We start from the raw sequence: 57,671 nt of genomic DNA, 5'->3' as shown, positions 1-57,671 counted from the left end.
CGAACAAAACATGATGTCCCCTCCAAGTAAAGTAGGATATTATACCTATAATCATACACTATGATGAGCAGGGGGAGAAGGTAATTTTATGGTAGAAGTGTTTGATTGGTTGGAAGTCATTTGCCATGGAGTCGGGTCGCGCGTTGGGAAGCAATAGTAACGCGAGAGATCAGGAAGATGAGCGAGAGTTAATGAAAGCCGCGTCTGATTTAGAATAGTCACGCAGGTTATCATGATCTCGCGCGAAAGTTATATTCTGGCGTAGGAATACCAGGATGCCGCGCAAGATTTTAGTAAACTGTCGCGAGAAAGCTTAAGAGCCGCGTGAGAATTACACCGTGCACACCGTATCCAGCAAGCGACGTTAATCCGCCTCACAGGAACGATCTTATCTATGATCAACCACCTATATCTGTACATAAACAACTTCTTTGATAAATATATAAGTATTTGAAACAATATAATTAGGAATTAGAAAGGAGTATGGATATGAAAGTATTCTTAATTGGTGGGAATGGTCAAGTTGGGAAGCATATGGTCAACCTCTTGCAGGAAAGTGAAAAACATGAGCTAACAGCGATGGTCCGTAGTGTGGAGCAGGCGGCACAATTGAAGGAATCAGGGGTTAAGGCAGTGGTTGCAGACCTTGAAGCTAATGTGGATGAGCTTGCAGAGGTGATGAAGGGTTCTGATGCTGTTATATTCACAGCGGGTTCTGGTGGGAAAACTGGTCCAGATAAAACATTATTAGTTGATTTAGATGGTGCAGTAAAATCGATGGAAGCAGCTGAGAAGGTTGGTGCTAATCGTTATCTCATGGTAAGTGCTTTCAAAGCCGAAGATCGAGAATCTTGGAAGGATAGCCCGATTAAGCCATATATGGTTGCCAAGCATTATGCGGATCGTATGCTAAGGGAGAGCAGTTTAAACTATACTATTTTCGGACCAGGTCTTTTGCTTAATGAACCAGGTACAGGAAAAATTGATGTGAATAATAATATCAAGAAAACCTCGATTTCTAGAGAGGATGTTGCAAGAACAGTTGTAGCGGCTTTGGATAAAGAGAACACATACAGAAAGACGATTCACTTAATGTCAGGTGAATGCACAATTGAAAAAGCGCTAAATCAAATTTCATAGCTTTTATTTTGTATAGCTTAAGAGTCCAATCTTGAGCTATATTTTTTCCCACTATTTACTCCTAATCTGTTATAATGATAAAAATTTCAAATGATTAGGAAGAGTGAGACCCTTGTCCAATAAAAATAGAACGGCAAATTATAAAAAGTGGATGCTTCTTCTTGGATTTCTTTCCGTATTAGGCGTGTCAGTGAAAGCTTTTTATGATACCAATGTTTTTAAGGTGAATCATGTAAATTTCCAAACTAGTAAGATACCGAAAGACACGGAAATTACTATTCTACAAATTAGTGATGTTCATAATAAAGTTTTTGGTGAAGGTAATGATAGAATACTAGAGAAGGTAAAGGAGATAGATGCTAATATTATTGTGTTGACAGGTGATTTAGTGGATAGAAGCACTGAGGATCTAACGAGCATTTTTTCATTTGTTGAAGGATTAACAGCCATCAACGAAAGTGTGTATTTTGTTAGTGGTAATCACGAGTGGGATAATAAGTATAAACAAGAGTTATTGGCTGGATTGGAACAGCGGAAAATAACTATCTTGAATAATAAAAATAAAACATTATCTATCGATGGAACAGAATTAAATCTTGTTGGACTGGACGATGAATCGACTAACCATGAAAATCTTGATCTGGCATTTGAGGAGGTCGATGAGGATATATATACTGTGTTGCTGTCTCATTCACCAGGGGTTGTTGAAAGCTATGATAGGATTCCAGCTGATTTAATACTTAGCGGGCACACACATGGCGGTCAAATCAGACTTCCTATCATCGGAGCTCTTGTTGCTCCAAATCAGGGATATTTTCCAGAATACGATAAAGGGGTATTTGAACTAAATGCCAATCAATATTTATATATTGATAGTGGACTAGGAACCAGTGTGGCGCCAGTGCGGTTTTGGAATCAGAGTCAAATAAGTTTGATTAAGGTCTCGGGAGAGTAAAAATTGGAGAAGGGAGGATTAGCTAAGTAATAGCAATCCTCCTTGTTATTTTAAAGTAATTGCATGGTAGTAATACAAGTGTTGTCTCCTTCGAATGTGGAGATTTCAGATGTTGCCGTTTTCCCCTTATGCTTGATCGAAATTTGAAGGTTCTTCTCACGTGGAAGCCATAGGTCGATAAAGCCATTTTCAAAAGATGTCACTGTTTCATCCAAAATTATATTTCCATCCGTATCCTCAATATAAACCTCGAAATCTTCTTCTACTAGTTCACCCTGACAACTGGTTAAACTATGGATTTCGCAAGGATGTGTTGTTTCGATAAAAGGAGCAATTGAAACAAAAAACTCATCTTCAGGTAATTCATAAGTCTTTTTCTCATTATTACTATTCGTAACAATTAGCTCATGCGAAGTGATCGAAGCGGATACGTCTTCAAAGCTACCTACCGTATAATCATGAACGATTTCTTTGATATCTTCGGCTGATTTCCGGGATTCTGTATCATCACAACCGGTTATAAGAAACAGTATTCCAATGATAGAAAACAAGAATTTTTTCACCAATAACAACTCCTGTATGTAAACTTATTTGATTGTATTTTACCATAATGCGTAGATGAAATAAGTCATGTCACGGAATGTTCGAAAAAAGATAGCTCATAGCATACAGCTGTGAGCTTAGGCTTATATATTTACATAGTATTTTTCACCTAGAATTTCCTTTTCTTCATACCTAGCAGTAGCAAGCTCGTTCATTACATATGATGGAAGGTCCTCTGGCATTACATCATACATTACTTCAATTTCTTTTGCAAAAAGAAGTTTTTCTTCCTTAAGTAGATGAGATAAGTGAGGCTGCTTCTTTGGTGTTGGTTCTTCATCAAGCACTTGGGTTAGTCCCGCAACATAGTACTCAAACGGGCGACCACCTACGATTTTAACTCCTTTATTTTCTTCGTTCACCACAATAATTGTTGGGAATCCTCTAGCACCAAGCTTTCTAGTTAAAGCAAAATCTTCGAGAAGTAAATCATGACCTGTTTGGTCACGAGCTTCTTTCACAATAGCATTACCATCAAACTCCAAATGATTAATAATTTCTAGTAGAACGGATTCTTCCCCGATATTTTTATTAAATGCAAATAGTGCTTCTCTGGCGCGACGTAAGTATTCGAATGCTCTTTCATCCCCGTGATGCTTCTGAATGATTTTAAAAACTCGAGATGGTGGGAAAGATGATTGAACCGGATTGTCAATCATTAGGGAACCATCAATCGGCATACGACTATGTTCCCCAACTTCTCTCCAGTGCCCAGCAACATCTGCTGGTTTAAATATTCCATTGGCTGGATCAATCGGGCCATCGTGCCACTTCTCGAGTAGGCCTCCCATAACGGTATGAAAATTAAAATAATGACCATACTGTTTCATCAAACGCCTAAGAGTCGGCTCAATTGCCCAGCAGTGTGAGCAAATTGGATCTGTCACATAATATAGATCGATTGTTTTGTTTGGTTGATTGAAATCAACTAGCTGCATTTCTTCTTCACCTGCCACTCCGCAAACTCCTGTTTCCATATCACAAATCATATTATTTCGTTCCATGTCGCTAATTCTCCCCTAAGATTATCGAATTGTTTTTAATGCTGTTGACCATGCAATCACTTCATCTAATAACTTGATAACAGTTTTCTGATGGAATGGTGCTGGATTGAATTTACTCATATCTTGGAAATCGGTGAATAGGTTCATAGCCACTTGAGTACCTACAGTAGCTACTTTTGGTACGGACAAAATTAATCTTAAGTCATTGGCTGCCGAAACACCGAGTGTTGAACCATAGCTTACAATTCCAGCTGCTTTATTATTCCATTCTTGATATAAGTAATCGATTGCATCTTTCAGTCCAGAAGTAATACCTTTGTTGTATTCTGCTAGTACAAAAATAAATCCGTCTAGTGAATCAATTTTATCAGACCAAGGCTTGGCTTCTGATGCTTGATAATCACGTATCATAATAGCGGTAATAGGTTCGTTAAACTTCGGTAAGTTGTAGTCCTTGATATCGACAAGTTCAAAATCTGCATCGGTTCTTTTCTCAGCAATCGATTTCACCCATTCTGCTACTTGTAGATTTACTCGCGAATCCCTTGTACTTCCTGTAATAATACCTATTTTCATCATTTGAATTCCTCCTAATTACTAAAAGGTTCTAACTGGCTGGTAGAACCTTTTGTTTGCTCCTTATGGTTATCATAGTGGATAATGAAAAACATAAACACCAATACTTTGAGAGATATGTTGTATATCCAACACATTTGGGAAACTGTCGGAAAAGTAGGAGGAGGTTAGACATGACCCAACCGAAAACAGATCCTAGAATTTTACGCACTCGAAAGTTAATCATGGATTCTTTTATAGCGTTATCTAGTAAGAAAGAATTTAAAGATATAACGATTAAAGACATTACATCAGAAGCAATGATTAATCGTGCAACATTCTATTATCATTTTGAGGATATTTATGACTTGTTAGATAAGGCATTATCTGAGGTGTTATTTATTAATTTGAATTGCCAAACCTATGAAGATAGTGATCTAAATGAAGAAACATTGGTTAATCTATTTAAAGCGATAACGGATTTTCAATTATCCTTATCTAATCGTTGCCATCGGGGCTATGAAGATACGATCGCTAGAATCATTCGTGACCAATTAGAAGTTATTTTTCTACGAATGCTAGAAAGAGAGCGTCCGAAAGTTGATATAGAACAACTGAAAGTACCTGCAACAATGTTGAGTTGGGGGTTGTATGGCGCGTCGGTAGAATGGGGAAGGAATCAATCTGTTACACCTGAGAAGTATATAAAGTCGGTAGGTCCTTTTCTGCAGGGCGGGTTAGTTCGAAGTTAAGGTTAATAGGCATGGATCCTAATTGGAGAGGTGATGAGTTGGTTTCATCACCTTCGTCATGTTGAGAAATGGAGAATATGAACAACCTTCCTCTGACAAGAAAAAAACTGTAGAATTAATACATATGTAAAAAGCATTCACCTCAATCTTGAGTGAATGCCCTCCACATACTTATTATTTTAATCCACCTTACTAGTTTTAATTTTCTGTCTAGCTATGATGTATAATATAAAGCTTACTAGGAAGATGATTGGAATCCCTTGATACCACTCATGACCATTCTGGAATAATATCGTTTCTTCTGGTAATAAGTATTGGAAAGGATTAATCCATAGAATTGGGTCCCATGTAATCAATGTATTTATCCCATATCCAATCACTAATGTAACTAGGACAGCGAAAGTTGTAGCAAGTGTATTTTTGATAAAAAGGCTGTAGAGTATCGTTAGTGCGATGACAAATAACATAGTTAAACTGACAACTATTAAGGCAATAGTTATATATTCGGTAAGAGTCATAAAGTTAATCTCAGTATCTTTTTCCATAAGAATCGGATAATGGAATTGTCCTTTATCACCAAAAATTAAGCCTATCAAATAGTTAGCTACAATCATTATTAATGTTGTTAGGATATAAAGAATGATAGAACTACTAAATTTACTCGTAATAATATCGGTACGCTTTAATGGTTGTGTAAACAAAAGATTTATGGATCGGCTTTCAAATTCTGATGACATTGTCTCACCGATTAACAGTAGAACTAAGAGGATAGCTCCGTAGTTTACAAATAAATCTACTACTTGTTTCATAAAGTTTGGTAAAGCCAAACTGTAAGTCTCATGTTCCGGAGGAATATTCTGAGCCAGTAGCTCTTGGTTCAAGGCAAGTTTATGATTGATTTCTTGATAGGTTAGGGGGTGATCCCCTTTTGCTTCCTTATATTCGAGTATGATAGTTAGGAACTCGTTTTCTAAATTTAGCTTCACTTGCCAGTCATCCGAACCAATATTCGAGCGAATATTATATAATATATCAATGGACTTACTGTTGAGAACAAGTTTGTTCATTTCTTCTTCATTTTCAGGATCGGCTTCTACTATGCCATTATGCATCTTGGAATTACTAAAGCCAACCTCTAACCACTCATCGACTTTTTCTTGCTCCTGTTTTTCTATGTAGGATTGAAAGATTACATTCCGAATGAACAAAAAGGAAATAGCCAGTATGACTCCAATGATAATATACAAGAATTTTTTACTAAACAGTGTTTTCTTTAACTCAAAGCCCAATAATCTCATGAGGATAACTCCTGTTCAAATAATTCTCGGTATCGTCTTTCGGCTCCAATCTTCTGGTTTTCAATGTCCTGAATAGTAATATCGTTTTGATTTAAATGATTAATGACTGTTTGGATTTCAATCATTTTCTCTTCCAGTTCAAGTTGATTTTGGTTATTTATGGTAAAGGGTATTTTCTGTTCAGATAAAATTTTCTTTGCCTTTTCTGGGTTATTAACGGTCATGATATAATTTTTGGTTGAAAAATCCTGAAGTGATTCTTTTAATAACGCACCATCCTTCATGAAATAGATGATGTTGGTCAGACGGTCTATTTCATCTAGGTTATGAGACGATACAATAATGGTCGTCCCTTCCTTGTATAATTCAAGTAAAATATTCCGCATATTGATTGCACTTGTTGGGTCCAGTCCATTTAAAGGTTCGTCCATTAGTAATAATTTGGGCTCATTGATTATAGCCATTGCTAATAATAAGTGCTGCTTCATCCCAAGTGAATAATTACGTACTCTTTTCTTTAAGTAGCTTTCCATACCTACTCTTCTCGCTACTTCTTTGATTTTTGTAAGGGGTAACTTTTGGATAGTACAGATGAATTTTAAATGGTCATATCCTGTTAGATTTCCATATAAAATACGATTATCTTGTAAATAGGAAACATCATAAAATAGGGATGCATCTGTGTATTTCTTTCCTAACAGCTCTATTTTTCCTTCCGTAATAGAAAGTAGATTTGTCATACAGTTTAGCATTGTTGTTTTACCGGAACCATTTGGTCCGACTAGGGCTATAATTTGCGGGGATTCGATTTGAACATCGATTCCCTTTAGTACAAGCTGCTTTTTATAACGCTTTTTTAGTCCTTTTACTTCTACTATCATATTTACACTCCCAATCTACTAATTACTTTTTCGATACTGTATAACAGATATAATATAGGTGATTAGCAATAAGGCTACACTTGAGATACTCAAGGAAACCATTCCATTCACATAAGAAATATTAAAGTTTTCCATTGTAAGGGCTAGTTCATTTGTTAAAACGTTAAAAACAGAAAAGTACTGAAAAGGTATATAGTGAGCAATAGTAGAAGTCACAAGTTCTTTACTCATGCCAATCCCAATCAATAATATTCCAAGAGTTAGCCCTGTTGTGATTAATGATCGTTTCGTCAAAATAGAGAAGAGGATTAGGATAGAATAGCAAAAAATTAGAATGAGTAGAAACAGACTGCTTGCTTTTAGAAGAAATGTACCCATTCCCATCAACGTGAAAGTCCTCTCTTCGCCATAGATTAGAACTGGATAATCCCAATCGCCTATTCGGTCGAATAATCCCCCTACAATGATGGAAAATGCTATTATACTAATGAGCGTTATGGAGCTGAACACAATAGTAGTTAAAAACTTACTTGCTAATATTTTGTCTCGATGTATTGGTTGCGTTCTAAGTAGATGGATTGGACCGTTTCGACCTAGTCCTTCCTTTGTTACGATATCACCAAAGAGGAATAGGAAAAATATGACCCCGACGAATCCGAACGATATTTCAAATAATCGATAAAGATAATGGATACTGCTTGATGAATATTTGATGCTGTTTTTTCTGAATGTTTCCATTATCATTTCTGCTTCAGCGGGACTGGTGCTAATGACTTCCTTATCATAAAGTGTTACATAAGAAAAATGTCTATCAACTGGTAATAGAGGAGTTATTTCATTATTCTGCATCCATTTACTTATTGCAACATAGGTATCCAATGTAAATAATGTTGGATGACTGAAGGTGTGGGTTTGACCATTGTATCGCATACTACCCGCATCTGCTTCTGCTTCATCAATTTCTTGCTGTAAGATTGCTTGCCAATTTTCATCGTTATACAATTCTAATTTATTTTGTTCTCCCACTAACCACTCCTCGTAAAACGTGATGTTATTTTTCAATTCTGTCGCCTCTGCGCCTTCAGCGGTTTTTAATGTTTCTCGTTGCTTATTCAGGTCTTGTTCAGTAAATTGTATGGTACTCTGTATAGATTGAATCTCATCTTCAATGCGGGTTGTATTGACATAGGTGAAGGCATAAAAACCGATACAGAAGAGTATAAGTGCTACAATTAAAATTCGGGCAAAGTTAGATCTTCCTATTTTTTTAAATTCGAATAACATTAGTCGAAACATTAATTCACCTCCGATTTGATGCGTTATTGAACTCTGAGAGAAAATGCATAGTATGCTTGGCCAGTATAATAGCCATCCCATTGTAGCTTCATAGAATAATAGTACAATCCTTCTTCCATTGGCGCTGTTATTTGATAATCGGTCGCCTCCACAGTCAGTTCTTCATTTCCTTTCCATAGCTTTAGTTCTGAAATGTCTGGAGTATAGATTTCTTTTGATTCAGGGATGCTATCTGTTGTTATAGATATCTGGAATACATCACCTGGTCTAACGCGCAATGGGGGAGGGTTTGACGATACAACTTCCTGTGGTGGATTAGGGGTAAGTGAGCAGAGACTTTCCTCCTTTAAGCACCAGACGTCTTTATAGACTGGACCGGCAATATCTCCAGCTATAATATCAATCATTGGTAATCTTATTTCTTGATTGGAATTTTTGGATTCTGGTACTTCTTTTTTACTGGTTTCTTCATTGGAACACCCTACTAATACAGCAAATACTAATAGTACGATAGCAATTAAACGTTTTGACATTTGTTTATCTCCTCGTTAAATAATTTAAACAGTTATGGATTTTATACATAGCTACTTCGATAGAGCTATATAATTGGAAATACAATGAAACCAAAAAGTAACATTATTGTAATATAATACATTATATTCTGAAGAATTAAAATGATAAAATATAATATTGCAGATTTTTTCTTTTAATTTCTGGATTTGGGGACAAGGGACCTGTCCCCATGTCCCAAATTTGATATAATTGTAAGTGTTATTCTTATTTTTGGAGGTTATTATGGATTTTGTGAATGAGTGGATTTCGACATTTGATTTACCTGCTCGAGTCGATGTTATTCTTGTAGGGTTGATTAAGATAATGATCATTGGGTTGATCTGTTTGATTGCAAACTTTATTACGAAGAAGGTTGTTGTTAATGTTGTCACCCGAATTATAACGAAAAATAAAATTACCTGGGACAATGTATTGTTGGAGAGAAGAATTTTTCAAACCTTGTCGCATATTGTGCCGGCGATAATCATTTATTTTGCATCAGAAATTAATGAATTTGAGGATTACCAAACGATTATCCAGAGATTATCGGTAACCTATATCATTATTATCGGCTTAATCGTTCTAACAAGATTATTAAACGCTGTCAATGATATTTATCGGACATTTGAAATTTCGAAGACTAGGCCAATCAAAGGCTATATTCAGGTAGCAAATATTGTTATTGTAGCAATTGGTGCTATCCTCATTATTGCGAATCTAATTGGAGAGAGTCCATTTATTTTGCTTGGTGGAATTGGTGCACTTTCTGCAGTTATTATGTTGGTATTTAAGGATTCAATTTTAGGATTGGTTGCTGGTATACAGCTAACTACTAATGATATGGTACGTGTTGGGGACTGGATTGAAATGCCGAAGTATGGTGCTGATGGTGATGTAATAGATATTACGTTAAACACAATCAAGGTGCAGAACTTCGATAAGACGATTACGATGATTCCAGCGTATGCACTTGTGTCTGATTCTTTCATCAATTGGAGAGGTATGGTTAACTCCGGTGGAAGAAGAATTAAGCGCTCAATATTTATTGATAAAACGAGCATAAAATTCTGTTCTCCGGAAATGATTGAAAAGCTAAAGGAAATACAACTCCTAAAGGAACATATAGAGACTCGAGAAAAGGAAATAGAAGAATACAATGAAACACATAATGTGAGCAGGACCAACCCTGTCAACGGAAGGGCGCTTACAAATATTGGTGTGTTTCGAGCATATATAACGAATTATTTAAAACACCATCCAGGAATACATCAGGAAATGTCATTAATGGTACGGCAGTTAGCTCCAACAGAAAATGGCTTGCCGTTAGAAATCTATGCTTTTAGTAATGATACGGCTTGGGCAGTTTATGAATCAATTCAGTCCGATATTTTTGATCATCTATTTGCAGTTGCATCAGAGTTTGGGCTAAGAGTATTCCAAAATCCAACCGGGAATGATATGCGCTTTATTGCGGGTGAAATGACAAGGGAAACCGGAGTTCGGGAACCTTTACAATAAAAAATGGGGATAGTCCCTCCTTATAGATACTAAGGAGAAGGGCTATCCCCACTTTGTTTTTCGTTGACAGTAAAGTATTCTTTTAATTCATCCTCTGCACTAGTTTGCGTCAGAGGTACATCTGCCCGGTAGGCTGCACGACAAATTACATGTGCAGCAACTGGTGCAGTTAGAAACACAAAAACTATTCCTAGAATTAGTCGGATGCTGAAATACCCCTCTGAAATAAGAAAATAAAGCAAGGTTCCGATTAGGATAAATAACACTCCAACAGTTGAGCTTTTAGATGCCGCATGGGAACGGGTATAAACGTCCGGTAATCGAACTAACCCAACGGAACTAATTAAACTGATTAAGGTTCCAAGGAATATAAGGACCCCAGCTATGACCTCAGCGCTTTCGCTCAATGACAACACCTCTTTCAATAAAACGAGCAAATGCAATCGTTCCAATAAAGGATAGAATACCAATCAATAAGATTAATTCAAAGAATGCATGTGTATTCATATACACCGAAAAGATTGCAATCCCCGCAATTAAATTAATGCCGATAGAGTCCAATGCCTGCACACGATCAGCGCTCGACGGCCCTTTTACGACACGGAAAATATTTAAAAGAACTGCACATGTTAAAATAACAAGTGATAAAATCATTAAGATATCAAACATATTTTCTTGTCACATCCTTAATTGCCCGTTCGAAGATTACCTGTGATTTCAATACGGAATCTTTTGATTCTGGTATGTCCATAGCGTGAACATAGAGACTTTTACCATCGGGCGTTACCTCCATGACCACTGAGCCAGGTGTAAGACAAATGAGAAGGGAAAGTAGGGTGATTTCTACATCTCCTTCTAAGTCCGTATCAATTCTAAAAATCCCAGGTGTAATATTGATTTTTGGACGTAGCACTTGCTTAATGACGACAAAGGCTGAGCTTAATAGCTCCCTTGTAAAGACAAACAACAGTTTAAATGCTGCCCATATAAATAGGGCATAAAAAGGCTTTTGGTAAAATCGGCGCATGAAAAATAGTATGATTAAGCCGACAATATAACCACTTAAAAAGCTTAGAAATCGCCATTCATCCTGGAAGAACATCCATAGGAAAGCAATAAATATATTAACTAATATTTGAAATGGCATCACTGCTCTTCCTTTCGTTTATAATTGCTTAAGGGATATCATTCCCTGCAAAGACAGCATCAATATAGATGCTAGGATCCATTAGCGCTTCTACTGCTATCTCAATATAGGAATTAATCATTTCTGGTCCTATCCCAAGTAAGACTGTTAAGGCGGTTAACACTGCAATAGGGAGCATGACACCTCTTGTAGTACCTTTTTCGTCTTCCTCACTGATGATAGTTTCACCCCAAAAAGCATTCATAAATATTTTCATGACAGAATATAGAATCATTAGGCTCGATAATAGACCAATTGCCCCCAACCAGTAAAACTCGGCTTCAAAGGCACCTCTTGTAATAAAAATCTTTCCTATAAATCCACTTAAAGGTGGGATTCCAATCAAGGATAGTGCTGCTATAAAGAACATCCATCCAAGTGCAGGATGATTTCGAATTAATCCACTCATCTCTTTTAAATTAGTTGTTCCAGTGAGATAAACAATGACGCCACCTATTAGGAAGATTAGTGCTTTGACAATCATGTCATGGATTAAGTAGTAGATAGACCCCAATGTTCCTGCATCTGTAAAGGCAGCAAGTCCAGCTAAGATAAATCCTGCCCCGATAATAACGTTATAGGTTAATATCTTATTAATATCCCAATAACCAACAGCACCAATTCCACCCAATAACATCGTAAGTGCGGCTAATATCCCGATCATAAGGTGGGTGATTTGCGGCTCATGATAGAAAATTAACGTAAACATACGAATAATCGCATAGATTCCTACTTTTGTCAGTAAAGCAGCGAATAAAGCAGACACAGGTGTTGGTGGAACACTATAGGAACCAGGTAACCAGTAAAATAAAAATAGTCCTGCCTTAATACCGAATACTAGTAGAAATAATATAGCAACTGTTGTCATAAACCCGTCTTGACCTGCCTCAGCAATTCTTACGGAGATATGGGCTAAGTTTAAGGTGCCAGTACTGGAATACATATAAGCAATTCCAATTAAGAAGAATGCAGATGATAATATATTGATAATGACATACTTCATCGTTTCGCGTAGCTGTTTCTTTTTTCCACCAAGTGATATGAGTACATATGAAGCCAGTAGTAACACTTCAAAAAAGACATAAAGATTAAATAAATCGCCTGTTAAAAATGAACCATTCACTCCAGTAATTAATAGCAGGAATAAAGAATAATAATAATGATTCTCCCGCTCCTTACCGATGGTCTTGAAGGAAAACATAACACAACAAAATGCAACAATACTTGTTGTTAAGACAAGTAATATCGAAAACATATCTGCCACTAAACCAATTCCGAATGGTGCCTGCCAGCCACCTAATTGTAAAGTCTGTATTCCATCATTTGATATTTGGTTCATGATAATGATGGTTATTCCAGCAACCACAGCTAAAACAATCACACTCAAGAGTCGTTGAACTCGTATATGATTACGTAAAAGTACAAAGATTAGCGCTGTTATTAATGGCAAAATAACAGGCCAGATAAGAAGGTTATTCATGTTCATTTCCCCTTAAGTTGTTAAAGTCATCGGTACCATGCTTTTTATAGGTTCGATAGCTTAACACGAGCAAGAATGCTGTGACAGCAAAGTTAATCACGATAGCGGTCAATATTAATGCTTGTGGTATAGCGTCGGTAAAGTCATGATTTCTCTCTGATAAGAGTGGAGGCCCACCACTCTTCAGTCCTCCCATGATGATAATCATTAAGTTAATTGCATGACTAATCAGCGAGAGACCTAGGATAATTCTTAACATCTGATTCGTTAGAATTAAATAAGTACCGATGGTGAACAGTATTCCTATGACGATTGCCATTAATCCTTCCATTATAATTCATCCTCACTTATGCTAGTAATGATTGTGACAGCCGTCCCAATCACCGCAAGAGCAACCCCTACATCAAACAGTACGGCAGTTGCTAATTCTGTTTCTCCAAATATGGGTATATTAAAATATCCAAATGTTTGCTCTAAGAAATTATCGCCGTAAATCATTCCTGCTAGACCAGTAAAAATTGCAATTAATACACCAATGGCTGCCATTTTTTTATAATCAATTGGCAGGTTCTTCTCTATCCTCTCAATATCAAAGGATAGGTAAAGCAGGACGATTCCTGCGGCTGTCGTTAATCCACCGATAAAGCCACCACCTGGAAAATGGTGTCCTGCCCAGAATAAATCAATGGAAAAGGTGAATATAATCACGGCAGCTAATTTCGTTACCGTATTTAAAATGACATCATTCGGTTTCAGCTTCATCGGTATCACTTCCTTTTGAGCGTAGTTTAATTAATGTGTAGACACCAATTCCAGCAATAAATAGTACAGCTATTTCTAGCATCGTATCAAAGCCTCTAAAGTCTACCAGTATTGCGTTGACAATGTTTTTTGCTCCTGCAAGCTCATAAGCATTTTCAAAGAACTCTGTTATTGGTGTAAATAGCTTATGCCCAGTAGCTACCAATGTCAGGATGGTAACCGTAACTCCGACAAGGATAGATACGATAAGGTTTGTCAATTTGAATTTCACTTTTTCAACCTTTTTTCCGAGCTTTGGTAGATGGTAAAAACATAATAAGAATAATGCGGTTGTAGCTGTTTCTACTACCATCTGGGTTAAAGCTAAGTCAGGTGCTCTAAAGATAACAAATAACATGACAACAAGATAACCTACCGCCCCTAGTGAAACAATTGCCGTTATTCTGTTTCTGGTAAATAAGGTTGTAAGTGCTGCGACTATCATTGCCAATAATATGCCAACATCATAGATCGTTACATAGGCATAATTTGAAAAATCAAAGTCTATTGCATTCAATGTAATTAAAGCAAGCGCTAGAACAGAAAATACAAAGACAAAGATATAAATTAAATAATGCCGGATAGACCCTGTCATGTATCGATTAGTAAAGGAAACAGATCTTTTCTCCATATTTTCTAAGCTTGAACTGTATAAGTAATTCAGATTCAAATTTTCTGGTAGAACACGGAAAGCGATATTCCACTTTTTAATCGATACAAACAACAGCAATCCTAAAACGATAACACCTATAGTCATATAAAGCTCTGGACCAAATCCATGCCAGGCAGTGATCTTAAATGGTTTCTCTAAGTCAGGAACGATTGATGCGATAGCCGGGTTTAATATATATTGACCTAAGATGTTCGGGAAAAAGAATATAAGAACAACTAAGCTACCAAGGATGATTGGTGGGATTAGCATTCCAATAGGAGCTTCATGTACCTTTTCCTTAGGAAGTCGATCTGGCTTGAATGTACCTAAAAACGGTCTAACCAATAAAATCATGCAATAGATAAACGTAAATATACTCGCAATCCATGCCAGAATTGGGCAACCATTAGCCAGCCACTCTAAACTGAACATATCAACTTCTGATGCTTGTAGCATTCCAGTAAAGAACATTTCTTTACTGAGAAAGCCGTTGAATGGAGGTAATCCAGCCATTGAAAGACTGCCAATTAACGCGATCGTAAATGTAATCGGCATGATAGAAAGTAATCCGCCTAATCTACGTATGTCACGTGTCCCTGTTTCATGGTCAATGATTCCGACAACCATAAATAATGCACCCTTGAAGGTGGAATGGTTGAATAAATGGAAGATGGCTGCAAATAATGCAAAAGCATAGAGCTGTTGGCTCTCACCGGGATTAAAATAAAATGCTGCAGAGCCTACACCAAGTAGACTCATAATTAATCCCAGCTGACTAATCGTAGAAAAGGCTAATAATGCTTTTAAGTCGGTTTGTCGGATGGCTCTTACTGAACCATAAAATAATGTAATAACACCTATCCCAACGACTAACCAGAACCATGTTGCACTTCCGCCAAAAATAGGTGTCATACGTGCAACTAAATAAATCCCTGCTTTCACCATCGTTGCGGAGTGTAAATAAGCACTAACAGGTGTTGGGGCCTCCATTGCATCTGGTAACCATATACTAAATGGGAACTGTGCTGATTTTGTAAAGGCACCTAGTAAGATTAGAAGTAGTGCTGGTATAAACAAGGCACTTTCTTGGATTAAGTCTACATTAGCAATCATTTCTCTTAGGCTGTACGTATCTGTAATCATCACAAGCAAGATTAGACCGGCTAGCATTGCGAGTCCGCCGAATACTGTAATAATCATTGCTTTTAATGCACCTTCACGTGATTTTTTGCGCTCATACCAATAGGCAATTAGTAAGAAGGAAGATACACTTGTAAGCTCCCAAAGGGTATATAGAACAAAGACATTGTCAGAACTCACAAGACCAAGCATTGCCCCCATAAATAGAAGTAAATAAATATAGAAATTGTGGAGTGCTTCTCGATTTTTATCCATATAGAAGATGGAATAAATAACAACTAAAGCACCAATTCCACTAATAATGAGCCCAAACATGAGGGCTAACCCATCCATATATATATCAAAATTAATTTCTAAGGATGGAATCCAAGGCATAGAAATTAAGATATTTTCTCCATTCGAAATAGAAGGTATTTGTAACAGTAAATTAATAAAAATAAATACTGGTACTAATACCACAAACCAGCCTGTATGGATTTTATGATTAAACGATCGATAGATAAATGGAACAACGATTGCTGCTATAAATGGTAATAAAATAGTAAAGTGCAAAAAACTCAAAACTTCCACTCCCTGAAAAAACACTTTTTTCATAAAATTAATGTTTTCAATTATTGGATTGACTGTATGAACAGCATAATGATATAGTCATACATAGTTTAATAATATCTTTAGTTTTTATTTATAAAGTTAGGATATATATTTTTAAAATTAAATGTATGGAATAACATGTATTAAGCTATACCAATTATGAAAAAACTACTTGTTCGACGGTGAGGTCGAAACAGTGTTTTTTAAAATTTCTTGAGGTGAATATATTATGGAAACGATAAAAGGTCGTATAGATGAAAGCATATTAGTATGTGTACACTACGGCCCAAATGGAGAACGTCTTATCAAGCGCGGCTGTAGCATAGCTAAAATGTTAGGGTGCCCGTTATATATTCTTACAGTTGATACGAAGCCCTTTGACGAGATGGACGCAGAAAAGACGTTTTATATTGATAGCTGGAAACAGCTAGCAGAAGACCATAATGCTACTGAGTTTATTATCAAAGATAATGAGAAAAGACCTGTTTCAAAGGTAATTGCAGAAGTTGCCAGAGATAAGCATGTATCTCAAATTATCCTTGGTCAAACCGCACAAAGCCGATGGGAACAAATTACAAAGGGATCCTTAATCAACACACTTTTACATGACATCCCATTTGTAGATTTGCATATTATTTCGGTAACACGCTACATCCGGAATGAAAATGGTCAGTTCCAGCGAGGAACAAGAGCCTACATCACAAAGGAAGGCGAGCAGTATCGTTTAAGCTTTAAACATTCTCCCGAAGTAGACTATGAAGGTATTTTCTTCAAAGAGCAAGGTACTGATTTTGATAATGGTATCTTCAAATTTATGAAAGACCGTGAAATGTTTAAGGTACGAGTAACCGATGGGATTGTTAAAGAATTGAAAAAGGTAGAAATGAATGTAGATTACGAGCATGAAAGTAAATCATAATAGTAACTCTCCTTCTTTAAGGGGAGTTTTTTTTCTGCAGAATTCCCTATTGTTTCCTGATTAACTAGTTGGGAATACTTATAAGTTAACATCGACCTTGATGAGTCTTTTTTCTTCCTCAGTAATTCCGATATACTTTAATGTTTCCGTTCGCGAGTTATGGTGGAACAGTGTCATTAAAATAGATATCGCTACACCCTTACGATATGCATGATAACCAAAGGTCTTACGGAGTGTGATAATCCCAATTTTACCTTCTACTCCAGCTGCTTTTGCTGCCTGGTTAATTACGCGATAAGCTTGTTGACGCGTAATAGGCTTGTTGTTTTTTTTCGAAATAAATAGGTAGTCTGTTTGTGTTAAGTGTCCATCCCCAAGATAACTAGCTAAACTGCTTTGCACCTTGCTATTTAAATAATAGGCTTGTGTTTCACCAGTTTTCTCATCCTGGACATAGAGAAATTCCTTAGCCTGTTGGCCATCCCAAACATCCTCTACTCTTAGCTCCAGTAAATCCTGACCTTTAATGCCTGTATTAATTCCAACTACAAACATCACATAATCTCTAAGCGAGCTTGCTTTTAATATATTTTTCATTTTATTTATTTTTGAGACGTCCTTAATAGGAACTACATATTCCATCGTTTTACTCTCCATTAATGTTACATAAAATAATTTTAGCATAGGTTTTGTAACATCAGCAATTCTGATGTATGTGACAGAATTGTGAACGGAAACTCATATACTATTTACTTTTTAATATTTGAAATCTAGATATAGTATTATCAGGTAATAAGAAACTATGAATTGAGTTTGTATGATACAATGAGAAAAACGTTTTTTAGTTACCGAGGGGGATTTTGCATGAATAATAGAAAGACAGAAGCTTGTCCAAAATGTGGTTCTAATGATTTAGGTAAAGGAGAGCATGCTGGTTATGCACTAATGACGCCGGTAAATAAAATGAGTTTTGGATCCAAAATTGAATATTTACTTTGTACAGATTGTGGTTACATTATAGAAAGCTATGTGAAAAAACCACAGAAATTTAAAGATACCATCTAGAATGGTAAAGTAGGTCAATAACCAAGCAAACTTGAGAAAGAAGGTTTTTTAGTGATTCGCACCATTCGTTGGCTATTTTACATGGCTGGTTTATTGATTTTTAGTTATGGGATAACAATTGCATTGAAGCTACAATATTTAGGTATACACCCATGGGATGTATTGAATGTAGCGTTATATGAAAGACTCGGCCTAACCATTGGTACGTGGGCAATCATTATCTCATTATTTTTAATTGTTGTTTCATGGTTTCTCGATAAGAGTTACATAAAATTAGGAACGTTCCTTAATGCTATCCTTGTGGGAGCATTTGTCGATATGTTTCTGTGGATTGATTTCCTACCAAATGCCACCCATACATGGGCAGATTATTTCATCATGATTGTTGGAATTATCGTGATGGGCTTTGGTGGAGGGTTATATAATTCAGCCGAGATCGGTGCTGGACCCCGGGATGGCTTCATGTTGTCAATCTCAGATAAGCTAGGAAAGTCTGTTGGATTAGTACGGATCGTTGTTGAATCGTTCGTGCTGGTCATTGGATTACTATTAGGTGGACCAGTATTCCTATTTACGTTTATTTTTACTTTTGTTCAAAGTCCTGTATTTGCATTCACATTGAAAAAATTTAAAGCAATCATAGTATTGCTGGATAAGCGGAATAATAAGAAAGAGTTTACCCAAACCCATACTAGTGCATAAAAATCCAAAGGTGAGTAATTCGCCTTTGGATTTCTTTTGTTTAGTAGGGAGGATTGATATGAATATGTCACTGATGCGCGTTATCAAATATATTTGGAGCGAGATTTTAGTGAAAAGGTAGCTGAACTTTATATTTCCTATTCCTTTTACTTATGTAAGTAACATATAATGGAACTAATTAAATTAGTAGAATATTGAGATAGGGGTGGTTCCAATTAATAGTTTATCAAGAATCATAGGGATAGCAGGAGGATTACTCAGCATAATCCTATGGACCATTTTTAACTTTTATAATCCATACGCCAATCAAGTTGAAGTCGATTCAATCATAATAACGTTTTTTATGTTATTACTTCCTGCAGCTCTAGCAATCATCGCCTTGATCATATCTAAACCGTTATTACTTTTATGTGCTTTTGTTTGGGCAGCACCCTTTAGTTTATATTTAGTATTTACACCAGGGGTATTTGCATTATTTGGAGTTACTTGTATGGTCTATCTGGTAAGTTTTCTATTAATTAAATTACCATTAACAAAATGATGTTATTGGAGGATACGATGAAAAGATTAGTAATCATGACTGTTGGTAAAACACATAGTAGAAAAACTACGTTTGCTAGACTGTTAGAACAAGAGCTTGGAAATTCTTTCGTCATGGATCAAGATAACCATGCGGAATTCATTAATACCTTAACTCCGTCAGTACAAATAAATTCCTGACTATAGATGTAGTCACGATTAATATCCAGATTTTCATAAAAAAATGTAAACGTGAAACCAACTTATTGGAAGGACGTATAAAGACATAGATAATCTGAAAGGGAGGAAGGGTATGACTGAATTTTATTCAAGGCATTTTCACCTTGAAAAAGTAAGTGAAGGCATATATGCGGCAATTGTAAAGGACGGCGGTGGAGCAATTGGAAATGCTGGGTTCGTAGATTTAGGGGACAAGACGCTAGTATTTGATACATTTCATACACAGCAAGCAGCAGAAGATTTGAGGGAAATAGCAGAGCACATTACGAATCAATCTGTTTCATGGGTCATTAATAGTCATTTTCATGGTGACCATATTAGAGGAAACCAAGTGTTTAGAGATTGTCAAATTGTATCGAGTCATACTACACTTGAGCAAATGAAGGAAGACCATACAGAAAGAATTGCTAAACAAAAAGCCGATTTGGATGGATTGAGGAATTATATTCAATCACTTGAGAATTCTTCAGAGTTCCAAAATAAGAATGATTAGTTTTCTAAAAGAACTTGAAATTTCACTCCCCAACTTAGAATTAGTTTTACCTCAAGTTACATTTACTCACGAATTTACCATTCTCGGATCAAAGTGTACTGCCAGAATCATGACGCCCGGTGGTGGTCATTCACCTTGTGATTCTTTTCTCTATATACAGGAAGATGACATTATTTTTATGGCTGACCTTCTATTTGTCGGTATGCACCCATCTTTCTTTAATTATTCCAACCCGCTACAATGGACAAATATTTTAAATGAGATCATGAAGCTCCCCATAAAAAATGCCGTACCTGGGCATGGATCAGTAGGAACGATAGACGATATTAACAAATTAAGGAACTACATAAGTGTTATGAAAAGTTTATCCAGAGAAAATATAAACGTTGATGAAGTTTCCATTCCTGATGAATACAGGGATTGGATTACCATAAATATTGATCCTCATGAACTATTTATTAGAAATTTAGAGACGTTAAGCAAATTATTAACTTAAGCTAACATCAAGCTCATATAACAAGGCAGTATCCCCTCTCAAAGTAAGGAAATCGTTCTCCCATTATAAATTCGAGGTGATGAATTGGATGAATGAGCCGATAGTTTTACCAACTATGATATTGATTTTAATTTTACTCTTATTGGTTATTCTGGTTGCTATTACAGTAGTTAACACTAAAAATAGAGCGATAAAAAATAACAGCAACGAAAAAATGGATATCGATGTTATAAAAAGAGTGAAAACCTTAGAAAAAGAAGTAGAAAATGTTAAGCAATCTATCAAAAGATGAGTCAATACTGCAAGTATCAATTTGAACTTCTATACAGTAAACCATAAGAAATTGCTCTGTATATAAGCTGAAAAAACTAAGGAATTAACGTTTCCAAATTTGGATAGGAGGACTAGTTCTATGAAATATATATCAAGAAATCATATAAACCTTGGTTTTCTATTCATCTTGCTATTTAGCATTTCACTAGTCCTGGGTAATTTTTTTTTATTATTTCTTCATATTTACTGGCGTATTTTTAATCTCGTATTTGATACTTGATAAAAAGAATTTGCGTTGTCCAAATTGTGGTGTATTTGAAAACCTCGACAGATTGATGTTTGCCAAAAATCATCTATTTCACTGTAGACAATGTGGAGAACAGCTAGTTGTAAAGTAATAGGTTCAACTTGATGAAAACACATATTATTGTATATAAAATGTGCTAATATTTAGTTACCTGGAAATTTAGGCTATAAATTTAAAGGTAATATCCTTATGAGGGGGTTGATAATATGTTGAATAATTTATGTATTGCCGGAATGAAGAGGGGGAATACGTTGAAAAATAAATAACGCAGTTCCCTATAGGATGAAAGGGGAAAAAATATTTGAATCAAACATTATTAATTATTGATGCCCAGCAAGAATTGATTGATGGAAACAAAGAAGTATGTGCTGTATACAACAAAGAGGAATTAATTGAAAATATCAATATAGTTATTGAAAAAGCAAAGAGTGGGGGTATCACTGTTGTCTTTGTAAGGGATCTAGATGTTGCAGAAGGTAAGGGGAAAGGTTTTCAGGTTCATGATCAAATCCACGTTCCTACAGGTGCAATGCTTTTTGATAAAGCTGCTACAAATGCCTTCCATGGGACAGGATTATTACAACATCTAAGAGCGCAAGAAATAGAGCATCTTGTTATGATGGGTTGTGCAACGCAACATTGTATTGATAGTGCAGTAAGAACAGCTACTATCTATGGTTTTGATGTTACACTAGTAGCTGATGGACATTCCACAACAGATAGTGTGGTATTGCATGCAGAACAAATTATTAAGCATCATAATGCAACACTACACGGTCACTATAATGTGGAACACTTTTCAGTGGTTAGAAGAACAGAGGAAGACTTATTCAACCCAACACATGATTCGTATAGGTAATATTTGATATAAAAATCCCAATTTCCTAGTAAAGGTCCAAGGAATTGGGATTTTCTAATACAATAGAGGGAAATTTTCATAAAGCTGAAAAGTAGAATGTTATAAAAGTATTAAGAAATTGTAAAAAGCGTACTTGTAAAATTATAGGGAATCATTTATGATAAAAATGTGTTCTTTAAAATGAACAAAAAGTTCTTTAAAGTGTGTAAGAATATTTTTTTACTTTTATCGTTCTCTTTAAAGAACAGGTGATATCTACTAATCCATTATCGATGTAGGTACTCGGCCATGCTGTGGGTGTATAACCTTAGACGCAAGTCGTCAAGAGTGTGGTGTGAGGGCGGGTTTGATGCCCATTTTATATTCAAGACAGGTATTAATTGAAACAGCTATAGCTTTAATTAATTTCGATACATAATAAAAAGGGGGAATAAGCATGAAGTGTCTAGTCGTTACGAATACAGATAGAATGATTTCACTATTTTTTATCCCACATATAAAACTCCTCCAAAAAATGGGGTATGATGTTTCGATTGCAACAGCCTTGCAGAATCCTCGTATGATGAAGGATGAGTTTCCTGAGATTTCACTTCATCATGTTCCATTTACTAGAGACCTCCATCCTATAAGAAATATGAAAGCCTATGCTGCAATCAAAAAACTGCTACAAGAGGGAAAATATGATATTGTTCATGTCCATACTCCGATAGCAGCTTTTTTAGTTCGAATGGCAGCTCCCAAAAAACAACAGATTATTTATACTGCACATGGGTTTCACTTCCATGAGCATGGATCGAGACTATCGAATTGGATTTACTATGTAGCTGAGAAAGTAGCCGCTTCAAAAACAAGGAAGCTTATTGTAATCAATGAGGAAGACTTCCAGAGTGCACAAAGATTCCTACCAATTGATAAAATTCATTATATCCATGGTGTTGGTCTTGATGCAGATCGATTTAATCCAAGAAATTATTCTGATAAAAACAAGTATGAGCTTAGAAAGGAACTGGGAATTTCGAACGACACAATTGTGATCACTCACCTGGCCGAGTTTAATGAAAATAAACGTCAAATTGATATTGTACTTGCAGCTGAAGAATTAAAAAAACATACACATAATTTTGTAGTATTACTTCTTGGGGACGGCTCATTGGCAGCTGAGATAAAGAATGAGATTACAAATAGGAAGCTAGAGGATTACGTATTCTGCTTGGGTTACCGGGGAGATATCGATCAAATCTTAAGTGTTACCGATATCGGACTACTAGTCTCGTTACGAGAAGGTCTGCCAAAGTCCGTTATGGAGATGATGGCAATGGAAATCCCTCTTATAGTAACAGATATAAGAGGGAACAGAGACCTCGTAATAGATGAAAAAAATGGCTATGTTATACCGATTAGAAATCCCAAGGCACTTATGGAAGCTTGTCTAAGACTTATTCATAATGGTAATTCTCGTATGGAAATGGGGAAAAGAGGTCGCGAAAGGATTTTAGATAAATTTGAGCTAGATTTAATTCTTGTAGAACTGGAAAAAATTTATGAAGTCTTTATAAGTGATAACGCAAAACTAATTAGAAGTGAGGGAGAGCAATCGGCGCAAACGGTAACTATAATGGAATAGTATTGGTGGTGAAGTTATGAGTGAAAAAGGAATCTTCGTCATATCTCTCGATTTTGAATTAAATTGGGGTGTTCATGATCGTTTTCCGAATGAACGTTATCGGAAAAATCTACTCGGAGCAAGAGAGGTTATTCCGATTCTCCTACAACGATTTAAAGAACATCAGATTCATGCAACCTGGGCGATTGTCGGGTTGTTATTTTTTTCGAAAAAGGAGCAAATGGTAAAAGAAATCCCTGATTTATTGCCTGATTATGATGACATAAAACTTTCAGCATATGCCCATATGAAAAATATTGGACTAAATGAAATGGAGGACCCGATTCATTACGGATCATCTCTTGTGAAACTGATACAAAAGGAAAGTACTCAAGAGATAGCTAGCCATACGTTTAGCCATTATTATTGTCTTGCTAAAGGACAAAATCAAAAGGCATTTGAGGCCGATACCAAACAAGCGATTAAGGTAGCCAAAAGAAAAGGACTTCCCGCAATGAATTCCATTGTTTTTCCTAGAAACCAAATCAACACCCATTACTTAGAAACTTGTAAACAATTAGGTATTACTGTCTATCGAGGTTGTGAGGATCATTGGTTATATAAGGTTATCCATAAGAAAGATGGATTACTAAAACGAACGATTAGATTGCTAGATAGCTATATTAATATTTCTGGTCATCATATCTATGGAATAGAGTCACTTCTGGAAACAAATGGGATGGTTAATATACCATCTAGTCGCTTTCTAAGACCATATTCCAAGAGACTCAGATATTTGGAACCAATTAAATTAAACCGGATCAAGATGGCGATGACCAAGGCAGCACAGGAAGGAAGGGTATTTCATCTATGGTGGCACCCACATAATTTTGGTATTTGCATGAAAGAGAATCTTCAAGTACTTGACTCAGTCATCGACCATTTTCTAACTCTACAGGAGCAATATGGGATGAAGAGTATGTCAATGAACGAAGTCCGAGAAAAGCTGATTCTGGAACAAACCAGTATTTCTTACTATAAATGAGTAAATGTGGTGTGTTAAATGCGTGTTTCAATCAAGAAGATGGATTATTTTTAATTGGACTTATAGTTTTCTGTCTACCATTTATGTTTCATTTAACGATGATAATCGAGTTGAATGTATCGTTTTCTGACTTATTAATGGTTTTGATGTTGTTTTGGTTAATAGCGCATAAGCAAAATCGGGATATTATTGCTGCTGCTATGCGCAGGTATCATCTCATGGTTTTGTATATTGGATTCTTAATTTATGGTTGTATTTTCAGTATGTTCAATTATTTTACGAATATCATTATTGACTTTCCATATGGCGTGTCAGCCATCTTGAAACTGTCCGTTAATTTTGCATATGTAATCGTCTTTCTAACCTTAATCGAAAAGTATAGGGATGAACTATTAGCCCATATATTTCGGTGGTGGAAAATTGCAGCTGTAATCATCTCTCTCCTATGTATTCTAAGTGTTATCTTGTATCAACTGGGGATTGATACAGTACTAACGTTAGGAGGTCGGGCCCAAGCTACGCTAAATGATCCCAATCTAGCAGCTCTATATTTAATAGTTTCGATGACAATAATAGCCGTATCGCGTATCCGAACAGGGAGAAATATATTGTTAAACTTACCAATGGCAATCGTGCTCCTGGCACTTGTCTTAACAGCATCACGTGGAGGAATATTAAGTACTATTCTCAGTATTACCAGTGTATTACTACTGAGTGTTCTGTCTGCAAGAGTTAAAGAGATACTCCTTTTTGCGGGTTTAGCACTTCTTTTTGCGACAGGCTTTATTTGGTTATATCATTCATCGGATGTACTAAGTTTTGCAGTGGAACGTGTAGCGACAATCGGTATAGAAGGGGATGGAACTTCTTACCGTGTTTTTTTATGGAATTCGGCTATTGAGATGTGGACACATAATCCTTTTATTGGGGTTGGGATCGGTCAGTTTATCTCCTATTCACCAGAAGTATTTGGGTATGCCTTATCGAATATACCGCATAATACTTATCTGTCATTTTTAACGGAAACAGGTATCGTAGGATTTTTGGCGTTTATTTGGTTTCCTGCATTTTTATTAACTAGATTAGTAATCGGGCTTCTGACAAGTAGAGAACAGCATTATTTCTATCTCCTAATTGGCTTAATTGCCATTGCAATCCAGGCGATTTCCATCAATATAGAGAATATTCGGTTTATTTGGTTATTTCTAATGCTTGCTTACGTCCTGGACAAAAAGCTAATTCAGCGTCAGATGACCTAAGAACCATAATTGGAGGTGGTGAAACATGAAGGAAACGCTATCGATTCAAGAAATATTATCCGTGTTGCGGAAGCGGATGGTATTTATAGTTTTGCTAACGGTAGGATTAGTAGGTGTAGCAGCAGCGCTAAGTTATTTTGTGATGACACCCACATATCAATCTTCCTCCCAATTTATTGTAATTCAACAACCAAATGAAAATGTCGCGATAAACATGAGTGAGATTGAAAGTAATTTGGAACTTATGAACACGTATAAAGAGATTGTCAGTAGTCCATCTGTCCTCGAAAAGGTCATGAATGAATTAGGCCTGACAGAAACCCCAGAGGAAATAAGGAAGCGGATTAGTGTGGAAAGTGGTGAGAACTCTCAGGTCATAACCGTCTCTGCTATTGGTTCTAGTCCAGAGACTGCCGCTGAATTAGCAAATCTTGTTGTGGAACAGTTTAGGGAAACGATAATTTCCATTATGCGAGTAGAAAATGTCTTTGTATTGTCCCAAGCTAATCCAGTTTTGTCTGAAGAACCGATTCAGCCAAGGCCAATTATTAATATGATTATCGCAGGGGTTATCGGGCTTGCAACAGGTATTGGTTTGGCATTACTCCTAGAGTTCTTCAATACAAAAGTGAAGTTGGAGAGTGATTTTGAAGAACTTGGAATTACACTACTTGGTACTATCTCGATTTTTGAAAAACGATATGTACGAAACAGGAGAAGGAAGAATGTACACGTGCAAGGGAAGGAGGTTGAGAAGGTTGAAACTACGAAAAAGAAACTTAAAACGAGCTAATCTGATTACGATTGAGCGGAAGAATAAACAAGTCTCTGAACAATTTCGGTCCATTCGATCAAATATTAATTTTTCCTCTATCAATTCGGAGTTTAGAAGCCTTGTCATAACATCTGCTAGTTCTGGCGATGGAAAAACAATCACTGCAGCTAACTTAGCAATTGTGTTTAGTCAAGAAGGGAAGAAAGTTCTACTGGTTGATGCAGATATGCGAAAACCAGATGTTCATCATATTTTCCAACTCCCTAATTATACTGGCTTAAGTAACTATCTAATTGGGCAAATCGGGATAGAAGAGATGATTCGAAAAACGTATATCACAGATTTAGATATCATTACAAGTGGTGTTATTCCACCAAATCCATCCGAATTACTAGGTTCGGAACAGATGAAGCAGTTTATGGAAGTTGTGATGGCTGATTATGATGTTGTTATCTTTGATACCCCACCTGTATTGGTGGTTACAGATGCTACTTTAATCGCTAATCAATGTGATGGAACTGTAGTGGTAGTTCGTGCGAAGAAGAATGAAATGAAAGACATAGTAAAGGTGAAAGAGCAATTAAGCTTTGCTGGGGCAAACTTAGTAGGAGCTATTTTAAATGGGAAGAAGCAGCGTAAGGATTCTTCCTATTATTATTAAGTAATTAGGAGCTGAAGAAATGATAAAGGTTCAATATAAGCGGGGAATCGTTCGTATGATGGATATCTATGGAAGTGTGAACAAGGACAAAGGAGACCGAGTGGATATCGTTATTTCGTCTAATGTAATATTTCCTAAGATAGCCTCCTCACTTCCTTTTCCAAAAGGAGGTTTCCTTCATAGTTATGGGCAAACATTAGTCATTGATCTAGATCGTCCTGAGGAAGAGATATTTACGGATATTCATAAAAACGCTCGCTATAAAATAAATCGTGCCAGTAAAAGGGATCCAATCCAATATTATGAATTAATTTCTCCGAAAGAGGATGAAATTAGAAAGTTTCTTGCTTTTTTTGATCGTTTTGCCAAATATAAGAACCTACCAAAAGGAAACTTTGGCAGATTAAAAGGTTTGAGTGATCAGGATTCATTAATCATTTCCTATGTAACAGATGAATCAGGGAATGTACTCTGCTACCATGCTTATGTAAAAGCAGATACATACTGTTCATTGTTATACTCAGCATCTGCTAGGTTTGATAACAAACAAATCCGTAATCTGATTGGGAGAGCAAATCGTTATTTGCACTGGCAGGATATGAAAAGCTTTCGAAAATTGGGAATAAAGTGGTTTGACTTTGGGGGATTATTTGTCCATACAGATGCAAGTGATGAGGATTCGATTAATCGTTTTAAGATGGAATTCGGTGGTCAGGTTGTCGATGTCGATAAGCGAATATACCCGCTGACTATCATCGGAAAAATGACGACATTTGTTTTCTGGTTAAAAATGAGAAAAAGGCCAGAGTTCTTGCGTGCAAAGCGGTTCGAACACAAAAAGATCCATCTAACCAATAACGCTTAGAAATCTAGGCTAATAGAATGAGGGGAACACTGTGGTATTAGAAAAACTATCACTTCGTAAAAATATGACTTGGACATTAGTAGGTACAGTCATTTATTCTTTCACACAATGGTTACTCCTAATTGTGATTGCGAAGCTTGGAACCCCAGAAATGGTTGGTCAATATGCCCTAGGACTCGCAATCACGGCACCGATAGTCATGCTAACGGATATGAGACTAAGAATGTCGCTCGTCACAGATGCAAAAATGGAATTTGGGTTTGAACATTATTTGGGTACCAGATTACTTGCAGTTGGATTATCGTTCCTTATGTTTGTAGTCACTGTGTGGATTTTTGACTATACGTATACCACGTCTTGGATCATTGTTTTAATAGGGATAACAAAGCTACCAGAGTTTATTAGTGATATTCTTCATGGTCTTTTACAAAAAAATGAGCGAATGGATTTTATAACGTTCTCTAATATCATAAAAGGCGTATTGACGGTTATTATATTTTCTATCATTCTATATTACTCCCATAGTTTAGTATTTGCCATAGTAGGTCAACTGATCGTATGGACGTTAGTTCTCCTTTTTTATGATTGTATAGTATTAAAAAGATATGGATCCTTTCGGCCAAGTTTTGAATGGGTGAAGGTGAGGCAATTAGTGAAATTAACTATTCCATTAGGGATAATGGGATTGCTAACATCCCTAAACACCAATGTTCCAAGTTATTTAGTAGAATATTTCCTAGGAAAAGAAGAACTAGGATATTTTGTGGCAATTCTATACATTGTACTAGCGGGGAACCGGGTAGCTAATTCCTTAAGGCAACCAGCAGCACCATTATTAGCTGTGTTATTCGAGGAAAAGAATACAACAGGGTATAAAAAACTATTATTCTCCCTGTGTGGGATTGGGGGCCTCATGGGCGTAATTGGTGTAGTTATTGCTCTTTTACTCGGTAAGTTCATTTTATCCATTATTTATACTACATCCTACGCTGATTACGCAGGCTTGTTTGCCTTAATCATGCTTTCAGGATTGTTCAATTTTCCAGCAATGTTTTTAGGGACGGGAATTATCGCAACCAGACACTTTAAATCCCAACCATATTTAGCCGCTTTATGGCTGTTGGTTAGTTTAGTAGGTTGTATTATTTTTGTACCAATTTATGGAGTATATGGAGCGGCATATGCTTTAATCTTATCCTCTCTGATTAAACTGATTAGTCTTTTCCTAGTTCTCGTAATCATTCTAAAAAAAGAGCGTTCTCCTGTAAGAGAATCGAAATTAGTAAAGGAGGTAACCTCTTGAAATATGCAGAAATTAGACGTCATGTAAAGGTAGATGAAGCAACAACGTATTATACGATGTTAAAAAGAAAAGCTGGCATTGGGTTAACATGGTTCATTTTGAAACTATTCCCATCTGTTTCAGCTAATATGATAACAATTTCCATGCTACCTATTAATGTGTTAGCTGCTGGGTTGGCGTATGAGGGAATTATTCAATCTCAGCCATTCGTAATCTTGCTAGCATTTTTAGTATCATTCTTCGCACTTTGTTTGGACTCGGTTGATGGCAACATAGCTCGTATTAACCATACATCCTCGATAAAAGGCGTGTATTTAGATCGATTGGTTCATAACATTAGCCATCCGATGTTCTTTTTTGTCATAGGTTTTGCCTTATATTCTGGTACACAGGATATCATCTATCTGGTTGTATTTATTTTAGTTGGCATCTTAAGTGAGCTATCCCCCTTAGATATATCACAGAAAGACGTCGAAGCGTTATTTATACGACAAGCCTTACTTCGGCAAACTAAGAATTATCATTTTCATACCCATCAAAAACAGTGTAACTCCGATATGGATAGCATCAAAACTCCTATGAACTCCAAATTAAGAAAATTAATCAAAACTATTTTTATGAATGATGTCTTTTATTTCATCATTCTACTAGACTTATTTCTGTTTGAGAATCAGTTCTATTTAACATTGGTCTATGCATTCCTCGATATTGCAGGAATGATTGTTGCTAGATTGAATTTTATTCAATGGGAAAAGAATTTACATGAGATATTAAATCGATTATATGGTCTTAAATAATTGGTGATTGGTGGTGATTGATCTGAAAGTTCTTGTTACTGGTGGTGCAGGATATATAGGAACACATTTATGTGTAGAATTACTGGAAAATGGGTATGAAATCGTTGTAATTGATAACTTTTCGACAAGCACATTAGAGGGATTGCGACGAGTAAGAGAGATTACAGGGAAGTCTTTTCACGTTTATTATGTGAATTTGCTAGATAAGAAGAATTTAAAAAAGGTATTCTCCCTCCATCAAATTGATAGTGTGATTCATTTGGCAGGATATAAGTCTGTACGGGAATCCACTTCAGACCCAATGAAATATTATCGGAACAATATAGAGGGAACGATGACATTATGTGAAGTCATGCAGGAATTTAATGTCACCAGCTTAGTATTTAGCTCATCTGCAACCGTTTATGCCCCTGTGGAGAAATATGAAGCCATTTCAGAGAAACATCCACTAGGTCCGACGAATCCATATGGGCACACAAAACGGTTAATTGAGGAGATGCTTCGCGATATTTTCGATTCAAATACGGATTGGTGTATACGTATTTTGCGATATTTTAACCCTGTTGGAGCCCATAAGAGTGGATTGATAGGGGAGAACCCTAAAGGGATTCCAGCGAATTTATTCCCATATTTATCAAAGGTTGTAGTCGGTAAATTACCTGCTCTTTTTATTTATGGTGACGATTATCCAACACCTGATGGTACAGGAATTAGAGATTATATCCATGTCACCGATTTAGCCAAAGGACATCTCTATGCGTTACATAATCTATCTAGTTCCAGTGGCGTAAATGTTTATAACTTAGGCACTGGTAAAGGCTATAGTGTCTTTGAAATGTTAAGGGAGTTTGAAAGTGTAACAGGAAAAATTATCCCGTATTTAATCGCACCACGAAGAAAGGGAGATGTGGCCTTTAGTTTTGCGGATGTAAGCAAGGCAAAAGAAGAGCTTGGTTGGGAAGCAACAAGAGGAATAGACTCCATGTGTCATGATGCTTGGAAATGGCAACGAAACAATCCGAATGGATATGAACTAACTCGTATAAAGCCGTTGAAAAAAGAGGTCATGAGCTATGATTGGTTATAATATCAGTGCCATTAGGAGGGAAAAAGGACTTAGCCTATCTGAACTGGCAGAGAAAGCAGATATCTCAAAATCCTATCTAAGTAATATTGAGCGTAATCTAAATGATAATCCATCGATTCAAGTATTAGTTAAGATTGCACAGGTGTTGAATGTTGATATCCGAAAATTGATTGATATCGATTCAACAGAAAAAGTATTGGATCCAGAGTGGGTAGATTTTATTGAGGAATTAAGAAGGCTGGGCTTAGAAAAAGAGGCACTACAAGAATTAAAACCCATCATTGAATTTATGATATGGCAGAAGAACCGGCAAGAGGCAAGTCCTAGCGTTGAGGAAGAGCAGTAATAAAAGTAATTCCATAATCAACCCAATGTAAAACTTTGTGTTTTATCCTAATTTAATATTCTGAAAAGTAGTATAGTAAAAGTGAGAGTTTTACACAAAATTCTAATTTAGGGGTGGGATAAGGATGAAAGTTACTGCACGGATTATGGAAATCATATTAGGTCTAATTTTTTTAGGCGCTGGGATTAATGGCTATTTTGTACTATTTGGATTAGAGCCTTTTGCACCAACAAGTCCAGCAGCAATGGAGTTTTTAGGAGATGGTTACCTTCTGGCACTTGAAAAGGGTATCGAAATAGTAGCTGGAATTATGTTAATTATTCGCCGTTACATACCACTTATTCTTGTGGTACTAGCAGGTATTGTCATAAATATTTTGGCCTTTCACCTATTTGTAGATGCAGAATTATTGGTATTAGCGATCGTGCTAGTAGTATTAGAAGGGTTTTTGGCATGGTATTATCGTGAAAGTTATAAAGGATTGCTGGTGAGTAGACCAGAGGGGAAGTAACAACGTGTCGTGATAGGACAGTATAGTCCCTGGTAACCCCGGAGTGCAAAGTCTAGCTTTAGCTAATCAAACCATCATAAAGAGGTACATAGCAAGTACTAGTTATGTACCTCGGTAAGCATTCATGAATCCATTTTAAAAATCCGTTTACTAATTTCGTCCAGAAATTCAGTCCATTTTTCCTGGAATTCAGGGTCATCTGGTTCTAGGCCAGTTATTAACCTTGTCACATTTTCATAAAGAAGTGGGTATATGGTTAAACTGGACATCATTAGCGTAATCAAAGCTGGGTCAAGACTTTCGGGAACAAGTCCCATTTCCTGTTTGGAACGCATATCATCGACATAGGATTGTAGCACTTTCTTTCTAGTATCTTCTCCATTGGTATTCGGGGGGATTTTTTCAATCGCTTCCCAAGCGGTAAATTTTAAGAAATCCATTAAATGATTCTGATTTACTTTGTAACGAAATGAAGCAATTTGAGCTGGATTAGCAGGTAATATTAAATTCACAGGAGGAACAGTGGAAACAAAATCTGCAATGGTTTCATTAATTAATTCCTCTTTACCTTTAAAGTAATGGTATATTAATTGTTTATTCACTCCAGCCTTCTTGGCAATCGATTCAATCCTTGCACCATTATAGCCTTTTTCAAAAAAATCTTCTTTTGCAGCTTCCAAAATCTTTTTACGAGTTCGCTCTGCATCACGAATTTTCCCCAAGATGTTCACCTTCCTAAATGTATCATTAAGCTAATGGTAAGAAATAAAAGTTATGAAATCAAGTTTATTATACTAATTGTAAAGTTTAACTTTACAAAAGTAAAATTATTTATTAATCTATAATTGGTATAACTTGACAAAAGTAAAATTAGTAAATCATCTATTTCTTTACATAGTAAACGACCGAGCAAAAACTCTTTGAAAAGTTATGACAAAACTAAGGTAGGAAAGGAATGGTTTTAATGGGTTTCAAGGGAATGTTTGTCAATCTACCAATAAAAGATTTAGGTAAGACAATGGAGTTTTTCGGGAAACTAGGATTTGAGTTTAATCCTTATTTCACTGATGAAAATGCTACATGTATGGTAATCGGGGAAAATATGTATGCAATGCTACTAGTAGAGGAGTACTTTAAAACGTTTACGAAGAAGGAAATTGCTGATAATACAACAGCCTCTGAAGTGTTAACAGCCCTTGCAGTTGATTCAAAGGAAGTTGTTGATGATATGGCAAGTAAGGTAAAAGAAGCAGGTGGGATTTTGGACTATGAGCCGAAAAACAATGGCCCAATGTACGGAATTAGTTTTCATGATCTTGACGGACATCAGTGTGAATTATTTTACATGGATGAAAGTGCTATTCCGCAATAATATTTTAGTTGATAAGAGAACTGAGGTGTTGCAATGATTGGTTCAATTGGTCAAATTATGTTGTATGTTCATGATCAGGATGAGGCAATGAGGTTTTGGACGGAGGCAGTTGGTTTCTCGGTAATAGCAGAGGAAGAAAGCCCAGAATTCAGATGGATTGAAATTGCCCCACCTAATGGAGGTACTAGTCTTGTACTTCATAATAAAGATAAAATTGCACAAATGGAGCCTGAATTAAACCTAGATACACCTTCTATCATGTTTTATACAAATGACCTAGAACAATTACATCAAGAGCTAACTGTAAAGAATATTACGGTTGGAGACATTGTAGAAATGCCTAATGGAAGGGTATTTAATTTTGCAGATTATGAAGAGAATTACTTTGCCGTAATGGAAAAGAAATAGTACGTGCAAGAGCATATCGATACGGATATGCTCTTTTTCACTTTTTGAAACAAAAATAGACAAACCGACGTCTTAATTGAAAGGCTTAAAAGAATGGGGGACGTAACGATGGGGAAGAGGGACTTTTTAATTTTCTTAGTACTAGTATTTATAGGGCTAATGGGGTGTCAAGGGCAAGCGGAGACCATTGAAAAAATAACGATTTACGACTTGGAAAACAGTCTCAATAAGTTGGTATTAGAGGACAGTGAAACAATATCAATGATCGAAGGGGCAATTAGTACTGCGAAGAAGGTAGCCGGAATTGTCGATATGGCAGATCCTGAATACAGAATGGAATTGGGAGAGCGAACCTATTTCCTCTGGTTGGATGAAAAGTCCGGGACGATTATGAATACGGTAGATACACATACCATTTATTCTTTAACCGACAGTTCTATCAAACAATTTAATGAGTTAATACAAGATTGGAACAAAAAGTAGAAAGTGTTATTCATCGAAAACAGTAGTGCCTTATTATTTTATGAAGTGGAAGGATGATGGTATGTCCAATAGAAAGAATTACTTGTGGTACCAAAAGCCTGACTTTAAAGCTATCCATACAACAATCAAATATCTTTACAACCTCCTAATTATCCGCTATTTTGGAATTAAAACAATTTACTGAATTTATGTTTTGTTCTTTAGGAGGAGTTGGAATGGAAGAACGAGTTTTAGCTTTGATTCGTGAAAGGAAAAAGATGTTAATTCCAACGTTAATGCTTGTTTTTTTATTCTATTTTATGCTTCCTCTTTCCCTTACTCTCCTTCCAGATCTGATGAATCGTACAAGCTTTATTCCAGGGCTAACTTGGGCATGGGTATATGCCTTTATGCAAATACCAATGACATGGTTAGTTGGGTGGGGGTACCATGTAAATGCTAAAAAACTCGAGGAAAAGATCAATGGCATTAAGCGGGAGGAGTTGAAGTGAATCTTACCTATTTTTTATTCTTCGTTTGTATCATTGTATGTACCCTTATCATCACGTACTGGGCAGCAAGAAGAAGTAATACAACAAATCGTTTCTATATTGCATCTGGTAGTCTAACTGGTTTTCAGAATGGAATGGCTATCGCTGGTGATTTTATTAGTGCTGCATCGTTTCTGGGGATTGTAGGAATGATTGCAATTAGTGGGTATGACGGTTTTTTATATTCGATAGGATTTCTCGTGTCCTATATTGTGGTGTTATTTCTAGTGGCGGAGCCAGTTCATCGATTAGGGAAATATTCGTTAGGAGATGTGATTTGCTCTCGCTTCCCAAGCGGTCAAATGCGCATGATTATGGCTATTGGTGCTTTTATGATTTCGATTTTATATATGATTCCCCAGCTAGTTGCCTCAGGATTTTTACTTCGTTTGTTATTAAATATTGATTATTCCATTTCGGTCTTAGTTATTGGTGGATTGATGACGATATATGTTGTGTTTGGTGGGATGGTCGCTACGTCATGGGTGCAAATAGTGAAAACAGTTGTACTCATGTCAGGAACATTTCTACTGGCACTAATTGTGTTCTCCAATATGAATTGGAATTTACCTTATCTTTTAGAAAAAGTAAAAACTGGTAGTCCTTTAGGAGAGAGCTTTTTTCTTCCAGGGCATCAGTTTGGCAATCCATTAGAATTCTTATCCCTACAACTAGCATTAGTTCTAGGGACTGCTGGACTGCCGCATATACTTATTCGATTGTTTACGGTTAGAAATACATTTGAGGTGCGTCGTTCATTAATTAGCTCGACTTGGATTATTGGAACTTTCTATATAATGACACTAGTATTAGGCTTAGGAACGGTTGCTTTGCTCGGATTTGACAAACTGATAGCAATAGATCCGACCGGTAACCTGGCAGCGCCTCTATTGGCCAAGGAAGTTGGTGGAGATTTCCTGCTAGCATTTGTATCAGCGATAGCTTTTACGACGATTGTTGCTGTGGTAGCGGGCTTGGTAATTTCCGCGACTACTGCGTTTTCTCATGATATTTTTCATCATATATTTAAAAAAGGAAAATCAACTGAATTAGAACAATTAAAAGCTGCCCGTTGGACAGCGTTGGGCATTGGTTTCATCTCCACCATGTTTGCTTTACAGCTGGAAGCAATCAATGTTACATTTCTAGTTTCAATGACATTTATTGTTGCAGCTTCTAGTAATTTTCCGGTATTAATTTTAACAATTTACTGGAAGCGGTTTACTCAAGTTGGAGCTATCATTGGGATGGTGAGTGGGCTTTTAGCCTCGTTAGTTCTCGTCTTATTAGGTCCACATATTATGAACTCGGATGGTGGTTGGATTGCTAGGGATGCGGTGATTTCCCTATATAATCCAGGAATCATTTCTATTCCAATAGGTTTTCTTGGTGCATACCTTGGAACAATATGCTCCTCTAAACAAGCGCAAACAGAAGCAGAATTTAGACGTTTCTATATTCGATCACAAACTGGTATTACTTCTAGGAGTGAAAACTCATGAAGGATTTAACGATATTTCTATTTGAAAGATTAGGGTTATTATTAATTACTGCTTTTGTTATGACACGAACACCGGGATTTAAATCATTATTGTACCGAGAATTCAGCTTGAAAATGTCCATGGTACATGCGGTCGTATTTGGGATATTTGGCATAGCAAGTACCATGATGGGAATAGTGATTACACAGGATGCAGAAATCATTGAGTCCTTTGTTATGTTACCTGTAGAAGGAGAACATTTGGTAGTGAGTTTAAGTCTTGTCGCGATTGTAATTGCAGGATTGTTTGGAGGTCCAGTAGTTGGGTTGGGGGCAGGTCTTATTGCCGGTGTACACGTAATGTTTCTAGGTGGAGTAGGTTGGCTTGCTAATGGATTAGTCAATCCGATTACTGGTGTTCTTGCGGGTTTGACGGCAAGATTCTTTTCAAATGAGCGTGTTATTTCCCCTCTGAAGGCATTATTCATTGGAGTGTTCCCACCTATTTTGCAAATGCAATTACTATTGATTTTATATACAGATGGGATTGTGATGGTTGATATCGTGGACCAAATAGGGTTACCACTTGTCCTTTCGAATAGTATTGCTATTGCCATATTTACGGCGATGATAGGGGTTGTCATGAAAGAGCAAGATAACCAAGCGGCAATAGCAACAAGACAAGCGTTGACGATTGCGGAGGAGGCTCTTCCGTATCTGAAAAAGGACTCTAGTCTGGAACTTGCGAATGGACTTGCAGCATTATTATATGATCGATTAAAGCTAGCAGCAGTTTCCGTCACCAATAAGTATGAAGTATTGGCACATAAAGGGTTAGGAGATAAACACCATCATGCTGGTGATCGTGTCACATCACCTCTTGCCATAAAAGCTATTGAAACCAGGAAAGTACAGGTTACTTATGTAAAGTCTGACTTAGCGTGTGAACATGAAAAATGTCTATTAGAGGCTGCAGTTATTATTCCCATTACAGAAGCGGATGAAGTTACTAGTTTAATTACGTTTTACTTTCTTAAGGCACAACATATATCACCTGTTGAATTAATGATGGCTGAAGGGTTAGGGCAGTTTATCTCCAACCAGCTGAATGTATTGGCTACCGAGAAGTTGAAGGCACATATTCGGGATGCGGAACTTAGAAATCTTCAGGCACAAATTAATCCACATTTCTTATTTAATACACTTCAGTTGATTGCGTCCTTATTTCGAGAAGACCCACAAACAGCTCGAAAGCTTACATTAAAATTAGCGAGTTATATGCGATTCAATCTACGACTTGTATCCAAGTCACTTGTAGAGCTTGAGCGGGAGTTTGAGCACGTCGAGGCATATACATCGATAATTCAGGAGCGCTTTAGAGGTAGACTGAAAATTAACTTTGATAAACCAACAGATGTAACGAATATATTTATTCCTCCTTCTACTATTCAGCCATTGGTTGAAAATGCTGTTCAACATGGTTTGAAAAATGTCACGGATGATGCAAGAGTAGATATCATGATAAAGAAATATGGTGGAGAATTGGTTATTACTGTCCGAGATAATGGCTGCGGTTTTCCAAAGCATATATTACCACAAGTTAGTTATAAGCCATTAGTAGGGGTAAAGAATGGTGGAACTGGGATATATAATGTCAATCAACGATTAGTTCATTTAATTGGAGAGACGGCTAGATTAAAAATTATGAATCTTCCACATGGTGGAAGTGAAGTGAGATTCTCCATTCCGATACCAAATCAAATGAAGGAAATGCAGGTGATGGGATGAACATCCGTACAATGATAGCAGAAGATGAAATGATGGCACGAAAGGAATTGCTTTATCTGTTAAAGGATGAAAAAGACATTGTTTTAACGCCACATGCTGAAACAGGGGAACAGCTTATAGAATTGTACAGTGAACATCAGCCAGATTTAATTTTTTTAGATGTAGAGATGCCAGGTTTTACGGGGATAGAGGCAGCAAAGTACATATTAGACAAATCAGACGATAAACCTCCTTTATTTGTGTTTACAACGGCTTATGATGACTATGCATTAGAGGCTTTTGAGGTGGAAGCGGTTGATTATTTATTAAAGCCATACGATGAAGTGCGTTTTAAAAAAGCCATGGCAAGAATCCGAAAGGTCTTTGCTAGTAAAACAAAGATGCAGGGAGGTGCAAAAGAAAACAAGCTTTCCGCATCTAAATTGTTAGTGGATGACGGGGAACGAATGGTAGTACTGTCCCCGGATGCTATCTATTATGCAGTGCCAAATAAGAGATTATTAGAAATCCATACAGAAGACAAAGTCATTATGAGTAGAATGACGTTACAAGAGTTGGAGGACAAACTGGCGGGGCATATGTTTTTCCGTGCACATCGCAGTTACTTAGTGAACCTAAATCATATTTTGGAAATAACACCTTGGTTTAATGGGACGAGTAATTTGACTTTGAAGGATAAGAAGGGGACTGTCATTCCGGTTAGTCGATCTGCCAGTAAGAGCATATTAAATACATTTAAGATGTAATTCGTAACCATATGGAAAAGCGCCCCCTAATTAAAGTTCACCTGGAGGAAGGGGGCGGCTATAATAATATCCCTGTGTAATCGCATTAAATTTCTTGGCAATATCTACTTGTTCCTTTGTTTCTACTCCTTCAATTATAATTCGATGCTCGTTATTTGTAGCCTCAATAATAGCCGTTAATATTTTTAAACTGCGGTCATTTTTAATCCCGCCATTAATAAATGATTTATCGATTTTTAATGTGTCGAAATCTAGATTTGCAATGAGGTAAAGGGAAGAATATCCTTTTCCAAAATCATCAATGGCGACTTTAACACCTAACTCTCTAATATCTTTGATTAATTTAGCAGATTCTTCAATATCTAGCATAACACTTTCGGTAATTTCTATTTCCAGATATTCTGGCTTAATCTTCTCCTCACTCATTATTTTTTCCAGTGTTGTAAGGAAGTTAGGATCAAGGAGTTGTCTAACAGAAACATTTACTGAAACAGGGACATGTAAGTAGGGATGGTCTTGCCACGTTCGGATTCTACGACAAGCTTCTTGGATAACCCACTCCCCAATAGGGATAATAATACCCGAATGTTCTGCAACAGGGATAAATTCAGCCGGTGAGACGCTGCCAAATGGCGCATGCCACCTCAACAAAGCTTCCAATCCGACTATCTTTTCGGTAATACTATCTACTTGTGGTTGATAAAATAGTTCTAATTCACCATTTTCTAGTGCTCGTTGTAAAGAACTGTGTACTTGTATCCGTCGCATGATTTTTTCATTCATATCTTCACTAAAAAATTGATAATTATTTTTCCCTTTTTCTTTTGCCATGTACATAGCAAAATCAGCTTGTTTGATAGCTAATTCAACATCCGTAAAAGATTCACTTTGAATGCTAATTCCAATGCTTAATGTAACAATAATCTCATGTCCAAGAATGTGGATACTCTGGTTCATTTCATCTATTATTTTTTGGGCCATGTCCTCTGCTTCAGTGTTTGGTACATCTTCAAGGATAATAATAAATTCATCCCCACCTAGTCGAGCAATTTTATCGTGCTCTCGCAGACAACTTTTTAATCTAGACGATACTTTTTGGAGAAATAAATCTCCATAATGATGGCCTAATGAATCATTCACATTTTTAAAATCATCAAAGTCTACGGTCATAATGACTAGATTACACTTCATGTCTTCCATCCGCATTAATACTTCATGAAGATATTTATATAGCCACGTACGATTTGGTAAACCGGTTAACTGATCGGTGTAAGCCAGCTTCTCGATTCGGTTTCTCGCTTCTATTTCGTTTGTCATGTCTTTACCGATTCCATAAATTCCAGTTACCTTACCTTCAATAATGATTGGGATGTTTGTAATATTAGTTGAAATGATGCGTCCGTCTTTCGCGATTACCTCTACATTATGATTTTGAGGTATTCCTTTTTGAGCGCTACGAAAGTTCTCAATAGCTAGTTTCATGGAATTAGATTCGATTACATCATTTACATTCATACTTAGTAATTCTTCTTGAGAGTATCCTAATATTTTCCCAACGAATGGATTCACCTCTTGGAAAAATCCTTTCTGATCCACAGAGAAAACAGCGTCAGGAATATGCTCAAACAATGATTGGTAGCGTTGTTGCTTATCCGATAGAGCTCTTTCGATTTTTTTATGATCTGTAATGTCTCGAATCATTAATTGATAAGCATCTTTATTGTCATAGTGAATCTGAATGCCACTTGACTCAATATCAATAATAGAACCATCCAGTGCGATAACTTTATGTTCTAATAGCTTAATCTTCCCACCTTCCCTCATCGTATGGAATCGTTCTCTAACTATTTCACGGTAGTCAGGATGAATGAATTCCCATAACGATTTACTAATTATTTCATCTTTCCTAGAGGCTTTTACGATATTTAAACAGGTTTCATTTACAAAAAGAATTTTCTCTCCATCATGAACAAGGATAGGCTCTGGAGCCCCTTCTACAAGCTGGCGATAAAGATTTTCACGCTTTTTAATTTGTTCTAATAATGATTTTTCTATCTTTAGGGAACGTTGATCAAGAAAAGCAGTCACTAGAGCAATCAAAATAATGATGAAGGAGCTTAAGGATAATATTACTCCCAATGTTAAAGTATTGGTATTTGTAAGCACGTGTCCATCATGATGAATAATTTGGACAGCTTTCATACCCATATAATGTAGAAGTGATATGGAAAGACCTAGTATAATTGCGCTAATAATTGTTTGTCTAACAGAAATTTGATTGTTCGACTTAATGGTGATAAAGACTCTGATTGCTACAGTGGAAAAAATTAATGCCATTACAATAGCTAGAGTAAAATATATGGAAGTATATTGGATCTCAATTGTGGCATGAGTTGAGAATAAAGCAGTATAGTGCAATATTAAGCTTCCTAAACCGAGGGAGAATCCTGAGGCAAGGATTCTCCCGATGGTAAGCTGTTGCGTATAAAGCAGATAAAAGGCTAGAAACGATGAAATAATACCACAGAAAAGTGAGAATACCAGTAAGTAAATATTATAGGTCATTGGAAATGAGGTATGATAGGCAACCATAGCAATATAGTGCATAGAGAAAATTCCTGTTCCCATTACGACAGAACCGGCAATAATCCAAATCATCTTTTCAAAGCGATATTTATCAAAGATTCTCCCCACAAGAACCAGAGTGGTGTAGGAGGTTACTATTGCAATTAATATCGATAAAACAATTAAAATAGGACTATAAGTTGGATGAAACATCTAGCGAAACCCTCCCATTATTTTTGGTTTTCGTGATGTTAGTATTGCTCAATTAGTGAAGCTTAATCTATGAGTTTTGTGTGATGTTAAGGGGTTCGGAAATATTTATATAATAATTCTGAATATTAAACCATTTACGTTTCGATTAATACCATTCAGACATCATTTACGACCGTTTACGCGAACTTTATATAAAGAATTTACGAAATAATTATAATAGTTGGTAAGCGCTTACATATTTTGATGAATGGGAGGATGGATTTATGGCTCAACCGAAACTTGCAGAACGACAACGAACAAGTAAGGTCGATTATGAAAAAGTTGAAAGTAGTCCACAGTTTAAACAGTTTATGCAGAATAAGAGGAAATTTATCGTACCATTAACTATTTTCTTCTTAGTGTTTTATTTCTTGCTTCCAATCTCGACATCGTATGGAACCTTTTTGAATACTCCTGTATTCGGTGATATTACGTGGGCATGGGTTTTTGCCGTTGCTCAGTTCGTAATGACTTGGGTGATTTGTACGATTTATGTGAAAAAAGCAAGTTCTTTTGATGAGGAAGCAGAGGCGATTATTCAAGAACACATTGAAAAGGGAGGTAAAGCATAATGGATCCGATTGTAATTATCCTGTTTTTAGCTATTGTTTTACTTACCCTTGTTATTACGTACTTTGCCGCCAAGCGAACGAAGTCAGCTGGTGACTTTTATACGGCTGGTGGTGGATTAACAGGTTGGCAAAATGGATTAGCAATTGCTGGTGATTATCTTTCAGCTGCCTCATTTTTGGGGATAGCTGGTGCAATTGCGCTAAATGGATTTGATGGTTTTTTCTATAGTATTGGATTCTTAATCGCGTACTTAGTAGTTTTACTTCTAGTTGCAGAACCACTTCGTAACCTTGGGAAGTATACGCTGGCAGATATGATTAATTCACGTTTCGATGCGAGGAAGGTACGTGGAGTTGCGGCACTTAGTACGATTACGATAGTCCTTTTCTACATGATTGCACAGCTTGTTGGTGCAGGGGCACTAATTCAATTATTATTTGATATCCCATATTGGATTGCTGTACTAATTGTTGGGGTGATGATGACAATTTACGTGTTATTTGGTGGCATGATTGCAACGAGCTGGGTTCAGATAACAAAAGCTGTACTATTAATGGCTGGAATGGTGATTATTTCTTTCATTGTTCTAATGAAGTTTAACTTTAATATTTCAGCAATGTTTACAGAAGTGAAAACAGCTACTAGCCATGGAGCCGATTATTTAAATCCGGGCATAAAATATGATGATCCGTTAGGAACGATTTCATTAATGCTAGCATTAGTTCTGGGTACTGCTGGATTACCACATATTTTAATGCGATTCTTTACCGTTAAGGACGCAAAAACAGCTAGAAGTTCGGTTATTACAGCAACTTGGACAATTGGGATATTTTATATTTTAACGTTATTCCTAGGTTTCGGGGCAGCTATTTATGTCGGGGAAAGTGAAATCTTAGCTGCTAACCCTGGTGGGAACATGGCAGCACCGCTGTTAGCAGAGGCAATCGGTGGAAATATTTTATTTGCCTTTATTTCAGCTGTAGCTTTTGCAACCATTCTTGCTGTAGTAGCTGGGCTTGTACTATCAGGTGCTTCTGCATTTGCACATGATATTTACGGACAGATCATTAAAAAAGGAAATATTACAGAAAAGCAGCAAGTGGTAGCGGCACGCTATGCTGCTTTAGGAGTATCTGTATTATCAATCCTTCTATCTCTAGGAGCTCAGTACTTAAATGTTGCTTTCCTAGTTTCCTTAGCGTTCTGTATTGCAGCAAGTGCTAATTTACCAGTTATTCTATATACCGTATATTGGAAGCGCTTCAATACATCCGGTGCGATTTGGTCAGTAGTTGCCGGACTTGGTTCAGCATTAATTCTAGTTTCCATGAGTCCGAGTGTGTTTTCACCGGAAGAAGGAGCAGCACTATTTGTCGGAAATCCGATTTTCCCATTAGATAACCCAGCACTGGTTAGTGTGCCACTAGGATTTTTAGGAGGTTACCTAGGAACGGTATTCTCAAAAGAATATGACTTTAAACGATATGCAGAAGTTAAAGTCAGAGCAAACACCGGATATCGAGAGTAGGGACATGGGGACAGGTGTTCCTTGTCCCACTTTCCTCTCAATCTGGGTATTGGAGGAGTGGTGAAAGTTGCTTTTCCATTTCTCGGGGAATGTTAGCCTTCACTTTACAATATAGTTATAGAAATAGAGAAAATAAAGGAGGAGAGATCATGAGTCAAGATGCTGTAATTTTAACAGAAGAAAAATTAGCGAGTTATCCTCAACAACCACACGGTGGAAAGTTAGTAGACCGTGTTCTTCGGGGGAAGGAACGTGAGGAAGCGCTGGAGCGTGCAAAACAATTACCAATGATTATGGTTGACCTCGAAGCTGTTATTACATTGGAAATGATCGCCACAGGTGTGTTATCCCCGAATGAAGGTTTCATGAATGAAGCGAATTATAAGTCCGTTCTAACAGAAGGGCGTTTAACGAATGGGATCGTTTGGCCTGTGCCCCTCAGCTTTGCACCTATTGGCGACCGTAACAAGCAAATTATTGCCGGGCTATCTGTTGGAGATGAAATCGCACTTGCTGATGAAACAAAGGAACCAGTTGCAATTATGAAGCTAGAAGACATATTTTTTTATGATCGAGAATTCCGTGCACAGCATGTTTTTGGTACAACGGACCGAGACCATCCTGGAGTTGATGCGATTTATCGACGTATGGGAGATACGGCATTGGCAGGGCCGATTACCTTGGTGCGCCGCGTACACTGGGGACCGTTTGAAAGCATCCGGATGGAACCAAGAGATACTTGGAAGCTTTTCTATGAAGAAAAGAAATTTAAATCTGTCGGTGGGTTTATTACAGGTGCTAACCCACTTCACCGTGGACATGAATATATTCACCGAAACGCTTTAGAAGAAATGGACGGTTTATTTGTTCAACCTCTTGTAGAAATGGCGAAGCGAGAATATACGAGACATGAGTTTCGAATGCTTTCATATCGAGCCGTGCTGGAAGAGTATTATCCAAAAGAAAGAACCATGCTAGCACCTCTACGTGTGACTTATATTTTTGCTGGACCACGTGAAGCGGTACTTCATGCATTAATTATGAAAAACTATGGTTGCACCCATGCATTAATTGGCCGTGATCATGCTGGTATTGGGGATTATTATGATAAATATGCAAGTCACAGTATTTTTGATGAGTTTAAGCCAGAAGAATTAGGGATTGATATTCGCCTATTCCATGAGGTCTTTTACTGCACTCGATGTGATAATCCGGCAACAGAACAGACTTGCCCACATGATGCGAAGTACCGGATAAATATCTCTGGTACCGGTATCCGTGAGTTATTACGATATGGTGTTTTACCGCCGAAGGAAATTGTTCGACCTGAGTCTGCGCGTATTGCCATGCAAGGTGTTCAACCGAAGGGTATTGACGAAAATGGTCTTGCCATTAATCCTGTTGGTAAAACAATTAAGAGTATTTTCCCGTTCTATCTAAAGAATACGCGTATCGGTGGCCCTGAGCGTAGACAGCCACTCGAACCGGAACAATTAACGATTGCGGATCTGGAGGCAGTTATTACAGATGTCCGGGATAATGCGGATCGGGTTTACAAGGATATCTTTCGTGAATTTAGTTATGTAACCGATGGCTTGCGGACAGTTCAACCAAACTGGGTTGCCGAAGCTCGCGAATCCATACGACGACAGCAAGAAATGGTCGTGGAAAACCTGGAGGAAAAGGTAGATAAGGCACTGGAAAAAGCTTCGGATGAGTTCATGTACCAGGATAGAGCTGAGGCAGAACGTGAATTAGAAGTTGCGAAGCGGATTCTGGAGGATATTCCAGCACCGTTGAGAAAAGAGGAAATGGATTATCGAACATGGAATCCGTTACCATATAAGCGTTATCGTGGTGTTGATGAGGAATAGAATATTTTTACAAAGCAATCGTACTTAGGGTGCGATTGCTTTTTTATTGTGGAACTTGACCTGGTAAGTACTGCTGAGACAAGGGACCTGTCCCCGTGTCCATACTACATATTTGTGTTTTTATGTAGCTTTATTTGCATGTTATACCAATTTAAGTAACATTTCCTTTTTTCCTTGTGATAATGGTTAAAAAAAGGGAGAGGGTGTTCGAATTGCTTTCCGTTCAGGATGTAAAAAAACAGTATAATCACACAACAGCTTTAAATGGTGTGTCACTTGATATACCAAGTAGTATTTGCTTTGGTTTAGTAGGTCCAAATGGTGCTGGGAAATCAACATTAATTAAAATTCTCGCATCTGTCATACAAGACTATGAAGGAACTGTACGATATGAAAGAATGGAAACCGGTCAAATGAAAAATGAGGTAGGTTATGTGCCACAGGAGATTTGCTTAGAACCAACCCTATCTGCTCTAGATAATTTATATTTTTTTGGGAGGCTCTATGGTTTAAGGGGGAAGAAATTAAAGAGTCGTGCCCAAATCGTTTTGCAAGATATTGGTTTAGAGGAGCATGGTAAGGATAAAGTACTCACTTTTTCAGGAGGCATGAAAAGGAGACTGAATATAGGCTGTGCATTAATGCACAATCCAAATATTATCATTATGGATGAACCGACAGTAGGCATTGATCCCCAGTCGAGAAAATATATTTTTCAAATGATTGAGGATTTAAAACGACGGGCTTGTACGATTGTCTATGCTAGTCACTATATGGAAGAAGTGGAACAGCTCTGTGATGAAATCGCCATGATGGATAATGGGTACATTGTAGAACAGGGAAATATAAAAGACATATTGCGAAAATACACGTATCCTTCTGTTTTTGTTAGGGGTGTAGATTGTTTGCCAAAGGATATAGAACAGTATTGCAGAGTAGAAACACGTAATGGGGGCTACTTAGTGAGGGCGGTCAATCCTCTTGAGGTCATGGCAAAGATTCTAAACTACTCCAAAGAAAATCAGGGCCAAATTAATCAATTAGAACTTGTCCAACCTCGTTTAGAGGATGTGTTTTTTACCTTAACGGGGAGTCAATTAAGAGACTGAATTGTGATAAAATAATGAAAAGGGAGACTGTGAGATGGGTGCAATTATCAACTTGGAGGTAAAAAAGTACCTACAGGATAGGGGATTATTATTTTGGATGATTATTTTACCGATTATTTTTACCGTAATTTTTATTAGTGTTTTCACATCAGGAGCAACTGGGGAAACGAAAGAACAAGTAATCCTTTCAATCATTCCAGGATACACGGTTATGTTTGTTTTTTCATTATGATTAATATGGTAGAAACCTTTCTAAAGGATAAAAATTATGGAATGACTGCTAGAATCGCAAGTACTCCGCTTTTACCCTATTTTTATCTAATAGGGAAGTGGGTACCGAATATAATAGTTGTCATAGTACAAATTGTGATTCTATTCATGTTTGGAAAATTAGTATATGGCGTTACGTTAGAACAGCCGTTTGCGCTTATAGTCATCTCATTAGTTTTAGCCATAACTGTTACTGGAGTTGGTTTAGCCTTAGCCTTGTTAGTGAACACGAATAATATGGGAATTGCAATGACACAAATTATTGCATTAGGTGGTGCTGTACTAAGTGGACTATGGGTGCCAATTGACATGATGCCTAGTTTCATCCAAGATATTGCAAACTTTTTACCGCAATTTTGGGCCCATCAGGCATTCCAGGATGCTATGTTAGGAGCAATGGAAAATGTTCAGCTCTTGAAAGAATCCCTTATTCTAGTCAGTTACGGATTAGTAGGATTTTTAATAGCGATGTTTCGCTACCCGCATTTTTTGAAAAAGGCAAGGGGGTAGTGGGTTAGGGGGCGAAAATGAAGGTAAATATTGATATCGACGAGAAGTATGGAGAAACCTCAATCAGTATTCAAGCTTCAGAATGGACAGAAGAATTAGAGGAAATTGTTAACGTCATTAGGAAAAGTAAACAACAGCGATTGTTTGGTGTGGATGAGGATCAAACAGTGCTGTTAAATCCAAGTGAGATTGATTATGTTTATGCAGAAAATAGAAAAATCTATGCTGTATTACGAGACCGAAAATTAGAATTACGTATGAAGCTTTATGAAGTAGAAGAACTTCTAATCCCCCACCATTTCATGCGTTTTTCAAAATCGGTTATAGGGAACTTAAATCAAATAGAGCGGTTTGACCTATCCTTTAATGGGAACCTCTGCGTTTATTTTCACTCTGGAACCAAAGAGTATATCTCCAGAAAGTATGTGAACCCAATCAAGGAAAAACTAATGATGGGAGGAAATGCAGATGGTCGTTGATATTCTAAAAAGAGCAACTGTCGGGGTTGCGTGTGGTGGTTTTCTAACATTTGTTGCACTAACTATACTTATGGTACTTGAAATAGAATCATCTGTATCCGAAATATGGTCTCATATGTTAGCTTCCATGACGTTTGGGGTTTATTATGGACTTGCTTCTTTTATTTTTGAAAAGCCGAAATGGACGCCGTTAAAGAAAACGATTGTACACTTTAGTCTTTCCATTATGGTGTATTTTATCATCGCGCTTACAGTTAGTTGGATACCATTAAATCTATTTGCCATATTGATAAGCAGCGGTGTATTTATTTTGATTTATTCGGTATTTTGGACTGGGTACTATTTATACTTTAAAAAAATTGAAGCAGAGATGAACGAACAACTGCATAAACAGGAATGAGCTTGAGGGATGGTGGACAAGGGACCTGTCCCCCGTGTCACACACATATTTTTGTTATATGTGTGGAAACTATAGTTGGGGAGGTGTTCATATGTCCAAGAAGAAACTTAGTGGTGGTGGATTTAGTGATGAGCAGGCTGTTCGAAAGAAGCTTTCGAAGCAGTTTGATCATGAATTTGCGAATGAGCCCTTAACACCAAATGAAAAGTATAATAATAAAAAAACAAAAAAGCGTCAGTAAAGGGGTTATATAATGCCACGTCGCGATACTGGAACAGAGACGACAGGCCATTTTGATGGTAAAAGAGAGAGCATTATAAATGATTCATTTGGTACTCAAATCGGGATGACATCACAGGTTGGTATGACAGCCAATGTTAATCGAAATGCATTAGCTTCTTTTAATCAAATTAAGGATGATAAGATGAAGCGTTTCGAGGAAATGTTTCGAGGAAAACCATTTGAAGAATAGAACCATCAAGTGCTTGGTGTATAACTAACCAAGCACTTTTTTAATTTGCCCTGATTATCATTTCATTTGCTTTGACGATATATCATGATGTATGGTAAATATCAATTATGCAATCCCATTAAGGAGTACTTGCTTATGAAAATAACAAAAGTATTGAATAATAATGTGGTCATTATTGAAAATGAAAAGCAGGGCGAAATGGTGGTCATGGGGAGAGGTCTTGCTTTTCAGAAGAAGATCGGCCAATCCATAGATGAATCCAAGATTGAAAAGACTTTTGTCCTTCAAAATACTGGAATCTCGGAGAAGTTAGACCTTTTGTTAAAGGACACTTCGGAGAAATACTTAACTATTGCTTATGAAATTTTAGAGTATGCTAAATCTAAGTTACCCTACAAATTAGATGAATATCTCTATGTTGCATTGACAGACCATATAAGCTTTGCGATTAGTAGATATAATCAAGGAATCCAATTAAAAAATACCCTTTTGTATGAAATACGCAAATACTACAAAGAGGAATTTTCAATTGGAATCAAAGCTTTAGACTTTATTGAGGAAGAGACAGGTATTTGCCTTGATGAAGATGAGGCAGCATCGATTGCCCTACATCTTGTTAACAGCCAGATCACTGGTGAAAACATGGATATTGCCGTAAAAGTAACTACTATGGTGAACAACGTTTTAAATATAGTAAAATATCATTTTCAAATGGACTTAGATGATAACTCTATAAATTATGAACGCTTTTTAACTCATTTACGATATTTTGCCATTCGGTTTATCAAGAAAGAAAAAATGGAAGATACCGTTGATAACTTCTTGCATGAACAAATAAGCCAAAAGTATGAACAGGCATACCAATGCACGAAAAAAATAGCACTTTATCTGCAAAAGGAATTTGACTGGCAGTTACCGAAAGATGAAGAGGTATACCTAACCGTCCATATTCACCGAGTCACATTCAGACAAAAAAATAGTTAAGTTGTGAAAGCGTTTTTAAAAAAGGTGTTGACTTAGGATAAAAGTCATGGTAAATTGAAGGTGTTAATTGATTAACAATAGTATTGTTAATTGTTTAACGCTAATTTAATAATTATTTAGGAATGTTACCTAATTGGGCATAACCTGAGCTAATTTGAATGACACGATATTTGTGCGTGTATTCAAATTAGTTCAGGTTTTTTATTTACCTAAATTAGAACGAACATTCCGAAGTATGAAAAAACATAAAATAAACAGGGAAGAGAAGGTGGCCGATGATGAAATACGAGCAATTGGCGAAAGACATTATTGCTAATGTCGGTGGTAAAGAAAACGTTAACAGTGTAGTGCATTGTGTAACACGACTTCGCTTTAAACTAAAGGATGAAAAGAAAGCGAATACAGAAATATTGAAAAACATGGATGGTGTTGTAACCGTCATGAAGAGTGGTGGCCAATACCAAGTAGTTATTGGGAATCATGTACCAGATGTTTATAAAGCTGTTACGGCAGAAGGTGGATTTAGTTCTGACCAACCAGTAGAAGCTGATAGTGGTGAAAAAGGGAACTTATTCAATCGCTTTATCGATATGATTTCAGGAATTTTTACACCAATCTTAGGAGTATTGGCAGCATCCGGTATGATTAAAGGTTTTAACGCTTTATTCGTAGCAATTGGTTGGCTAGATAATCAAGGTGGAACATATCAAGTTCTAAATGCAATAGGCGACGCGTTGTTCTTCTTCTTACCGATTCTATTAGGTTATACAGCAATGAAGAAGTTCGGTGGAACCCCGTTCTTAGGAATGGTTATTGCCATGGCATTGGTTTATCCGGCATTAGAAGCTATCCCAAAGACAGCTGAACCATTATACACTTTATTTACAGGTACAATGTTTGAATCAAATGTGTATATAGAGTTCTTCGGTATTCCAGTTATTCTAATGACATATTCTATGTCTGTTATTCCAATCATTGTTTCAGCATTCTTTGCTGCTAAGTTAGAAAGATTCTTTGCACGAGTAATTCCTGACGTAGTAAAAGTATTCTTAGTTCCAATGTTTACACTATTAATCATTATTCCTGTAACATTTATCGTAATCGGACCAATCGCTACATGGGCGAGTCAATTATTAGGACAAGCAACAACCTCTATATATGAATTAAGCCCAGTTATCGCGGGAGCATTTATTGGTGGATTATGGTTAGTATTTGTTATGTTTGGTCTTCACTGGGGTCTTGTACCTATCGGAATTAATAATTTTACGAGTCAAGGTTGGGATCCGATTTTAGCTCTAATCTTTGTTCACTCCTTTGCATTAGCTGGAGCAATACTAGCAATTTGGATTAAAACTAAAAATTCTAATACAAAAACATTAAGTGCACCAGCATTTATATCGTCACTATTTGGTGTTACAGAACCAGGGATGTATGGTATCGCATTACCACTTAAGAAACCATTCATTTTCACATTAATTTCATCTGCAATTGGTGGAGCGATGTTAGGTATCTTTGGAACAGTTGGTTATGAAATGGGTGGTCTTGGAGTATTCCAGATTCCTAGCTTTATCTCTCCAGAAGGTATCGATATGGGATTAATTGGTGCGATTATTGCGGCGGTAGTTGGTATGGTACTAGCTTTCGTATTAACTTACCTATTCGGTGGAATTAACAAAAATCAAGAAGAAACAACCGAAAAAAAGCAATTAAAATCGAAAATATAAATAGTGAATCTATTGCAAGTCCACTAACAGGTGAAGTTATTGCTTTAGCAGACATTAGAGATGCTGCATTTGCATCAGGTGCTCTAGGTAAAGGTGTTGCAATTGAACCAACAGAAGGTAAATTATTTGCACCAGTTTCCGGAACTGTATCGGCTTTATTCCCAACAGGACATGCGATTGGTATCACTAGTGATGACGGTGCTGAAATTCTAGTACACATTGGTTTGGACACCGTTCAATTAGAAGGTAAATATTTCACTGCACATACAACACAAGGAAGCCGTGTAGAAAAAGGTCAACTATTAATTGAATTTGATGCGAATGCTATCAAAGAAGCAGGATTTGACTTAACAACTCCTGTAGTCATAACAAACCAAGATAACTATGAGATTACAGTTGTTCAAGCAACAACCGTTACAACTCAAGATCCATTACTAGAAGTAACATCTAAATAAACCAATTCCTTGCATTCGCATCTTTCAGGGCGAATGCAGGATAACTTAACCAAGGAGGAATATATGATGACAAAACGATTCCCAGAAGGATTTTTATGGGGTGGCGCAACAGCAGCTAACCAATTAGAAGGAGCATATCAAGAAGGTGGGAAAGGTCTAAATCTTGCCGACGTATTACCAGGAGGTAAAGCACGACTTCAACTACTAGGCTCAACTGGCTTTGACTTTAAAATCGATCAATCAAAATATACGTATCCAAACCATGAAGGTATTGACTTCTACCATCGTTACAAAGAAGATATCGCTTTATTTGCAGAAATGGGCTTCAAAGTATTCCGTTTAAGTATCGCATGGAGCCGTATTTTCCCTAAAGGTGATGAATTAGAGCCAAATGAAGAAGGGTTAGCTTTTTATGACCGCGTATTTGATGAGCTTCATAAGCATGGAATTGAACCATTAGTTACCATTGCTCATTACGAAACACCTCTACATTTAACGAAAGAATATGGAGGCTGGAAGAACCGTAAATTAGTGGGATTCTTCGAGCGGTTTGTAAGAACTATTTTCACTCGTTATAAAGATAAAGTGAAATATTGGTTAACGTTTAATGAAATTAATGGTGCAACACATATGCCGTTAGTAGGATTAGGTTTCTCTCCAGATAGCGAGGAAACACGCTTACAAGAAAGCTTCCAAGGTTTACATCACCAGTTTGTTGCAAGCGCACAAGCAGTGAAAATTGGTCATGAAATCATCCCTGGATCACAAATCGGTTGTATGCTAATTTACGCACCTGTTTATTCCTTTGATTCTAATCCAGAGAATGTTATGCATGCAAAACAAGAAGCGGATATCTTTAACTTCTTCTGTGGAGATGTACAAGTGCGCGGAGAATATCCTTACTTTGCGAAGCGTTATTTCAAAGAAAATAACATCGAATTAGATATTCAAGAAGGGGATTTAGAAACTATAAAAGAGGGAACAGTAGACTTCATTTCCTTTAGTTATTACATGTCACGTACAGAGAAAAAAGTAAAAACACCCGAGGAACTTGGTGCAGGGAACCTAGTTGGTGGTGTGAAAAATCCATTCTTAGAAGCAAGTGATTGGGGATGGGAAATTGATCCAGTAGGTCTAAGAATTGCATTAAATGAACTTTATGGTCGCTATCAAAAACCACTAATGATTGTAGAAAATGGTTTAGGTGCTTATGACAAAGTAGAAGAAGATGGGTCAATTAACGATGATTATCGAATTGATTACCTTCGTGAGCATATAAAACAAATGGGTGAAGCAATAGAAGATGGTGTTGACCTAATTGGATATACTAGCTGGGGCTGTATCGATTTAGTAAGTATGTCCACAGGGGAATATTCGAAGCGATATGGCTTTATTTACGTCGATAAACATGATGACGGAAGCGGAACATTAGAACGCAAACCCAAAAAATCATTCTACTGGTACAAAAACGTCATTTCATCGAATGGCGAAAACTTATAGGGACAAGGGGACAGGTTCCTTGTCCCAGTCGGGTTAAGGAACCTAAGGCCTTCTGTACCAATTGTTTCCATAGAAAAGATATGGATAAGGTTAATTCTATCATTAGACATAACCTTATCTATTATTTTTCGTAGATAGATAAAGACATGTCTCAAAGATGCCAATAATCGAACGAGAAAACGTATTTTTAGGAGGAAAAGTAATGACTGGATTTCCACAAGGATTTTTATGGGGCGGTGCGATTGCAGCCAACCAAGCAGAAGGTGCCTATCTAGCTGATGGTAAAGGATTAACTACTGTTGATTTGTTACCAACTGGGGAAAAACGATTCCCAATCATGCTAGGAAAACTACCTTCATTTACACCATTAGAAAGCGAATTCTACCCTTCACACGAAGCAATCGATTTCTACCATCGTTATAAAGAAGATATTGCACTATTTGCAGAAATGGGTTTCAAGACACTACGTTTGTCTATTTCCTGGGCACGAATCTTTCCTAATGGAGATGATGCAAAACCGAATGAAGCAGGTCTACAATTTTATGATGATCTATTCGACGAATTAAAGAAATATGATAACGAGCCACTTGTTACCCTCCCCCACTTTGATGTTCCGGTTCATCTAGTAAAAGAATACGGTAGCTGGAAAAACCGCAAGCTTGTAGCTTTATTTGAGCGATATGCTAGAACGGTATTTACACGTTATAAAGACAAGGTGAAATATTGGTTAACCTTTAACGAAATTAATATGCTGTTACATTTACCTTTCGTAGGTGCAGGTCTAGTTTTTGAAGAGGGCGAAAATGAATTACAAGTCAAATATCAAGCAGCCCACCACCAATTAGTAGCTAGTGCACTTGCAGTAAAAGCAGGGCACGAAATTATTCCAAATGCGATGATTGGTTGTATGTTAGCAGCAGGTATGACATACCCTTATTCTAGTAATCCAGATGATGTCATGGATGCGATGGATAAGGATCGAGATAATTTCTTCTTTATTGATGTACAATCTAGAGGAGAATATCCGGGATATGCCAAACGATTCTTCCGCGAAAATAATATCAATCTAGTAATGGAAGACGGTGACGAGCAAATCCTGAAAGATTACACGGTTGATTATATAGGATTCAGCTATTATTCTAGTCGAGTAACAAGTACTGATTCAGAAATTCAAGGTAATAAAACGAGTGGAAATGTATTTGCATCGATAAAGAATCCTTATTTAGAAACGTCTGAATGGGGATGGACGATTGACCCGAAAGGCTTACGAATCACTGCAAATCAGTTATATGATCGTTACCAAAAACCTTTATTTGTTGTTGAAAATGGTCTTGGTGCAGTGGACATGCCAAATGAAAATGGCGAAGTGGAAGATGACTATCGAATTGCTTATTTGAATGCACATTTGAAAGAAATGAAAGAAGCTATTAAAGACGGTGTGGATATTATTGGCTATACGAGCTGGGGACCAATCGATATTGTTAGTGCATCCACAGGGGAAATGAAAAAAAGGTATGGCTATATTTACGTAGACCGTGATAATCAAGGGATTGGAACACTAAAACGTGCGAAAAAGAAAAGTTTCGAATGGTACAAAAACGTAATTGCAACAAATGGAGAAATATTAGACTAAATGAAATGGAGAGGGGGACAAGGGACCTGTCCCCCTGTACCACAAAGGGGAGAAATAGAATGAAATTAATTGCTCTCGATTTAGATGGAACTACTTTTAATTCGAACAAAGAGATAAGTAAGGAAAATATAGAAGCTATCAAGCTTGCTCAAGCTGAAGGACATAAAGTGATGGTGTTATCAGGACGTGCACTTGATGAGATTACACCTGATTTAGAAAAGTATGGTTTACATTGTCCGATTGGGACGAATAACGGCGCTTCTATCTACATAAATAATCAAGCTGTAAAGATGATTACGTTGGAACAGGAGCAAATTAAGGCCATTACTACTGAGGTAGAACAGGAATATATTCCATACACCGTAGCTACGAATAACGGGGTGTATGCTCCTAAAGATTGGTTCCAAAGATTAGAGAACATGCTTCCTTCATCCGGTACAGATAAAGAAGAACTGGAAATGTATAAAGCATTTGCTCTTGCTTATGGACATCAATCCTTTCATCACATACATGACCTTCTGAACGATGCAACGATTCAGATTCAAAAATTTTTTGCCTTCACAATAGACCCCATACAGAAGAAGCGATTTGAAATGTTTCTTAATACGATTGACGGCATCAGTATAGTCTCTACGAATACGTTTATCGATATTATGCACCACCAAGCTAGTAAAGGAAATGCCCTCCAATTCATGGCGGAATATTATCAGATTCCGTTAAAGGATACCGTTGCAATTGGCGATGAAGGGAATGATATTTCTATGTTCAACATAGCTGGACTAGCAATTGCGATGGGAAATGCTCGTGATCAGGTAAAAAAACATAGTGATGTCGTAACCCTAACGAACGATGAACATGGTGTTGCTCATGCAATCCATCATTATGTGTTACATGAAACTATTAAGAACTAGTGGTTGGTGAGGAATACATGAGGAAAAAGATTAACTGGAATTGTTTAAACTAGGATTTGTGTATGTACTCATTGGCACACTCATTTTGAATTGTTGTTTTTCGTCAGTCGATAAACTTATTTATACACCACAATTTCAGCATCCAATTAAGTATTTTGTTGAGAAAGTTTATTTAATTCTTTTTATACTTCTCTTTATTAATTGAAAGGACTGATTGGTCCTTTTTTAATAAATAGGAGAACAATGTTGCATCACTTCATTCCCTTATACGTTGTTCTTATAATGTGAATTCAACTATTATAGGAAGGGAGGCCATTGCTATGACAGAAAGAATTAAGCCGACTTATATTCCGTTTTGTTCAAAGCATCCTAATTGTTGTTATTATAAGGGATGTCCTGCAGAATTTGGGTATGATCCACAATCAGGTAGTGAGTTTTTTAAAAGATGTGATAAGAATTGCAAATAATTTTGTAAAAACCCAGGTTGAAATATACCTGGGTTTATTTTGTCTTATATATAGAATAGAGTCGTAGAATCTATAAGATTTCTACGACTCTTTCTTACATTCATTGCAATATTTTTTTAATAGTGTGGATGAATGACTTGTATTCTCGATAATCTCGTAAATTAGTTCTTTTTCTCTATCGGGTAAATTTTCTTTTTTAAGACAATCAGTGAAAAATGATTATACTTTTCTTACTTCACAAAAATATGCCGAAATTCTTGCCAGATTCACATTACTCGCCCTTCCCTTTATAGTTAATCGATTTGATCACTTCAGACAGTTGCATGATAACAGTTTCTAATCTCTCAATTTTTTTCTCGAATCTAACAAATAGATATAATGTGATGGCAATAGGAAACCCGAAATTCCCAACCAAACTAGTCCATAGTGGAATATCCCCTGCTGTCATGTTAAGCACTCTCCTTTATCTTTATTTAATATCAAAGGTGATACTCGGACTCGAACCGAGGATAAAGGTTTTGCAGACCTTTGCCTTGCCGCTTGGCTATATCACCACTATTTCGTATATATATATAAAAGAGGATCTCATTTTAATGAAAACAACTAAAAAAAATAATAAATAGGTTTAT

General features: G+C 36.7%; 63 protein-coding genes, 1 tRNA gene and 2 pseudogenes (1 of these 66 running past the window's edge). 46 read left to right on the top strand and 20 right to left on the bottom strand.

Annotated elements, in window-relative coordinates; all coding sequences use genetic code 11:
* Window positions 1-12, bottom strand: partial view of a PrsW family glutamic-type intramembrane protease gene (locus tag G5W_RS0102935; RefSeq protein ID WP_010094081.1) — the start only. The gene continues 1,143 nt to the left of window position 1, outside the view; only the first 12 of its 1,155 coding nucleotides appear in the window; its start codon is at window positions 10-12; the stop codon falls past the left edge of the window.
* Between the two features lie 477 nt (window positions 13-489).
* On the opposite strand from G5W_RS0102935, the gene G5W_RS0102925 reads away from it, so the two are divergent.
* Window positions 490-1,140: an SDR family oxidoreductase gene (locus G5W_RS0102925; protein WP_010094079.1), complete on the top strand. Its 651-nt coding sequence runs from the start codon at window positions 490-492 to the stop codon at window positions 1,138-1,140.
* A gap of 112 nt (window positions 1,141-1,252) precedes the next feature.
* Window positions 1,253-2,095 (top strand): metallophosphoesterase, encoded by an 843-nt coding sequence (locus G5W_RS0102920; RefSeq protein ID WP_010094078.1) that lies wholly within the window; start codon window positions 1,253-1,255, stop codon window positions 2,093-2,095.
* Between the two features lie 50 nt (window positions 2,096-2,145).
* On the opposite strand, the gene G5W_RS0102915 is transcribed toward G5W_RS0102920, so the two are convergent.
* The 3 genes from G5W_RS0102915 to G5W_RS0102905 all read right to left on the bottom strand — a co-directional run bounded on the left by G5W_RS0102915 (window position 2,146) and on the right by G5W_RS0102905 (window position 4,281).
* Window positions 2,146-2,658, bottom strand: a complete 513-nt coding sequence (locus G5W_RS0102915) for a CueP family metal-binding protein (RefSeq protein WP_010094077.1) — start codon at window positions 2,656-2,658, stop codon at window positions 2,146-2,148.
* 123 nt (window positions 2,659-2,781) lie between these two features.
* Window positions 2,782-3,702 (bottom strand): DsbA family protein, encoded by a 921-nt coding sequence (locus G5W_RS0102910; RefSeq protein WP_010094076.1) that lies wholly within the window; start codon window positions 3,700-3,702, stop codon window positions 2,782-2,784.
* A 21-nt stretch (window positions 3,703-3,723) separates the two neighbouring features.
* Window positions 3,724-4,281 carry an NADPH-dependent FMN reductase gene (locus G5W_RS0102905; RefSeq protein ID WP_010094075.1) on the bottom strand — a complete coding sequence of 186 codons (558 nt, stop codon included), beginning with the start codon at window positions 4,279-4,281 and terminating at the stop codon, window positions 3,724-3,726.
* A gap of 170 nt (window positions 4,282-4,451) precedes the next feature.
* On the opposite strand from G5W_RS0102905, the gene G5W_RS0102900 reads away from it, so the two are divergent.
* A complete protein-coding gene (locus G5W_RS0102900; protein ID WP_010094074.1) occupies window positions 4,452-5,009 on the top strand; it encodes a TetR/AcrR family transcriptional regulator in 558 nt (185 codons plus the stop codon).
* Window positions 5,010-5,188: 179 nt separating this feature from the next.
* Here G5W_RS0102900 and G5W_RS0102895 read toward each other — a convergent pair whose 3' ends face one another.
* Genes G5W_RS0102895 through G5W_RS0102880 form a run of 4 tightly spaced genes read right to left on the bottom strand, consistent with a single transcriptional unit; the run spans window position 5,189 to window position 9,017 of the window.
* The gene (locus G5W_RS0102895; RefSeq protein WP_010094071.1) at window positions 5,189-6,307 is read right to left on the bottom strand and encodes an ABC transporter permease; all 1,119 of its coding nucleotides are present in this window, start codon (window positions 6,305-6,307) and stop codon (window positions 5,189-5,191) included.
* The gene (locus tag G5W_RS0102890; protein ID WP_010094069.1) at window positions 6,304-7,188 is read right to left on the bottom strand and encodes an ABC transporter ATP-binding protein; all 885 of its coding nucleotides are present in this window, start codon (window positions 7,186-7,188) and stop codon (window positions 6,304-6,306) included. Before G5W_RS0102890 ends, G5W_RS0102895 begins: the two co-directional genes overlap by 4 nt.
* 18 nt (window positions 7,189-7,206) lie before the next feature.
* Window positions 7,207-8,484, bottom strand: coding sequence for an ABC transporter permease (locus tag G5W_RS0102885; RefSeq protein ID WP_010094067.1), 1,278 nt, complete (start codon window positions 8,482-8,484; stop codon window positions 7,207-7,209).
* A gap of 23 nt (window positions 8,485-8,507) precedes the next feature.
* Window positions 8,508-9,017, bottom strand: a complete 510-nt coding sequence (locus G5W_RS0102880) for a hypothetical protein (RefSeq protein WP_010094065.1) — start codon at window positions 9,015-9,017, stop codon at window positions 8,508-8,510.
* 262 nt (window positions 9,018-9,279) lie between these two features.
* Here G5W_RS0102880 and G5W_RS0102875 point away from each other — a divergent pair, with 262 nt between their 5' ends.
* Entirely contained in the window at window positions 9,280-10,554 is a 1,275-nt protein-coding gene (locus tag G5W_RS0102875) for a mechanosensitive ion channel family protein (protein WP_010094063.1), read from the top strand.
* Between the two features lie 29 nt (window positions 10,555-10,583).
* Here G5W_RS0102875 and G5W_RS0102870 read toward each other — a convergent pair whose 3' ends face one another.
* From G5W_RS0102870 to G5W_RS0102840, 7 genes are read right to left on the bottom strand one after another with little or no spacing between them, the layout of a single operon-like run.
* Window positions 10,584-10,961 carry a Na+/H+ antiporter subunit G gene (locus tag G5W_RS0102870; protein WP_010094061.1) on the bottom strand — a complete coding sequence of 126 codons (378 nt, stop codon included), beginning with the start codon at window positions 10,959-10,961 and terminating at the stop codon, window positions 10,584-10,586.
* The gene (locus tag G5W_RS0102865) at window positions 10,945-11,223 is read right to left on the bottom strand and encodes a Na(+)/H(+) antiporter subunit F1 (RefSeq protein WP_010094059.1); all 279 of its coding nucleotides are present in this window, start codon (window positions 11,221-11,223) and stop codon (window positions 10,945-10,947) included. The genes G5W_RS0102870 and G5W_RS0102865 overlap by 17 nt, the downstream gene beginning before the upstream one ends.
* The gene (locus tag G5W_RS0102860; protein WP_010094058.1) at window positions 11,216-11,701 is read right to left on the bottom strand and encodes a Na+/H+ antiporter subunit E; all 486 of its coding nucleotides are present in this window, start codon (window positions 11,699-11,701) and stop codon (window positions 11,216-11,218) included. The genes G5W_RS0102865 and G5W_RS0102860 overlap by 8 nt, the downstream gene beginning before the upstream one ends.
* A gap of 28 nt (window positions 11,702-11,729) precedes the next feature.
* Complete coding sequence (locus tag G5W_RS0102855) at window positions 11,730-13,220, bottom strand: Na+/H+ antiporter subunit D (protein WP_010094056.1); 1,491 nt, start codon at window positions 13,218-13,220, stop codon at window positions 11,730-11,732.
* Window positions 13,213-13,551 (bottom strand): Na(+)/H(+) antiporter subunit C, encoded by a 339-nt coding sequence (locus tag G5W_RS0102850; RefSeq protein WP_010094054.1) that lies wholly within the window; start codon window positions 13,549-13,551, stop codon window positions 13,213-13,215. Before G5W_RS0102850 ends, G5W_RS0102855 begins: the two co-directional genes overlap by 8 nt.
* Window positions 13,551-13,982, bottom strand: coding sequence for a Na(+)/H(+) antiporter subunit B (locus tag G5W_RS0102845; RefSeq protein ID WP_010094052.1), 432 nt, complete (start codon window positions 13,980-13,982; stop codon window positions 13,551-13,553). Before G5W_RS0102845 ends, G5W_RS0102850 begins: the two co-directional genes overlap by 1 nt.
* Window positions 13,963-16,374 carry a Na+/H+ antiporter subunit A gene (locus G5W_RS0102840; RefSeq protein ID WP_010094050.1) on the bottom strand — a complete coding sequence of 804 codons (2,412 nt, stop codon included), beginning with the start codon at window positions 16,372-16,374 and terminating at the stop codon, window positions 13,963-13,965. The genes G5W_RS0102845 and G5W_RS0102840 overlap by 20 nt, the downstream gene beginning before the upstream one ends.
* A 259-nt stretch (window positions 16,375-16,633) precedes the next feature.
* Here G5W_RS0102840 and G5W_RS0102835 point away from each other — a divergent pair, with 259 nt between their 5' ends.
* Window positions 16,634-17,323, top strand: a complete 690-nt coding sequence (locus G5W_RS0102835; protein WP_010094049.1) for a universal stress protein — start codon at window positions 16,634-16,636, stop codon at window positions 17,321-17,323.
* A 78-nt stretch (window positions 17,324-17,401) separates the two neighbouring features.
* On the opposite strand, the gene G5W_RS0102830 is transcribed toward G5W_RS0102835, so the two are convergent.
* Window positions 17,402-17,965 (bottom strand): tyrosine-type recombinase/integrase, encoded by a 564-nt coding sequence (locus tag G5W_RS0102830; protein WP_010094046.1) that lies wholly within the window; start codon window positions 17,963-17,965, stop codon window positions 17,402-17,404.
* A gap of 222 nt (window positions 17,966-18,187) precedes the next feature.
* Between G5W_RS0102830 and G5W_RS0102825 the strand changes: the two genes are divergently transcribed.
* The 18 genes and pseudogenes from G5W_RS0102825 (at window position 18,188) to G5W_RS0102735 (ending at window position 32,529) form a co-directional block, all read left to right on the top strand.
* Window positions 18,188-18,388 carry a hypothetical protein gene (locus G5W_RS0102825; RefSeq protein ID WP_010094044.1) on the top strand — a complete coding sequence of 67 codons (201 nt, stop codon included), beginning with the start codon at window positions 18,188-18,190 and terminating at the stop codon, window positions 18,386-18,388.
* A 51-nt stretch (window positions 18,389-18,439) separates the two neighbouring features.
* Complete coding sequence (locus G5W_RS0102820; RefSeq protein WP_010094042.1) at window positions 18,440-19,090, top strand: YczE/YyaS/YitT family protein; 651 nt, start codon at window positions 18,440-18,442, stop codon at window positions 19,088-19,090.
* Window positions 19,091-19,636: 546 nt separating this feature from the next.
* Window positions 19,637-19,780 (top strand): annotated as a pseudogene (locus G5W_RS23125) (ATP-binding protein); the annotation flags it as partial.
* Window positions 19,781-19,922: 142 nt separating this feature from the next.
* Window positions 19,923-20,342 (top strand): MBL fold metallo-hydrolase, encoded by a 420-nt coding sequence (locus tag G5W_RS24140; protein WP_010094036.1) that lies wholly within the window; start codon window positions 19,923-19,925, stop codon window positions 20,340-20,342.
* Window positions 20,335-20,838 carry an MBL fold metallo-hydrolase gene (locus tag G5W_RS24135; RefSeq protein ID WP_010094035.1) on the top strand — a complete coding sequence of 168 codons (504 nt, stop codon included), beginning with the start codon at window positions 20,335-20,337 and terminating at the stop codon, window positions 20,836-20,838. Before G5W_RS24140 ends, G5W_RS24135 begins: the two co-directional genes overlap by 8 nt.
* An 88-nt stretch (window positions 20,839-20,926) precedes the next feature.
* Window positions 20,927-21,130, top strand: a complete 204-nt coding sequence (locus G5W_RS0102800) for a hypothetical protein (RefSeq protein WP_010094034.1) — start codon at window positions 20,927-20,929, stop codon at window positions 21,128-21,130.
* Between the two features lie 589 nt (window positions 21,131-21,719).
* Window positions 21,720-22,277 (top strand): cysteine hydrolase family protein, encoded by a 558-nt coding sequence (locus tag G5W_RS0102790; protein ID WP_010094030.1) that lies wholly within the window; start codon window positions 21,720-21,722, stop codon window positions 22,275-22,277.
* A 436-nt stretch (window positions 22,278-22,713) separates the two neighbouring features.
* Entirely contained in the window at window positions 22,714-23,901 is a 1,188-nt protein-coding gene (locus G5W_RS20275; RefSeq protein WP_010094028.1) for a glycosyltransferase family 4 protein, read from the top strand.
* A 16-nt stretch (window positions 23,902-23,917) separates the two neighbouring features.
* A complete protein-coding gene (locus G5W_RS0102780; RefSeq protein WP_010094026.1) occupies window positions 23,918-24,925 on the top strand; it encodes a polysaccharide deacetylase family protein in 1,008 nt (335 codons plus the stop codon).
* Between the two features lie 11 nt (window positions 24,926-24,936).
* Window positions 24,937-26,184, top strand: a complete 1,248-nt coding sequence (locus G5W_RS0102775; protein WP_010094024.1) for an O-antigen ligase family protein — start codon at window positions 24,937-24,939, stop codon at window positions 26,182-26,184.
* Between the two features lie 25 nt (window positions 26,185-26,209).
* A complete protein-coding gene (locus G5W_RS0102770; protein ID WP_010094022.1) occupies window positions 26,210-26,977 on the top strand; it encodes a YveK family protein in 768 nt (255 codons plus the stop codon).
* Entirely contained in the window at window positions 26,943-27,620 is a 678-nt protein-coding gene (locus tag G5W_RS0102765) for a CpsD/CapB family tyrosine-protein kinase (RefSeq protein ID WP_010094020.1), read from the top strand. The genes G5W_RS0102770 and G5W_RS0102765 overlap by 35 nt, the downstream gene beginning before the upstream one ends.
* 19 nt (window positions 27,621-27,639) lie before the next feature.
* Window positions 27,640-28,485, top strand: coding sequence for a peptidoglycan bridge formation glycyltransferase FemA/FemB family protein (locus G5W_RS0102760; protein ID WP_010094018.1), 846 nt, complete (start codon window positions 27,640-27,642; stop codon window positions 28,483-28,485).
* A gap of 31 nt (window positions 28,486-28,516) precedes the next feature.
* The gene (locus tag G5W_RS20270) at window positions 28,517-29,788 is read left to right on the top strand and encodes an oligosaccharide flippase family protein (RefSeq protein WP_010094016.1); all 1,272 of its coding nucleotides are present in this window, start codon (window positions 28,517-28,519) and stop codon (window positions 29,786-29,788) included.
* Entirely contained in the window at window positions 29,785-30,585 is an 801-nt protein-coding gene (locus G5W_RS0102750; RefSeq protein WP_010094014.1) for a CDP-alcohol phosphatidyltransferase family protein, read from the top strand. Before G5W_RS20270 ends, G5W_RS0102750 begins: the two co-directional genes overlap by 4 nt.
* A gap of 22 nt (window positions 30,586-30,607) precedes the next feature.
* On the top strand, window positions 30,608-31,672 hold the full coding sequence (gene galE / locus G5W_RS0102745) for a UDP-glucose 4-epimerase GalE (protein ID WP_050801639.1): 1,065 nt from the start codon (window positions 30,608-30,610) through the stop codon (window positions 31,670-31,672).
* A complete protein-coding gene (locus G5W_RS0102740) occupies window positions 31,659-32,018 on the top strand; it encodes a helix-turn-helix domain-containing protein (protein WP_010094011.1) in 360 nt (119 codons plus the stop codon). The genes galE and G5W_RS0102740 overlap by 14 nt, the downstream gene beginning before the upstream one ends.
* 124 nt (window positions 32,019-32,142) lie before the next feature.
* The gene (locus tag G5W_RS0102735; protein ID WP_010094008.1) at window positions 32,143-32,529 is read left to right on the top strand and encodes a hypothetical protein; all 387 of its coding nucleotides are present in this window, start codon (window positions 32,143-32,145) and stop codon (window positions 32,527-32,529) included.
* A gap of 122 nt (window positions 32,530-32,651) precedes the next feature.
* Here G5W_RS0102735 and G5W_RS0102730 read toward each other — a convergent pair whose 3' ends face one another.
* Complete coding sequence (locus tag G5W_RS0102730) at window positions 32,652-33,260, bottom strand: TetR/AcrR family transcriptional regulator (protein WP_237706189.1); 609 nt, start codon at window positions 33,258-33,260, stop codon at window positions 32,652-32,654.
* Window positions 33,261-33,484: 224 nt separating this feature from the next.
* Between G5W_RS0102730 and G5W_RS0102725 the strand changes: the two genes are divergently transcribed.
* The 7 genes from G5W_RS0102725 (at window position 33,485) to G5W_RS0102695 (ending at window position 39,336) form a co-directional block, all read left to right on the top strand.
* Window positions 33,485-33,901 carry a VOC family protein gene (locus G5W_RS0102725; RefSeq protein ID WP_010094004.1) on the top strand — a complete coding sequence of 139 codons (417 nt, stop codon included), beginning with the start codon at window positions 33,485-33,487 and terminating at the stop codon, window positions 33,899-33,901.
* 33 nt (window positions 33,902-33,934) lie between these two features.
* Entirely contained in the window at window positions 33,935-34,309 is a 375-nt protein-coding gene (locus tag G5W_RS0102720) for a VOC family protein (RefSeq protein WP_010094002.1), read from the top strand.
* A 108-nt stretch (window positions 34,310-34,417) separates the two neighbouring features.
* Window positions 34,418-34,792 (top strand): YhfM domain-containing protein, encoded by a 375-nt coding sequence (locus G5W_RS0102715; RefSeq protein WP_010094000.1) that lies wholly within the window; start codon window positions 34,418-34,420, stop codon window positions 34,790-34,792.
* Window positions 34,793-35,007: 215 nt separating this feature from the next.
* Window positions 35,008-35,283, top strand: coding sequence for a DUF485 domain-containing protein (locus G5W_RS0102710; RefSeq protein ID WP_010093998.1), 276 nt, complete (start codon window positions 35,008-35,010; stop codon window positions 35,281-35,283).
* Window positions 35,280-36,824, top strand: a complete 1,545-nt coding sequence (locus tag G5W_RS0102705) for a solute symporter family protein (RefSeq protein WP_010093996.1) — start codon at window positions 35,280-35,282, stop codon at window positions 36,822-36,824. The genes G5W_RS0102710 and G5W_RS0102705 overlap by 4 nt, the downstream gene beginning before the upstream one ends.
* Entirely contained in the window at window positions 36,821-38,590 is a 1,770-nt protein-coding gene (locus tag G5W_RS0102700) for a LytS/YhcK type 5TM receptor domain-containing protein (RefSeq protein WP_010093994.1), read from the top strand. The genes G5W_RS0102705 and G5W_RS0102700 overlap by 4 nt, the downstream gene beginning before the upstream one ends.
* On the top strand, window positions 38,587-39,336 hold the full coding sequence (locus tag G5W_RS0102695) for a LytR/AlgR family response regulator transcription factor (RefSeq protein WP_010093992.1): 750 nt from the start codon (window positions 38,587-38,589) through the stop codon (window positions 39,334-39,336). The genes G5W_RS0102700 and G5W_RS0102695 overlap by 4 nt, the downstream gene beginning before the upstream one ends.
* Before the next feature lie 30 nt (window positions 39,337-39,366).
* Here the strand turns inward: G5W_RS0102695 and G5W_RS22625 are convergent, their stop codons facing one another.
* Window positions 39,367-42,114, bottom strand: a complete 2,748-nt coding sequence (locus G5W_RS22625; RefSeq protein ID WP_010093991.1) for a bifunctional diguanylate cyclase/phosphodiesterase — start codon at window positions 42,112-42,114, stop codon at window positions 39,367-39,369.
* A 263-nt stretch (window positions 42,115-42,377) separates the two neighbouring features.
* On the opposite strand from G5W_RS22625, the gene G5W_RS0102685 reads away from it, so the two are divergent.
* The 16 genes and pseudogenes from G5W_RS0102685 to G5W_RS23685 all read left to right on the top strand — a co-directional run bounded on the left by G5W_RS0102685 (window position 42,378) and on the right by G5W_RS23685 (window position 57,042).
* Window positions 42,378-42,725, top strand: a complete 348-nt coding sequence (locus G5W_RS0102685) for a DUF485 domain-containing protein (RefSeq protein ID WP_010093989.1) — start codon at window positions 42,378-42,380, stop codon at window positions 42,723-42,725.
* Window positions 42,725-44,254 carry a solute symporter family protein gene (locus tag G5W_RS0102680; RefSeq protein WP_010093987.1) on the top strand — a complete coding sequence of 510 codons (1,530 nt, stop codon included), beginning with the start codon at window positions 42,725-42,727 and terminating at the stop codon, window positions 44,252-44,254. The genes G5W_RS0102685 and G5W_RS0102680 overlap by 1 nt, the downstream gene beginning before the upstream one ends.
* Before the next feature lie 149 nt (window positions 44,255-44,403).
* Window positions 44,404-46,128 carry a sulfate adenylyltransferase gene (locus G5W_RS0102675; protein WP_010093986.1) on the top strand — a complete coding sequence of 575 codons (1,725 nt, stop codon included), beginning with the start codon at window positions 44,404-44,406 and terminating at the stop codon, window positions 46,126-46,128.
* A gap of 203 nt (window positions 46,129-46,331) precedes the next feature.
* Window positions 46,332-47,237 carry an ABC transporter ATP-binding protein gene (locus G5W_RS0102670; RefSeq protein WP_237706188.1) on the top strand — a complete coding sequence of 302 codons (906 nt, stop codon included), beginning with the start codon at window positions 46,332-46,334 and terminating at the stop codon, window positions 47,235-47,237.
* Between the two features lie 34 nt (window positions 47,238-47,271).
* Window positions 47,272-47,469, top strand: a complete 198-nt coding sequence (locus G5W_RS24130) for a hypothetical protein (RefSeq protein ID WP_010093984.1) — start codon at window positions 47,272-47,274, stop codon at window positions 47,467-47,469.
* Complete coding sequence (locus G5W_RS21895; RefSeq protein WP_010093983.1) at window positions 47,466-48,017, top strand: ABC transporter permease; 552 nt, start codon at window positions 47,466-47,468, stop codon at window positions 48,015-48,017. Before G5W_RS24130 ends, G5W_RS21895 begins: the two co-directional genes overlap by 4 nt.
* 17 nt (window positions 48,018-48,034) lie before the next feature.
* Entirely contained in the window at window positions 48,035-48,496 is a 462-nt protein-coding gene (locus G5W_RS0102660) for a LytTR family DNA-binding domain-containing protein (protein ID WP_010093982.1), read from the top strand.
* Window positions 48,486-48,896, top strand: coding sequence for a DUF3021 domain-containing protein (locus tag G5W_RS0102655; protein WP_010093980.1), 411 nt, complete (start codon window positions 48,486-48,488; stop codon window positions 48,894-48,896). Before G5W_RS0102660 ends, G5W_RS0102655 begins: the two co-directional genes overlap by 11 nt.
* 91 nt (window positions 48,897-48,987) lie before the next feature.
* Window positions 48,988-49,137 carry a small acid-soluble spore protein O gene (gene sspO, locus G5W_RS0102650; protein WP_010093979.1) on the top strand — a complete coding sequence of 50 codons (150 nt, stop codon included), beginning with the start codon at window positions 48,988-48,990 and terminating at the stop codon, window positions 49,135-49,137.
* A gap of 12 nt (window positions 49,138-49,149) precedes the next feature.
* Window positions 49,150-49,368 (top strand): hypothetical protein, encoded by a 219-nt coding sequence (locus G5W_RS0102645; protein ID WP_010093977.1) that lies wholly within the window; start codon window positions 49,150-49,152, stop codon window positions 49,366-49,368.
* 135 nt (window positions 49,369-49,503) lie between these two features.
* Window positions 49,504-50,352: a BglG family transcription antiterminator LicT gene (gene licT / locus G5W_RS0102640; RefSeq protein ID WP_010093975.1), complete on the top strand. Its 849-nt coding sequence runs from the start codon at window positions 49,504-49,506 to the stop codon at window positions 50,350-50,352.
* Window positions 50,353-50,630: 278 nt separating this feature from the next.
* Window positions 50,631-52,531 (top strand): annotated as a pseudogene (locus G5W_RS20255) (beta-glucoside-specific PTS transporter subunit IIABC).
* 63 nt (window positions 52,532-52,594) lie between these two features.
* Window positions 52,595-54,031: a glycoside hydrolase family 1 protein gene (locus tag G5W_RS0102630; RefSeq protein WP_029190982.1), complete on the top strand. Its 1,437-nt coding sequence runs from the start codon at window positions 52,595-52,597 to the stop codon at window positions 54,029-54,031.
* 202 nt (window positions 54,032-54,233) lie between these two features.
* On the top strand, window positions 54,234-55,664 hold the full coding sequence (locus G5W_RS0102625) for a 6-phospho-beta-glucosidase (RefSeq protein ID WP_010093966.1): 1,431 nt from the start codon (window positions 54,234-54,236) through the stop codon (window positions 55,662-55,664).
* Between the two features lie 59 nt (window positions 55,665-55,723).
* Window positions 55,724-56,575 (top strand): Cof-type HAD-IIB family hydrolase, encoded by an 852-nt coding sequence (locus G5W_RS0102620; protein ID WP_010093964.1) that lies wholly within the window; start codon window positions 55,724-55,726, stop codon window positions 56,573-56,575.
* A gap of 320 nt (window positions 56,576-56,895) precedes the next feature.
* Window positions 56,896-57,042, top strand: coding sequence for a hypothetical protein (locus G5W_RS23685; RefSeq protein WP_010093962.1), 147 nt, complete (start codon window positions 56,896-56,898; stop codon window positions 57,040-57,042).
* 271 nt (window positions 57,043-57,313) lie between these two features.
* On the opposite strand, the gene G5W_RS23115 is transcribed toward G5W_RS23685, so the two are convergent.
* Window positions 57,314-57,490, bottom strand: coding sequence for a YvrJ family protein (locus tag G5W_RS23115; protein WP_010093961.1), 177 nt, complete (start codon window positions 57,488-57,490; stop codon window positions 57,314-57,316).
* 35 nt (window positions 57,491-57,525) lie between these two features.
* Window positions 57,526-57,596, bottom strand: a tRNA-Cys gene (locus G5W_RS0102610).
* Window positions 57,597-57,671: the final 75 nt, after the last annotated feature.

The sequence above is a fragment of the Ornithinibacillus scapharcae TW25 genome (genome assembly GCF_000190475.1).
GTDB lineage: Bacteria > Bacillota > Bacilli > Bacillales > Amphibacillaceae > Ornithinibacillus > Ornithinibacillus scapharcae.
This window is presented reverse-complemented; position numbering and strand designations above follow the sequence as displayed.

Bases quoted from the DNA above. Each gene is read 5' to 3' on its own strand.
- G5W_RS0102925 (WP_010094079.1), top strand. From the start codon at position 490: ATGAAAGTATTCTTAATTGGTGGGAATGGTCAAGTTGGGAAGCATATG.
- G5W_RS0102910 (WP_010094076.1), bottom strand. From the start codon at position 3,702: ATGGAACGAAATAATATGATTTGTGATATGGAAACAGGAGTTTGCGGA.
- G5W_RS0102905 (WP_010094075.1), bottom strand. From the start codon at position 4,281: ATGATGAAAATAGGTATTATTACAGGAAGTACAAGGGATTCGCGAGTA.
- G5W_RS0102900 (WP_010094074.1), top strand. From the start codon at position 4,452: ATGACCCAACCGAAAACAGATCCTAGAATTTTACGCACTCGAAAGTTA.
- G5W_RS0102895 (WP_010094071.1), bottom strand. From the start codon at position 6,307: ATGAGATTATTGGGCTTTGAGTTAAAGAAAACACTGTTTAGTAAAAAA.
- G5W_RS0102890 (WP_010094069.1), bottom strand. From the start codon at position 7,188: ATGATAGTAGAAGTAAAAGGACTAAAAAAGCGTTATAAAAAGCAGCTT.
- G5W_RS0102885 (WP_010094067.1), bottom strand. From the start codon at position 8,484: ATGTTTCGACTAATGTTATTCGAATTTAAAAAAATAGGAAGATCTAAC.
- G5W_RS0102880 (WP_010094065.1), bottom strand. From the start codon at position 9,017: ATGTCAAAACGTTTAATTGCTATCGTACTATTAGTATTTGCTGTATTA.
- G5W_RS0102875 (WP_010094063.1), top strand. From the start codon at position 9,280: ATGGATTTTGTGAATGAGTGGATTTCGACATTTGATTTACCTGCTCGA.
- G5W_RS0102865 (WP_010094059.1), bottom strand. From the start codon at position 11,223: ATGTTTGATATCTTAATGATTTTATCACTTGTTATTTTAACATGTGCA.
- G5W_RS0102860 (WP_010094058.1), bottom strand. From the start codon at position 11,701: ATGCCATTTCAAATATTAGTTAATATATTTATTGCTTTCCTATGGATG.
- G5W_RS0102855 (WP_010094056.1), bottom strand. From the start codon at position 13,220: ATGAATAACCTTCTTATCTGGCCTGTTATTTTGCCATTAATAACAGCG.
- G5W_RS0102850 (WP_010094054.1), bottom strand. From the start codon at position 13,551: ATGGAAGGATTAATGGCAATCGTCATAGGAATACTGTTCACCATCGGT.
- G5W_RS0102845 (WP_010094052.1), bottom strand. From the start codon at position 13,982: ATGAAGCTGAAACCGAATGATGTCATTTTAAATACGGTAACGAAATTA.
- G5W_RS0102835 (WP_010094049.1), top strand. From the start codon at position 16,634: ATGGAAACGATAAAAGGTCGTATAGATGAAAGCATATTAGTATGTGTA.
- G5W_RS0102830 (WP_010094046.1), bottom strand. From the start codon at position 17,965: ATGGAATATGTAGTTCCTATTAAGGACGTCTCAAAAATAAATAAAATG.
- G5W_RS0102825 (WP_010094044.1), top strand. From the start codon at position 18,188: ATGAATAATAGAAAGACAGAAGCTTGTCCAAAATGTGGTTCTAATGAT.
- G5W_RS24140 (WP_010094036.1), top strand. From the start codon at position 19,923: ATGACTGAATTTTATTCAAGGCATTTTCACCTTGAAAAAGTAAGTGAA.
- G5W_RS24135 (WP_010094035.1), top strand. From the start codon at position 20,335: ATGATTAGTTTTCTAAAAGAACTTGAAATTTCACTCCCCAACTTAGAA.
- G5W_RS0102800 (WP_010094034.1), top strand. From the start codon at position 20,927: ATGAATGAGCCGATAGTTTTACCAACTATGATATTGATTTTAATTTTA.
- G5W_RS20275 (WP_010094028.1), top strand. From the start codon at position 22,714: ATGAAGTGTCTAGTCGTTACGAATACAGATAGAATGATTTCACTATTT.
- G5W_RS0102780 (WP_010094026.1), top strand. From the start codon at position 23,918: ATGAGTGAAAAAGGAATCTTCGTCATATCTCTCGATTTTGAATTAAAT.
- G5W_RS0102770 (WP_010094022.1), top strand. From the start codon at position 26,210: ATGAAGGAAACGCTATCGATTCAAGAAATATTATCCGTGTTGCGGAAG.
- G5W_RS0102760 (WP_010094018.1), top strand. From the start codon at position 27,640: ATGATAAAGGTTCAATATAAGCGGGGAATCGTTCGTATGATGGATATC.
- G5W_RS0102740 (WP_010094011.1), top strand. From the start codon at position 31,659: ATGATTGGTTATAATATCAGTGCCATTAGGAGGGAAAAAGGACTTAGC.
- G5W_RS0102735 (WP_010094008.1), top strand. From the start codon at position 32,143: ATGAAAGTTACTGCACGGATTATGGAAATCATATTAGGTCTAATTTTT.
- G5W_RS0102725 (WP_010094004.1), top strand. From the start codon at position 33,485: ATGGTTTTAATGGGTTTCAAGGGAATGTTTGTCAATCTACCAATAAAA.
- G5W_RS0102720 (WP_010094002.1), top strand. From the start codon at position 33,935: ATGATTGGTTCAATTGGTCAAATTATGTTGTATGTTCATGATCAGGAT.
- G5W_RS0102715 (WP_010094000.1), top strand. From the start codon at position 34,418: ATGGGGAAGAGGGACTTTTTAATTTTCTTAGTACTAGTATTTATAGGG.
- G5W_RS0102710 (WP_010093998.1), top strand. From the start codon at position 35,008: ATGGAAGAACGAGTTTTAGCTTTGATTCGTGAAAGGAAAAAGATGTTA.
- G5W_RS0102700 (WP_010093994.1), top strand. From the start codon at position 36,821: ATGAAGGATTTAACGATATTTCTATTTGAAAGATTAGGGTTATTATTA.
- G5W_RS0102695 (WP_010093992.1), top strand. From the start codon at position 38,587: ATGAACATCCGTACAATGATAGCAGAAGATGAAATGATGGCACGAAAG.
- G5W_RS22625 (WP_010093991.1), bottom strand. From the start codon at position 42,114: ATGTTTCATCCAACTTATAGTCCTATTTTAATTGTTTTATCGATATTA.
- G5W_RS0102685 (WP_010093989.1), top strand. From the start codon at position 42,378: ATGGCTCAACCGAAACTTGCAGAACGACAACGAACAAGTAAGGTCGAT.
- G5W_RS0102680 (WP_010093987.1), top strand. From the start codon at position 42,725: ATGGATCCGATTGTAATTATCCTGTTTTTAGCTATTGTTTTACTTACC.
- G5W_RS0102675 (WP_010093986.1), top strand. From the start codon at position 44,404: ATGAGTCAAGATGCTGTAATTTTAACAGAAGAAAAATTAGCGAGTTAT.
- G5W_RS24130 (WP_010093984.1), top strand. From the start codon at position 47,272: ATGGGTGCAATTATCAACTTGGAGGTAAAAAAGTACCTACAGGATAGG.
- G5W_RS21895 (WP_010093983.1), top strand. From the start codon at position 47,466: ATGATTAATATGGTAGAAACCTTTCTAAAGGATAAAAATTATGGAATG.
- G5W_RS0102660 (WP_010093982.1), top strand. From the start codon at position 48,035: ATGAAGGTAAATATTGATATCGACGAGAAGTATGGAGAAACCTCAATC.
- G5W_RS0102655 (WP_010093980.1), top strand. From the start codon at position 48,486: ATGGTCGTTGATATTCTAAAAAGAGCAACTGTCGGGGTTGCGTGTGGT.
- sspO (WP_010093979.1), top strand. From the start codon at position 48,988: ATGTCCAAGAAGAAACTTAGTGGTGGTGGATTTAGTGATGAGCAGGCT.
- G5W_RS0102645 (WP_010093977.1), top strand. From the start codon at position 49,150: ATGCCACGTCGCGATACTGGAACAGAGACGACAGGCCATTTTGATGGT.
- licT (WP_010093975.1), top strand. From the start codon at position 49,504: ATGAAAATAACAAAAGTATTGAATAATAATGTGGTCATTATTGAAAAT.
- G5W_RS0102630 (WP_029190982.1), top strand. From the start codon at position 52,595: ATGATGACAAAACGATTCCCAGAAGGATTTTTATGGGGTGGCGCAACA.
- G5W_RS0102625 (WP_010093966.1), top strand. From the start codon at position 54,234: ATGACTGGATTTCCACAAGGATTTTTATGGGGCGGTGCGATTGCAGCC.
- G5W_RS0102620 (WP_010093964.1), top strand. From the start codon at position 55,724: ATGAAATTAATTGCTCTCGATTTAGATGGAACTACTTTTAATTCGAAC.
- G5W_RS23685 (WP_010093962.1), top strand. From the start codon at position 56,896: ATGACAGAAAGAATTAAGCCGACTTATATTCCGTTTTGTTCAAAGCAT.
- G5W_RS23115 (WP_010093961.1), bottom strand. From the start codon at position 57,490: ATGACAGCAGGGGATATTCCACTATGGACTAGTTTGGTTGGGAATTTC.